The sequence below is a fragment of the Mammaliicoccus stepanovicii genome, from assembly GCF_002902525.1.
In the GTDB taxonomy this organism is placed as follows: Bacteria; Bacillota; Bacilli; order Staphylococcales; family Staphylococcaceae; genus Mammaliicoccus; species Mammaliicoccus stepanovicii.
In genome coordinates, this window is record NZ_PPQZ01000031.1 from 1 (window position 1) to 47,486 (window position 47,486).

Genomic DNA, 47,486 nt, shown 5'->3' on the forward strand with positions numbered 1-47,486 from the left:
GGGATTATATATACTAAGAATAGTAATATACAATCCCTTATTGTATAACGATAGTTCTGAGTTATTGCTAACAATATGATAAATAAAATTGTTTGAAACAATCCATAAAAAATTGTTTCAGTTGTGGTTAAATATGTCATTTACTACACTTCCCAAATTGGTTGTTCTTACGCTTTTTCGTTTAATAATTCAGATGGAACTTCTGTTTCATCTAAAAATACATTACATCCTCTAATTACTGATTTCCCACCGATTGCTGCTAAAACATTTGAAATTGATTTTGAAAATAAACCTTTTAAGATATTCATGTTATGTTTCCTCCTTTTTATAAAATATTGGTAATAAAGATAATGATTCTAAAAACAATCCTAAACAGATTAATTGTTGATATGGTTCTTTAGCAAAAAAAGAAATGAATATCAAAATTGAAGCAGTAAGGATTGATTTTAACCTAAGTCCTTGTTTCCACTCTTCTAATATAGGATGCTTTCTAGTTCCCATAGGCGCATATTTAATAATAATCAAATATCCTATTATAGCTAGAGTGAGCATAAACCAATACGATATAGATAATTCAATTATTAATATTGGTATAGCAACAAACATAATTAGACTTTGAACAGTGCACATAAAAGTGGACTTAGCATGTGCACCAAAAGCAAAATAACGTATAACAAAATAACTAATGTGGGCTATAAGTGTATAGATAAGTACGTGACATAGAAGGGAACTACCATATATAACAACTGTCTTCATTAAATTCCCTACAAACACTTCAAGACCATATTTAACTTTTAAATAGGTGATACGGTCTAAATCATTTGATTGTTGAAGACGTAAAGCAATTTTATCAATTTGCGTTTGTACTGGTTGATACATAGCGCCCCTCCTTCCATTCAATTATAAAACATAATGAATTACATTTTACCACTTTTGCCTAACTGTATATATTTTGTTCCTAACTGTTTTGGAATTTTCATTCTTTTGTATTTTACCATATATTTTATGCAGTTAAGAACTAAATTAGATGACTTAGGGAAAAAATAATAAATTATTATACAAATGATATACGATTATTAATGACTAAATAAATTTAAAATTTAAAAGACGGAAATAATAAGGGGGAAAAACTTTTGGCAGGCGATATCGTTAATGCGCTAACTGGAATTTTCAAATGGATAATTAACTTATTTCAAAGCATTTTTTAGTATTCGTTCAAAGTGCGCTTAAATATATTTTATAATGAAGTTTTAAGACATACTTTAAAGTATGCGTTAGACTGTCTTCAAAGTCACAGACTTTGTGATAAGTTCCTTCCAAAGTAGACATTTTAAAAATGGAAACTTTGGATTTTTTTATGTTTATTATTATTGAATTGTCCCTAAGATGACAAGTAGAACGTATAAATATCTTTCACGCTTTTTTCAACGAGCTACAATGAGTGACATAGGTAGCACGAGATTATGGTCTTCTCATAACATACTTAAACGCATGCTTTTTTATTATAGTTATTTAGCGTTTTCATGTAGAATGATTATAAAGGTTAATAAGGGAGGAAATAAATTTTTATGAAAACAAAAGGATATATTGGGACATATACTAAAAAAGAAGGTAAAGGTATTTATCGTTTTGATGTTGAAGAAAACGATCAGACTATAGAAAAAGTTGAAGTAGGATATGAAGTTGAGGCTTCAACATATATTACCCAACATAATCAATTTTTATATGCGATTAAAAAAGAAAGCGATAAATGCGGAATTGCTAGTTTCAATATTAATGAAGATGGTAGCTTATCGTTTATAAATGATTGTTTAGCATCTACTGATGGGACTGGGTGCTATATTTCAGTATCGGATAATGGCGATTATTTATTTGAAGCGGTATATGGTACGGGGATATTGAGACTTTATAAATTGAATCCTGAGAATGGAGAGATTATTAGTTTAATTGATACGTATTATGGTACGGGAAATGGACCGAATCTTGAAAGACAAGATGGCAGTCATATTCATTTTGCTAAACAGACTCCAGACTTAGATTACGTAGTAATTGTTGACTTAGGAGCTGATGTGATTAGAACATTTAAATTTAGTGATGAAGGATTAACATTAGCTCATACATTAGACGTTGCAGCTGGTAGTGGTCCAAGACATTTAGCATTCCATCCAAGTGGTGATTATGCATATTTAGTAACAGAAATGGGAAATACAATTCAAGTTCTGTCTTATAAAGATGGTGAATTCCAGTTAGTAGGGAAGTCATTATTGACAGTTCCCGGTAATTTTGAATTAAATTCACAAATTGCAGCGGTTCGTTTAAGTCATGATGCAAGATTTGTATATGCTAGTAATCGAGGACATAACTCAATTGCAGTATTTAAAATAATCAATGACGGCGCAGCGCTAGAATTAGTTGAAATAGTGTCTAGTGGTGGTACGTGGCCAAGAGATTTTAATATTACACCAAGTGATTCATTTATTGTTGTAGCTCATGAGCAGTCATACAACCTTGTGCTATTTAGTAGAAATAAAGAAACAGGTAAACTAACGGAAATAGAAAATGAACAAAAAGCTCCAGAGGGTGTTTGTGTTCAATTTATATAATTGAAGGTGAAAATAATGAAAATAGCTTTATATCAAATGCATGTTATTCCTGGAAAACCAGAAGAAAATATGAAAAAAATTAGTGAATGGTTTAATAGTTTGGATGAAGAAATCGACTTAGTCGTACTTCCTGAAATGTGGAATACTTCGTATAGGTTAAGTGATTTAAATGAATTAGCAGATGAAGATGGGCAAGTGATTATTCCATTTCTTCAAGAAGAAGCTAAGCGTATGAATAAACATATCGTAGGTGGATCAATAGCTTACAAAACAGGTAATGATATATATAATAGAGCAATTATTATTAACAACAAAGGTGTATTGATTAATACGTATGATAAAGCACACTTAGTACCTATGTTAAATGAACACCATTATTTAACTTCAGGAGAAAAGAAACCTAGAATATTCAATATAGATGATATTGAGATGGGTACAATTATTTGTTATGACTTGAGATTTCCAGAACTAGCACGTTCACTTGCACTGGAAGATGCTAAAGTTATATTTGTTACAGCTCAATGGCCAGCTTCAAGAATAGATCATTGGCAATCACTATTGAAAGCAAGAGCAATTGAAAACCAAGTATTTATCGTTGCTTGTAATACGGTAGGGACTTGTGACAATAATGAATTTGGTGGTCATACTTTAGTATATGCACCAGATGGTACATTGATCAATAGTTTGTATGAAGATGAAGGTACTTTGACCGTTGAATTAGATTTTGAAACACAAGAACAGATTAGAGAGTCAATTCCAATTTTCAATAGTTTGAGAACTGATTTATATTAACACTTGAACCTAGGACGTTAATGAATTTCCCTAGGTTCTATACATATTGGCAATTTATGGCTGAATTGAAAATACACTTGAAAACAAGGTACTTCAGGTTTAGTTATTCTTGTCGAAGCGGGACTGCGCTATCTTTTTTTCAAAAATTAGATTTCTGTCCCGCTTCTTTTTGAAATAGGGTATATAGTTATAAATAGTTAAAATGATCTAGGAGATGTTAATTTGGAAGATTCAATCATGATTCAATTAAAAGATATTAACTATGAAATTGATGGTCAAACAATACTCAAACATATTAGTGCAGATATTTATAAAGGAAAAATCACAACAATTATAGGACCATCTGGTGCAGGTAAGTCAACGTTGTTATCGTTTTTTAATGCATTGAAATCACCTACAAGTGGGCAATTAATCATTGATGGAAAGAATCTAGAGTCATATGATTTTATTGAGTTACGTAGAAAAGTACAACTTGTTTCTCAAGTAGCCACAATGATTAATGGAACAGTGAAAGATAATTTAGCATTACCATTAACATTGCAAAATAAAACTATGACTGACGATGAAGCGACACAATTTTTGAAGCATGTGGATTTACCTGAAACATTTTTAAATAAAAACACGAAAGAACTATCAGGTGGAGAAAAGCAGAAAGTTTCATTAGCCCGTTCATTGGTTAATAAACCAAAAGTCATGCTTCTAGATGAGGTTACATCAGCGCTAGATAAAAATTCAAAACAAGCAATTGAAGACTTATTAAAAAAAATAAATAAAGAACATGAAGTTACGATGTTAAATATTACACATGATATAAATTTAGCTTTTGATATGAGCGATTATATTTGGGTTATGATTGATGGTCAAATTGCAGAAATTGGTACAGTAGATGAAATTCAAGATGCCAAAAATGACAACGTCAGAAAATTTATAGGTGAAAAAATATGATGTCCTTTACTTCAATATTATTAATGTTTATATTTATCATTATTCCTTTCGTCATATCCAAAACATTTAATTTAGGGTTGGAAAAAGATACAATTGTAGCAGCTGTGAGATCATTTATACAATTATTAATAGTTGGTTACATCCTTCAATTTATCTTTGATCAAAATAGTCCTTTGTTTATCATTTTGATGGTTGTGCTGATCATTGGTGCAGCAACACAAAACGCTAGAAAAAAAGGTTTAGCAATTCCCGGGATAACTTGGAAATTATTATTAGCATTTGTTTCGGTTGAATTACTAACACAAGGTATATTACTTTCTTTAAAAATCGTTCCAGCAACCCCACAATACATCATACCGATAACAGGGATGATTGTAGGGAACTCTATGATTTTAAGTATATTATTTTTAAATCGGTTTATTTCAGAAATTAAACAAAATGAAGATGTAGTAGAATTGATATTAAGCCTAGGTGGAACGCCAAAACAGGCTATTCATAAACAGTTAATAACATCTATTCAGTCGAGCGTTATTCCAACTTTAGAACAACAAAAAACAATTGGACTTGTACAATTGCCTGGGATGATGAGTGGACAAATTATAGCTGGTAGTGATCCATTAGAAGCTGTGTTGTTCCAAATATTAGTTGTGTTCTTAATCTTAACTTCTGCGTTAATGACGAGTGTCATATTAGGGTTCTTATCTTATCCAACAATTTTCAATCAGAAGAAACAATTACTGGAAAGTAGATTTGAATAATTTTTACAGAAATATAAATTTATAATGTGCATAAATAAAAAACAGTCATTTTTCGTATCATTCCAAAAGAGGAATAATGCGAAATGACTGTTTTTTTAATTATTATTTCTTAAACATCGCTCTTACATACTTTCCTTTCCCTTTATATGGAGGGAATAATACACCTGTTTCGAGCTTAGTTGTTTTGAACATAATACCTTTTTGGTTACTAAATAAGTCAAAGGAAGCTTTACCATGATATCTACCAATTCCTGAATGACCGACGCCTCCGAATGGTAAGTGTTGGTTTCCAACATGTAGGAGGGTATCATTTATACAACCGCCACCAAATGAAATTCTATTGATAACTTCATCAGTATGATTTTCATTTTCACTAAATAAGTATAATGATAATGGTTTAGGTTTGTTTTTTATAAATTGTATAGCATCACCAAAAGCATCATAAGACATAATAGGTAATATTGGACCGAAAATTTCATCTTCCATGAGTATATCATCGAATTTTACATTATCAACGATAGTAGGCTCCACGTATCGATCTGTAAAATCAGTCGTACCTCCATAAACAATATCACCATTTGTGTTTTCTAATAATTGATGTAAGCGTTTCGTATGTTTTTCGTTAATGATGCGACCATAGTCATTACTCTTTTGAGGGTTTTGACTATAAAATTCTTGAATGGTAGATTGTATTGCTTTTATAAATTGCTGTTTTATTGACGCGTCTATAAGTATGTAATCAGGTGCTACACAAGTTTGACCGGCATTAATAAATTTTCCGAAAGCTATTCTTTCTGCCGCAACTTTAATATTTGCTGTTCTATCTACAATTGCGGGGCTTTTACCACCAAGTTCGAGTGCAACTGGAATGAGTTGTTTACTTGCTTGTTCATATACAACTTGTCCGATTTTGGTTGAACCTGTAAAGAATATGAAATCAAATGGTTGGATTAATAATTTTTCTGTAACTTCTTTATCACCCGTAATACATGAAATATAGGATGCATTAAATACACTTTCAATAATTTGTTGTATTACTGAAGAGACATTCGGTGTAAGTTCTGACGGTTTAACAACTGCACAATTCCCAGCGGCTATTGCACCAATGAGCGGTTCCATTACAAGTTGAAAAGGATAATTGAAAGGACCGATAATTAATACCGTTCCGTACGGTTCATTTACTGTATAACTTTTACTAGGAAACAAGAATACCGGTGTATTGACATTTTTCTTGCCTGCTAAATTCTTGACTTCTTTAAGCATGAACGCGATACTTTTATAAATATATCCAACTTCTGTGGCATATGCTTCAACTGAATTTTTGCCTAGATCTTGTTTAAGGGCCGCAAGTAATTCAGCTTCATGAACTTTGATAGATTTTTTTAATAGTCTGAGTTGTTTTTTTCGAAATTTGATATCTTTTGTTTCATCACTATCGAAAAATGATTGAATTGTTTCAAATTGATTTTCTATAGTCAAGGTCAATGTCTCCTTTATTCATCTGTTGTATATATTCTAACAATAGTTATAATTAAAAGCGAAGTCTTTATTTTAAATGTTATGATTTTATTAAATTTTATTACGAAAAGGTGAAAAATATGAAATTTGGATTTATAGGCACAAATTGGATTAGTGATAGTTTTATAGAAAGTGGTAGACAAATTAGTGCTTTTGAACCGTATGCAGTATATTCACGTACAGAAGACCGTGCAGAATATTTTAAAGATAAACATAAGTTAACAGAAATATATACTGATTTTAATGCGTTTTGTGCGTCAACTAACTTTGATGCGGTCTATATTGCTACGCCAAATGCGTTTCACTTTGAACAAGCGAAATTAGCGATTCAAAATAAAAAACATGTATTAATTGAAAAACCAGCAACGATTAATGCGGAGCAGTTTAAGATGCTTTCAAAATTAGCGCATGAATATCAAGTTACCGTAATGGAAGCTATGAAGTCAACCGTATTGCCGTCCTTTAGACAGCTCGCTACTGAAGAAATGAATATTGGTGAATTAAGATATGCTGATTTTCATTACCATCAATATTCGTCAAGATATGATAAATATAAAAATGGAATTATTGAAAATGCCTTTAAACCAGAATTAGGTAATGGTGCACTGATGGATTTAGGGGTTTATACAATTGCACCTGCAATACATTTGTTTGGTTTGCCTAAAAGTGTGAAAGCAAATGGATTTTTATTAGAGACGGGTGCTGATGGTCAAGGTAATGCAATTTTAGATTATGAAACTTTCCAAGTTACAATTAGCTATTCCAAAATTTGCGATAGAAGGACACCATCTGAAATTATAGGTGAAGATGGATATGTCTTAATCAATAAAATAAGTGAACCAATAGAAATCAATAAGTTTAAAAGAGACGGTTCAGACAATGGAACTTATCAAATCGAGGATGAATATTTGATGAAGGATGAAATAATGGAATTTATAAATTGTATCAACCATAATAAAGTGGAATCGTCTATCAATACACATCAAAGAACAATAGAAACTTTAACTGTTTTAGATGAAATTAGAAACCAAATAGGAGTAAAATTTAATGACTAAGCGTGCAATGCTCATTGTGTGTATTGTAGCAGTCGTTATTGTTATTCTTGTTACAGTTGTTCCATTTAAACAAGCACCTTCGTCAACAACTAGGGTAGTGGTTGACCATTATAATAAGAAGTATGCATTTCCAAATTGTTATAAATATAATGAAGCATCAAATTATTTAGATGAAGTAACGTTACAAGATGCTGAAGAATTAAATTATCCTCCAATGAATAAATGTACAGAAGATGAAATAAAGCCGAAGTATAAATCATTAATTCAAAGATTAATTGAAAGTACAGAAATATAACGTTGAATAATGAAAAAAACTTGGATAAATAGACAACTGAATACTTAATAGATGAGATGTCTTAATCAAAACTCTATTTTTAAAGCTGCTCACTTCCTGAATTTTAATAGAGGTGAGCAGCTTCGTTTTGTTGAATTCAAATTTTAGAATGTAATTTTCATATATTCACGAATATTTCGTTTTGATTAAGATTGAAATGAATACTGTGCCTATCTTACTAGTTTATAAATACTAATCTGACAAATTATATCGAAAAAATAGGGGAATTTTACACACTAGATAATCCTTAATAAACCTTTTAAGTTATTGAGTTTTTCTCTCTCCTCATGGCTTTAATTCTTGATGAAAGTGAAAAATTACAATTGTGTTAATTTTTCATTCTGTTATGATACATAAATATATCGAAAGGGTGTTTATTAAAACATGAAATTCAATAAAAATAAAATTAATGTTGTAGACATTAAACAAACTAAAAAGAGTGTTTATGCCACTGGTATTGGCAATGCAATGGAATGGTTTGATTTTGGTTTATATTCATATTTAGCAATTATCATAAGTAAAAATTTCTTTTCATCCGTAGAGAATGATGAATTGAAATTGATATTCACATTTGCTACATTTGCGATTGCATTTCTTATGAGACCACTTGGTGGTATTATATTTGGAAGAATAGGTGATAAGCTTGGGAGAAAAACTGTTTTAACAACGACGATTATTTTAATGGCAGCTTCCACTTTATTAATTGGTTTACTACCTACATATGATCAAATAGGTATTTGGGCACCAATTTTACTGCTTATCGCAAGAATTATCCAAGGATTTTCAACCGGTGGAGAATACGCTGGTGCAATGGTATATATAGCAGAATCCTCACCAGATAATAAAAGAAGTACACTAGGAAGCGGACTAGAAATTGGTACACTAGCTGGCTATATACTTGCCTCTTTATTAGCAAGTGGGTTGTTTGTAGTGTTATCAGATTCCGAAATGCAAAGCTGGGGTTGGAGAATACCTTTTATTCTTGGAGCACCACTTGGATTAGTAGGTCTTTATTTACGTAGACATTTGGAAGAAACGCCAATTTTTGAAAACGAGATTTCTAATACTGATGTAGAACCAGAGTCGTTTAAATCAATTGTCAAAAATCATAAAAAAGATATTATATTATGTTTTATAGCGGTTGCATTTTTTAATATTACAAATTATATGTTACTTTCATATATGCCATCATATTTAGGAGAAGTAATAGGCATTTCAACTACTGTCGGTACAGTTCTTATAACAAGTGTTATGGTTATAATGGTTCCTTTAGCTTTCTTATTTGGGCGATTAAGTGACAAGATAGGAAATAAGAAAGTTGTCTTGATTGGAACGTTCGGCTTAACAGTTGGTTCATTATTATCTTTCTATTTTATGGGTCTTAATCAACTCATGTTTATTTCATTAGGAATATTTATACTTGGATTCTTTCTTTCAACATATGAAGGTGCTATGCCGAGTTTATTGCCAAGTATATTCTATACTGATGTTCGATACCGTACGTTAGCAGTTACTTTTAATGTATCTGTATCTATATTTGGTGGAACAACACCACTCATTTCAACATGGTTAGTTCATGTTACAAATAATCCTTTAGCACCTGCGTATTATTTAACAATAGTGAGTTTTATTGGATTTGTAACGATGCTGGTACTCTTTGAGACCACATCAGGAAAATCTTTAAAAGGTTCATATCCTAATGTTTCATCTGAACAAGATTTTGAAAAAGTTTCGAAAAATCCTGATGATGCACTTTGGTGGTATGATAAAGAACTTAAATAATGAAAAGCAGGCAAAGACTCCATGGGAATCTTTGCCTGCTTTTTGTCTAGTTGATAGTAAAATATTATTTCTTTAATACGTCGTGTGTACTTTGGTCGTGGTTCATCACTTCTTTAACATATGGACATACTGGATCAATAACTTTAGATTCGGCTCTCGCTTTATCTATTACGACATCTACAAGTTTTCTTGCAATGCCTTTGCCGCGTAATGATGGATCAACAAATGTATGATCAACAACGAGTACATTATCACCTAAATCTTGATAAGTGATTTCTGCATCAAATTGTTCCTCGGATTCTCCAACATAAAATTTATGATGACCTTGTTTAATTTCCATATGACACACTCCTTATTAATTATTTACCTAATAATTCATCAATAGGTGGTACAACTTGTTTTTTACGAGATACGACGCCTGGTAAAACGGCGATATCATTTTCTAATTGCGTGTTGAATGCTTTTTCTACAGCTTGTTGTTCTGATCCTAAAGCGATAACTGTTGAATCACTATTTAAAATATCCGTTATAACAAAAACAAATAAATCATATTTCTCTTCAGCAATGATCTTGTTAATCACGTTCTTAACTTCTTCTTGAATGTCTAACACTTCGTTAACATCTACTGTATTGACTTGTGCAATTCGAACAACTTTATCATTCATATTAAATGATTTTGCATCCATATTTAGTAAAAATTCAGGTGATTTACCTTTAACTGATGCGCCAGCTTTAAGCATTTCTAAACCATATTCGTTTAAATCTACTTTAGCTATATCAGCTAATGCTTCACATGCTTTAATGTCTTGTTCTGTACAAGTTGGTGATTTAAATAATAACGTGTCAGAAATAATAGCTGATAGCATTAAACCTGCAATTTCAGGTTTAATCTCGATATTATGTTCTTCATACATTTTCTTTAGAATTGTAGTTGTACATCCAACTGGCTCTGCTCTGTAATATAAAGGCGAACCCGTTTCGAAATTGCTAATTCTGTGATGGTCTACAACCATAGTGATAGTAGCATCTGTAATATCATCTGCACTTTGTTGAAATTCATTGTGGTCTACTAATATAACTTCTTTACCTGCTAAAGGTGTATCTAACAATGAAGGTGCGTCTACTTTAAAATAGTCTAATGCATATTGTGTTTCGTCTGACACATCGCCCAATCTAACTGCTTGAACGTCGTTACCTAATTGTGTTTGAAAATCTTGCATAACCAGTGCTGATGCAATCGTGTCTGTGTCAGGATTTTTATGTCCGAATATAAATGTATTTACCAATGTGAAGTCTCCTTTTACTATGATTATTCTATTTCATTTTAACACGAACTTTCTTACTATTCTACAATCGCACCTAAGCTGTTTTCGAAATGAGAAAGTGCCCATTTATGTCCTTCTGGATTGAATGAGGCAACGCCATTTTTAGAGATAATGATGTTGTAATTAAGATTATAGGCATCGACAGCAGTATGAAGTACACAAATATCTGTACATACCCCAACAATTTCAACAGTGTTGACATCACGTTCTCTTAATAAACTATCTAAGTTAGTTCCGAAAAATGCACTGTACCTTGTTTTGTCTATCCAAAATACATTGTCGTTATTTTTAATATTGTCATATTGAATAGCTAGTTTGTTATATAATACTCTTCCCGTTGTCCCTACGATATTATGTGGGGGAAACAATTTTGTTTCAGGATGAAAAGCATCATTTTCATGGTGATAATCCATTAAATAGAAGATGTAATCATTGTGATTATCATATGATTCAATTTTGTTGTAAATATGGTGTTCAATTTGTTGCCCTGGTTGTCCACAAGTTAGTTTCCCGTCATTTGCGACAAAGTCATTTGAGTAATCGACTACAATTAAAGCTTTTTTCAATTGAATATCCTCCTAAATTGTCTATATTTCGGATTAAGTGTAAGATGTTTATAATGAAAGTATACGCTAAATCGAGGTGGTTTTGTAGTTATGGGTAGAACAATCAATGTAAGAGATTATGGTGCACGAGGTAGATTCGGCTTATTAGATACGATAGGTATTCAGTTAGCGCTTTTTGAAGCGAGAAAAGGTCCTGTTACTGTTTATATCCCTAAAGGTGAGTATCACCTTATGTATGAGCTCGTTATATATCAACATACAACATTGATACTAGACGATGAAGCAGTGCTAATTAGAAAGTCAAAAACTGCAATGCTTAAAAATGGCCACAGCTTTAAAAAGTATTATGGGTATAGTGGTCATGGCCACATTAGTATAATTGGTGGAACATTCGATGCATATGGTCATACAAATAATTCAAATAACACCATTATGTCGATTGGACATGCAGAGAATATTCAAATTCAGAATGTGACATTCAAAAATGTAGTAGGCGGACATGCTATAGATGCATGTGGTTTAGATGGCTTTTACGTAAATGAGTGTCAGTTTTTAGGTTTTCGAGATGATAGTGGGACGAGGTTCTTTAGTGAAGCGATTCAAATTGATATTCAAACTGAAGGTGCGTTTCCTAAATTTGGTGCCGCTGATGGCACTATAACGAAAAATGCACTTATCGAAAATTGTTATTTTGGAAATTCTGGAGATACTAATATGTCAGCGTGGAACAGGGGCATTGGTTCACACGCGAGTATGTATGATCGATTTTATGAAAATATACATATTCAACATAATACTTTCGAAGGTTTAGGCGATTATGCAGTTACTTTATTAAAAGCAAATGCATGTCGTGTTACACAAAACAAATTCATTAATTGTATGGGTGGCATTAGATATTTAGCAGTTCCAACTGGTAAGTATTCATATGATATGAATAAAATAGACAAAGGTGCTCAAGCAGGATCGACGATTTTAATTGGAGATAATACTTTTGAAAAAATTACATCAAAGCAATGTATCCTCATTAAAAGCTACGAGAAAGCGATGAATAAAGATATTTATATATTTAACAATCACTTTTCAGATGAAAACCAAGAACAAATAAAATTCATAAATGCAGAAAATATTTTTTTAACAGAAAATGTTAACTTAATGAATGTAAATCAAAAAAATACTAACAATATTTTTGATTTATAAGGGGGGATTTTATGAATGAAATCGAACATTATATCAATAGTGTAGACGAAAGAAGAAAAGATGTCTTCAAGAGATTATTTTATGTGATAAAGAACCATTTACCTGAAGGTTTTGAAGCGGCAATGCAATATGATATGCCAACTTTTATAGTACCTTTGCACACATATCCAAAAGGTTATTTAAATAGAAAGAATGAACCACTACCTTTTATATCAATAGGTGTACAAAAAAATCATATAGCACTTTATCATATGGGATTATATGGTATGGAAGATTTGAAGGCATGGTTTGAGCATAAATACGCTAAAGAAGTTGCAACGAAGTTAAATATGGGAAAAAGTTGTATTAGGTTCACGAATATAAATCATATTCCTTATGAATTAATAGGGGAGTTATGTGAAAAGGTATCTGTAGAAGAATGGATACAAAAATACGAAACTGGGCATAGAAAATCATAAGTATAGTAAATGAATTGAATTATAAAAAGGGACGGGGACTCATTAATTATGTCCCAGCCCTTTTTTAAGTTAATAGAAGAAATATGTTACATGCGCATTTTTTTGTGCTTAATCATTTAAGCAAATGGCTATAAGATTTTCTTGAAATTCCCTAATACGTTAACATCAAAATCTAATGTTTTAAGGATAGTAATAACTTTTTTCATGTTGTCATCTTCAGCACTGCAATCAGCTTGAACGAAGAAATGATACATACCTAGTTGTGTCTTTAACGGTCGCGATTCGATCCATGAAAGGTTGATATTAAATAACGCAAAAGTATTGAGTATACTTGCTAATAACCCTGGTTTATCTTTATCAGGTGTTATAAGTAAAATACTGTCCGTTGCTTGTTGGACTGATTTTTTTTGTGATGACAAAATTAAAAATCTAGTCGTATTGTGTGGATAATCTTCAATATGTGTATGTAATGCTTCAATAGAGTCATATCTATCTTCTAGTCCGATAGGTGCAATTGCTGCAGTATGTTGATCTAATTCTTCTAAGCTTTGTACAGTGCTATCAGAATAGCGATATGTAAACCCGTGCTCTTTAATGAATTTCGACGTTTGATTAATAGCAGGTGCGATAGAAACAACTTCTTTAATATCTTCTAGTTGAGTACCTTTGTTTGTATATAATGAAAAGGATATGTCTAAATGAAGTTCATCTATGACATGTACTTTCTTTTCAGTTAATGAATCTGCGATTATATTTATCGTGCCTTCTATAGAGTTTTCTATAGGTGCTATTGCGATACTATTAGAATCTGCCTCTAAGGCATTAACAACTTCATATAAGTTGGATTTAGGTATATAATCATTAATCTTTGTACCGTTATAATTTAAAGCTGCCATATGAGAAAATGTTCCCACTGGTCCTAAATAATATAAATTCATATAAAAATCCTTTCTAATGAAATGGGCAAGTATTTTTTTGTTTCTTGTATAAGAAATTTGGACTTCTCATTTCGTTATCATAACCTTTATGATAATTATGAACAAGTGATGGTGAGAGTGGTGGAGCAAGCCAACTCCATTTGCCCGTGACTTTTCTATTTGCTTTCTGTTCGTTTTCTTCGAATTTTTTGAATTGTTTTGAAGCAGTGTAGTGATCAACTATTGATACACCAGCATTTTTAAAGGAATGGAAAATTGCATAATTAAATTCTACTAATGCTTTATCTCTCCAATAACTTGTAGTAGTTGTTGTGTCTAAATGAAATGCATGTGCAATATCTTTTAATTTATTATATCGATATTCATCCGTAAAGTTTCTAACGCCAATCTCTGTTTCCATATACCAACCATTAAATGGTGCAGTATGATAGAAAATACCTCCAATTTCTAAATCCATATTGGATATGATAGGAACTGAATACCATTTTAAATTTAATTTTTCTAAATCAGGGTATTGATCATGTTTAATAGGGACTTCTTTAATGAGTGAATCTGTGTACTGATGATATTTAAGGTTGCCTAAGTTCATTCGATATATGAGAGGTAAAATATCAAAGTCAGTACCTTTACTTGACCAATTTAAATGCTGGAGAAGTTTAGTAGTAGCTCTTGAATTTGGATCGCCTCTGTCTTCATAACCAGCATACCTTATCAACTGTTCGTTCATAATTTCAATGTTATTTGAATATATACTAATCATGGGTTGGATTTTGCCATCATTTGTTGCTAAATTGATATGTTCTTCAATAGAATGAATAAAATCTTGTTCATCATCGATATGTCTCAAATCTCTAACGGTCAATTTATCCCAAAAAAATCTGCCAATGCATCTATTTGAATTTCGCCATGCAACTTTAGCTCCATATTCGAGTTCTTCCGATGTATGAGTATACATATTTGTCTCTTTGATTTCCTTACGAATCACATTTATTCTGTTGTTCATGGTAACGTCATCAATTTCAAGCTCTTGATACATATTTGTAATAAAAGCAGTTGCTTTTTCTAGTAACATAATAACACCTCATGTTCTAGTATAAGCGACTGCTTCTATTTGACAATATATGTTTTGTGACAATTTACCAATTATTAATATCTTGGCGTTCACCTTTAAAATTACCTGATTTATGATGTCTTTCTTTGAGTACATCTAAAACTTCTTGAATCGTAACGTTTCTATCATGTAACAATACGAATAGGTGATATAACACATCTGCGACTTCATTTTTTAATTCATGTTGATCACCTTTCATTGCAGCGATAACAACTTCAAAGGATTCTTCACCGTATTTTTTAGTGATTTTTTCTATACCTTCATTTAATAAATAATTTGTATAAGAATTAGCATTTTTAGAATTGACACTTTCTTGTATTGTTTCTTCTAATGATTCAATTGAAAATGGTCTATCATGATTAAAACAACTTATAGAACCGGTGTGACATGTTGGACCATCAGGTTTCACTTGGATAAGTAAAGTATCTTGATCACAATCTAGTTTAATATCTACGACATGTTGGTAATGTTGTGAACTTTCGCCTTTTTTCCAAAGGCGGTCTTTGCTTCTCGAATAGAACCAACATACTTGATCTTGTGTTGTTAAATTGAATGCTTCTTCGTTCATATATCCGAGCATTAATACTTGACCTGTTTTATAATGTTGCAATATTGCAGGCACAAGTCCTTTCGTAAAGTCTGGTTTTAACTTTGTCATCTTACATTCACTCCTTCACGAGATAGATGTGATTTTACAGCTTGAATTGTCGTCTCTTTATCATGGAATATACTTGCAGCTAGTCCTGCAGATACATCAGTTTCTTTAAATAAATCAACAAAATGTTGACTGTTGCCGCCGCCACCAGATGCGATAACGGGTAATGAAACGATATTTATAATCTCTGTCAGGAGTTTATGATCAAAGCCTTGTTTTACTCCGTCATAGTCCATGCTTGTAACAAGTAGTTCACCAGCACCAAGTTTTTCAACTTCTTTAACCCAATCGAGTACGCGTTTATTTGTTCTTTGCTTCCCACCGTGTGTATAACAATACCAATCTTGTTCTTCTTCTTCCCATTTAGCATCTATTGCAATACAGATACATTGTTTTCCGAATTTTTCACTGGCTTTATTAATAAATGATGGATTGTTCAATGCACTTGAATTGAGTGAAATTTTATCAGCTCCATGATTAAGTAATGTTGAAATATCATCAATTGTACTTATGCCACCTCCAATTGTGAGTGGTATAAATAATTTAGACGCTGTCTCTGAAATGACATCGAGCATCATCTGATGACCATTTTCTGTTTTGGATATATCTAAAAATACTAATTCGTCGGCTGCTTCATTATTATAGTATTCAGCTAGTTCTACTGGATGTCCTATATCTCTTAGTCCCTGGAATTTAACACCTTTGACGACTCGTCCATCTTTAACATCAAGGCAAGGAATTATTCTCTTCTTTATCATGAAATATCCTCCCAAAATGCATCTGTATTTGCAGCTTTTCCTACTATAGCAGCATGTACATTTAAACAATCTAATTGATCAATATCTGCCTTGTTTCTAATTCCACCTGAAGCAATAATCGGAATAGGGGTAGTCTGAACTAATCGACCTGTCACATCAAAGTTAGGACCGGACATTTTGCCGTCTTTAGAAATATCTGTATAGATAATACCACCTAGTTTCAAATGTGAAATTTTTTTAATAAAATCAAATAAATTTATGTTTGCATCATCTATCCAACCATTTAATTTAATTTCTTCAACATAAGCATCGACGGATAAATAAATTTTATTTGGATATAAATTTGTTATTTGTTCTAACCAATCAATGTCTTGGATACCTTTTGTACCTATAATAATATAGTCAATTCCTTTATTAAAATAAGACTCTATCGTTTCAGTTGTACGAATGCCACCACCAACTTCAATTGGTAAATCTGTTAGTTTTACAAGTTGTTCAATATAATCAGATTCAGTAGGATTTTGATTTTTAGCACCAATTAAGTCAATCACATGAATACGAGAAACTTGTTTGAATTGTGTATAATACTGAATCGCTTCTTCTGCAGTTCTAGGCATCTCTTCTTGTGTTTCATATTTCCCTTCAGTAAGTCTTACGCTTGTTGAATCTATTAAATCTATTGCTGGCCAAATTTCAATCATTAATAAAACCTTCTTTCAATGCTAAATCTAAAATTTTAAGTCCGAAGTCACCACTTTTTTCCGGGTGGAACTGTATTCCGATTATGTTGTCTTGTTGAACGATTGCGGTAATAGGCTGTCCATAATCCGCAGTTGCTACAACTGTTGATGGCGTAACAACATGATAGGAATGAATGAAATATACATCTTCATTTAATGACGGATGATTACTTTGTAAAGTGTTCCAACCTAAATGTGGTACTGGAAAAGGGGAATCGATTGGCACGACTTTACCTTTAAGGAGACTTAAACCTTTAGTAAAGCCTTCGTCACTATACTCAAATAGAAGCTGCATACCTAGACAAATACCTATAATTTTATGTGAATCTTTAATTTCGTAAATTACTTTATCTAATCCCTGTTGTTCAAGTTCATTCATCGCATCTTTAAAGTGACCTACACCAGGTAATATGACATGTGTACTGTTTAAGATTTGTTCGCGATTTGAAGTTAATATGACTTCATAACCTAAATAACGCAATGCGCGTTCAATATTTTTAATGTTTCCTAACCCATAATCTACAATTGCAATCATTCAATCACACCTTTAGAAGATGGAACACCATCATAGTCATTAGAACTTAATGCGATTTTTAGACTTCTTGCAAAAGCCTTGAATATGGCTTCAATTTCATGATGTGTATTACCACCTCTAATTAAATCAATATGTGTAGTTAATCGCGCGTTTATTACGAGTGCTCTGAAAAATTCTTCAACTAATTCAGTATCAAATGTGCCTACTTTTTCTTTTGAAAATGTAGCATTAAAAAATAAATACGGACGTCCACTTATATCCGTAACAACTCGAGCTAAAGTTTCGTCCATAGGAATATAGAAAGACCCATATCTAGTGAAGGATGTTTTAGATTTAATTGCTTCAAGTAACAATTGCCCAATTACAATACCTATGTCTTCAACAGTATGGTGATCATCAACATATGTATCACCTTCAACTTTAATATCTAATGTAATGCCACTGTGAAAACTAAATAAAGTAAGCATATGGTCTAAAAATCCAACTCCAGAATTAATGTGAGATTCTTCATCATTAAAAGATAATTTTATGTTAATATTTGTTTCTTTAGTTGATCTTTCTTTTTGATAAATCATATGTTTTCCTCCAGTTCTTGACTATATTTTCTAGTTCATTGAGTTGTTGTTCTGTTGCAATAGAGTAACGAACAGTTTGGTTCATGTCTGGTTCGTCATAAAATCTAGGTAAAAATCCATTTTCATAAATGTAATTGCCTAGACTTTTAGCTAAATCACCATAAGTTAATACAAAATTTGTTTTTGATGGTAACACATTTATAATGTCGCTCACATGTGTTTCGAATATATTTCTAAGTTGATAACAAAGATTTCGTTGCTGGTTTAATAATGTATTGACCTTGTTTTTATCATTAAATATATGTGTTGCAATATTTAAAGTTAGCGTGTTAATAGGGTACGGGTGTGCAATACTATTTAATTTATTTATTGTTTGTTCTGTTGAAATTACGATTCCAACACGTAATCCTGCAATTGCAAATGCTTTACTTAAAGTTCTCATCTGAATAATATGGTCTTGCAATTCAATTGTATAAGCATCTCCAAAATCTAAATATGCTTCATCAATTACAAAGTAACCGCCAATTGCTTTCATTTCGTCAGCAATAGATTTTAAGAATGATTCTGAGTATTGTATGCCTGAAGGGTTATGTGGGACACTCATTATGAAAAATGCTGGTTTAATTTTTTTGATTTTATTCAAAATTTTATTTAAAGAAAAAGTGAAATCTCGTTCTGCATCGACATAATGAATAGGACGTCTAATTTGATGAGCATACGCTGTATACATGAAAAAGTCAGGATTTAAGGTAAGAACAGGTCCATCCTCTAAAACGAGCATACATTTTTGAATCCATTCATCTGAGCCATTTGCTGCGGAGATTTGTTTTGGTAATAAATTATAATAATTTGCATATGATTGAATGAAAGCATCATATTCATCATCAGGGTAAAAATTGAAATTTGAACTCGTTATAATATCTTTTAAAGCTTGATCGTCTAATGCTGGAATAGGGCTTTCATTCTTATTTATTCTAATCATGTTTTACGACTCCTTGTTGTTCGATAATCTTATTTCAAGTGATTGTTTGTGTTGATATAAACCTTCCTCATTTGCGATTTCTATTGCACTTGGTGCGATTTGTTGGAAAGCATGTTCATCTAAATGTATAACCGAATGACTAGTTAAGAAGTCATTAACTGTTAATCCATTAGAAAAACGCGCTGTTTGATCAGTTGGTAATACGTGACTAGGTCCAGCAGAATAATCTCCAATTGCTTCAGGAGAATACTGTCCTAAGAACATAGCGCCTACGTATTTAATTTTGCCTAAATAAATACTCGGTTCTGTCGTCTGAATAGAAAGGTGTTCAGGCGCGATATAGTTTGTGACTTCAATCGTTTCATTTACATCTGTCGTTAATATAGAATAATGGAAATCGTTTATACTTTTACTAATGATTTCTTTTCTCGGCGCAGATTCAATTGCTTGTTGTAATTTTTGATTAACTTTTGTTAAAAATGATTTGTCAGTCGAAATAAGAAACGTACGAGCTTGTTCATCATGTTCTGCTTGTGCTAATAAATCTTGAATAATATAATCTACATTCGAATGTTCATCAGCTATAAGCGCTATTTCACTTGGTCCAGCAATCTGGTCAATACCTACAACACCATAAAGAAGTTGTTTACTTAGAGAGACAAATTGGTTACCCGGACCAACAATTTTGTCTACCTTTGGTATAGATTCTGTCCCATAAGCTAATGCTGCTATGCTTTGCGCTCCGCCAACTTGGAATATACGATCTACACCAGCAATATAACAAGCTGCTAGAATTGATGGATTGATACCATCTTTTTGAGGTGGTGTGACGACTATTATTTCTTCAACATTAGCTACCTTTGCAAGTGTTGCAGTCATGAGTACGGTAGAAGGATAACTCGCTTTACCACCTGGTACATAAATTCCAACTTTTTCGATTGGGTGATACAGTTGATAAGTTTGTCCACTCGTTACATTTTCGTGTTTTATTTTTTGTTGAAATGCTTTGATTTGATCATGACTTATTTGTAACGCGTTTTTCAATTCATCTGAAATTAAATTGATACTATTTTTAATGTCGTGGTATGGGACTTCAAGAGTATCTAATTTGACATTGTCAAACTGTTCATTGTATTTAAATAATGCGCTGTCTTTATTGGCTTTAACGTCATTTATTATTTGTTTCACATTTTCAGTTTGTGTTTCGTCTACTAATCGGTCTTCTTCAAATTTAGAAATAAACTCTGATTTAGATAGCATTAATTGACACCCCAATTTCTTCAATGAATTTTTCGATGCGCTCTGATTTACTAAAGAAAGCATGTTTATTCGTTATTAATTTCGCATTAATATCACCAATTGATTCTTTTTCAACTAGCCCGTTAGATTTTAAAGTTGTACCAGTTTGTACTATATCGACTATTGCATCGACCATATTTACTACTGCGGCAAGTTCGACGGATCCTGATAAAGGAATAATCGAAACATCTTGTCCTTTATTTTTAAAATATTTCTTAGTTGTTTTAACGTATGTTGTTGCAATTTTTTTATATTCAGTTGTATTTTTCTTACTTGCTAAAGCAAAGTGACAGTATCCGAAAGGTAAATCCACTAAATTATTTACGTTAAGATTATCTTTTTCATCTAAAATGTCACTTCCTGTTATACCGATATCAGCAATTCCTTCTTCGACGTAAGTTGGAACATCATTTCCTTTAACGAGAATGAATCTAATGTTTTCAACCTCTATTTGTAGTTTTCTTTCTCTTTCAGTTAAGGCGGTTGCCCATTTTTCATTTCCATTTAAATTTATAAATTCAATAAAATCTTTAAGCAAACGACCTTTGCTTAGTGCAATAGTTAACATAAAGAACCTCCTAATTTAATTGGATGCCAAATCCAAAGCCTTCTAATATACCGTTATAATGACCACCTGATGCGATAGGGGTGCGTGTGTTATTTTCATAGAGTTGAATGAAACTACCAACATAGTATGATTTTGGTGGCATTGTCGTAATATCAAGGTGGATATGATTGATACCCGAACTTTCAAGTGCTTGTTTCCAATATTGTAGTGACTGATAAGTTGGATGACTTTCATCACAAAATGTAGTCAGAAAATCAAGTTGCTGATGTGTAGGTGTTTTTAATAATTTCACGACAGGATGGTCTTGGTCTAAGATTTTAGAAATTTTAGAGATGTTTCTTTCACTAATAGCAAAATATAATTCATCAGTATGTTCTTCATCTTTGAGTAATAAATCAAACAATTGATAGTGACCGATTACGGCAAAATCAACGGTTAATGCAAGCATATTTTTAATGAAATGATAGATATCTTGGAAACATTCCAACATATCTTGTTTATTAGGGTTAAATACTTCAACACCTAAATTTGTATATATATGTTCATTTATAGAAACTAAGCCAGCATAGCTTACACGTGAAGCATTTAAATGATATTCTCTACTGTAATGTTGTATTTGATCGGTCCAATCACTTCTTAAACTATAGAACGCATCACCATTCTTCCATAAACTTCTCGTATTAAGACTATTTAAATCATCTTGAGTAAGTTGTGACCATTGTAGCTTTTCTATAAAACTCATATCGATCACTTCATAATTTCTTTTATTAAAATAATTTAAAAAAGATAATTCAGTTTGTTTTCTATTAATAACGTCATTGTTATATCTAACATAATCCATATTAAGTACCTCGCTTTTACTCTCTACCAAGTTAAAGTATTTTTGTAATTATAAATGATACTATAGCATGCTTGATTAAACTTATCAATTGAAAGTTCTGATAATTCGAATTATCAAACAATTTATAATGAATAAAGTAGGATGAATACAGTGTTTAATAATCTTTTATTTGCATATTTTTCTCTACCCTAAATATTGAGACCGACGAAAAGCACCCGGAACACATTTGTTCCGGGTGCTTTTCGTCAGTTGATTATGAAGTAACTATATTAATTTGTTAATATGCCTTTTCTTCTAAAGGCTCTTTATAAATTAACAATAGTATAAATGTAATAAATACAAAGGTAGCAATCATAGTGAAGAATATCGTACCATGTGATATTTGAATAATTGCACCACCTAACATTGGACCAATCATACTACCTATACTAAATGACATTGCTATCATTAAGTTTCCGGCTGGTAAGTTATGTTTTGGTGTCAAATCTGTCATGAAACTAACACCTAATCCGTAGAATGATCCTGTAAATAATCCAGCTATTAAAAATAGTATAACCATTATAAATGCATATGATGGTAAGAAGTCGCCAAGGAAGAATATGCAGCTCCCGATAAAGGTTAAAATAGTTAATACTTTTTTACGGCCATGTATGTCACTAAACATCCCTAATGGAACTTGGAATATAATAGCACCTAAACTAAAAGCTGGCAAAATTAATGTAATGCTTGTAACATCTAAACCATTTCTTAAAGCATATACTGGGAAATTACTATGTAATCCAGCTTCAAACAGACCATATAGAAAAGGGAACATAAATGCAATCCAAGAAGTTTTAATAACATCTCTGAAATTTTTTAAAGTGTTAAGCATGCTTATAGGTCTTATATTTGAAGATGGAAATTCATTATGTACTAATAAAACAAGTGAAATGGTAATAATTGAAAGTATTGCTGAAATTACAAATGGTAACACTTCAGAAACATCGACTAATTTTGCTAATAAAGGACCAAGCATGAAACCTGCTGAAAAACTAAAACCATAAACAGAAATCGTTCTTCCTAATTTATGTTTTGGTGTAATATGGGTTAGCCATGTTTGTGTACTAAAATGAAGCATATTATCACCAATACCTATTAGTAGTCTTAAGATAAACCAAATGGATAATGATTTTAAAGTTGGGAATAGTAACAGAGATAATGCAACAACTGAACCACCAATTAAAATCATATATTTGTAGCCAGATTTACGAACAAGTCCTTCAATAAAAAATGACGATAGAAAGACGCCAATATAAAGTGAAGTTGCATGTAATCCATTTAATGAACTAGAAATACCACTTCGCTCAAAAATAACAGATATTAAAGGTAATAACATGCCTTGTGAGAAACCTGAAATCGCAACAACGATAGATAGTATGATGAATAATTTTTTGAATGATGGATTTTTCATTTCATTGCCTCCCACTCATTTATTTATATCTTTAACATTTTAGCACAGTGAGAAATGACTTTATATTATGATTTTGAAATTAGTGCACTTTTTAAAATTAATTTTATAAAGTGTGATAAAATGATATCAAATTATATAATCTGAGGAGTATTGAATAATGTATAAATATGAAGACGATAGTTTGATGTTACACACTGATTTATACCAAATTAATATGGGAGAAACATATTGGAATGATGGTATACATGAACGTACTGCAATATTTGATTTATACTTCAGAAGTATGCCGTTCAAAAGTGGATATGCTGTGTTTAGTGGATTGGAAAGAATCGTTCAGTTTCTAGAGAATTTGAAATTTACTGATTCAGATATCGACTATTTAAAAGAGGTTGGATATAAAGATGATTATTTAAACTATCTAAAAACATTACGATTTACTGGAAATATACGCGCTATGAAAGAAGGAGAACTTTGTTTTAATAACGAACCATTAATTCGCGTAGAAGCACCTTTAATTCAAGCACAGTTAATTGAAACTGCTCTACTAAATATTGTGAACTTTCAAACGTTAATAGCAACTAAGGCAAGTAGAATTAAACAAGTTGTTCAAGATGAAATTGTAATGGAATTTGGAACAAGACGTGCTCAAGAAATGGATGCAGCAATTTGGGGAGCTAGAGCGGCTATTATTGGAGGGTTTGATTCTACAAGTAACGTAAGAGCAGGAAAGCTATTTGGTATACCAATTTCAGGTACACATGCCCATTCAATGGTTCAAACATATGATGATGAGTATGTTGCATTTAAAAAGTATGCTGAAAGACATGAAAATTGCGTTTTTCTTGTTGATACATTCCACACTTTAAAGTCTGGTGTACCAAATGCAATTAAAGTCGCAAAAGAACTAGGTGACAAAATTAACTTTATTGGGATAAGACTTGATTCAGGAGATATTGCGTATTTATCTAAAGAAGCAAGAACGATGTTAGATGATGCTGGATTTAAAGATGCGAAGATTTTTGCTTCAAATGATTTAGATGAAGAAACAATCACAAGTTTAAAAGCACAAGGTGCAAAAGTAACTGCATGGGGTGTAGGTACTAAATTAATAACAGCATATGATCAGCCTGCTTTAGGTGCAGTTTATAAACTTGTCGCAATAGAAGACGAGAATGGACAATTGTCAGATCGAATAAAAATCTCTAATAATGCTGAAAAAGTAACGACACCGGGAAAGAAAAATGTGTATCGTATTATTAACACTAAAACAAACAAATCAGAAGGTGATTACATTACGTTAGAATGTGAAACGCCAAATGAAGAAGATTATATCAAAATGTTCCACCCAGTTCATACTTACAAGATGAAGTATATTAAAAACTTTAAAGCAATAGATTTACATCACGATATTTTCAAAGATGGAAAACTTGTTTATAAACTTCCGGAAATTAATGAAATAAAGCAATTTGCTTTTGATAATTTAAATATATTATGGGAAGAAAATAAACGTTATTTAAATCCTGAAGAGTACCCAGTTGATCTAAGTACAAAATGTTGGGACAATAAAAATAAAAAAATCTTTGAAGTTGCCGAAAGAGTTGCAGAAGCGATAAAGGATGTGGATGAACAATGAGAGATTTACAATCAATTATCATGAAAGAAATGCATGTAAAACCGATGATAGACCCACAAAAAGAATTCGAAGAAATTAAAGGTTTCTTAAAGTCGTATGTAAAGGCACATAGCTTTGTTAAATCACTTGTACTCGGAATATCTGGAGGTCAAGATTCAACTTTATTAGGAAAAATTGCACAGCTAACAGTTGATGAATTAAATAATGAAGAGAATGGTCAATACGAATTTATAGCTGTTCGATTACCATATGGAGAGCAATTCGATGAACAAGATACACAAGACGCATTGGATTTTATAAATCCTTCAAAACGCATTACTGTAAATATCAAACCTGCTGTAACTGCGAGTGTTAAATCACTGAATGAAGCGGGTATTGAACTAACTGATTTCCAAAAAGGTAATGAAAAAGCTAGAGAACGTATGAAAGTACAGTATTCAGTTGCTGCAGCAAATAGCGGAATTGTATTAGGTACTGATCATTCCGCTGAGAACATCACTGGATTTTTTACGAAGTTTGGTGATGGTTCATGTGACATTGCACCATTATTTGGATTGAATAAACGTCAAGGGAAAGCCATATTAAAATACCTTGGTGGACCAGACCATCTCATTAATAAAGTACCAACAGCTGATTTAGAAGAGGATAAACCAGCACTACCGGACGAAGTTGCATTAGGTGTAACTTATGATGCGATTGACAATTTCCTAGAAGGTAAGAAAATTAGTGAACATGATCAAGAAGTGATACAACAACATTTTGTGAGAAATGCTCATAAAAGAGAAATGCCATATAATCGCTTTACGTGGCCTAAATAATGCGTGACAATTATTTGATTGCTTGTTAAAATTAGTCCAGTATTTTTAAAAGTGGAGGGTTTAAATGTCAGCTATATTAGATAATCCTTGGTTAATGGTACTATCTATATTTGTGATTAATATAGTTTATGTATCTTGTTTAACGATGAGGACAATATTAACTTTGAAAGGTTATCGATACGTAGCCGCTGCTGTAAGTGTACTTGAAGTAGTTGTGTATGTTATCGGATTAGGGTTAGTCATCAATAGTCTTGATCAAATTCAAAACATATTAGCATATGCACTTGGATTTGCAGCAGGAATCATTGTGGGAATGAAGATAGAAGAAAAAATAGCTTTAGGCTATATAGTTGTAAATGCAACTACGGCAGAATATGAAACGGATTTACCTCGTAAGTTGAGAGATTTAGGATATGGTGTTACACATTATGTTGCTAAAGGTAGAGACGGTGATCGATATGTGATGCAAATTTTAACGCCAAGAAGGTTTGAGTTGAAATTGATGGAAACGATCAAACAATTAGATCCTAAAGCATTTATCATTGCTTATGAGCCTAGAAATATACATGGTGGTTTCTGGGTTAAAGGCGTTAGAAGTAAGAAATTGAAGGCGTATGATACAGATGAAGTTTAAAGTAGAAGATAATGAGACGATTGAAATGTGCCTAAACCGTATGAAGGAACAAGGTTACACACCTGTGAAGCGATTTGAAAAACCAGTTTTCATTGAAAGAGAAAATGGAGAAATAGAAGTTTTAAAGCAAGAAATACAATTCGTTGGCAAGAAAATACAGGGTTAGACAAAATACCGAACTCTACATTACAAAGTAATGGTTCGGTATTTTAATTTGTTTAAAAGTCATAAGATTGACTATTTTGATTTAAAAAGTGTGTAATACAATATATAATGAAAAAGAAAGAAGAACACAATACACGAACTTTATATTAGTTTTGACAAATAATGTACGTGTTAACGAATGTCTGTTATACTGTAAATGACTAATATATGATAGGAGATTTTATCAATGATTGAACGTTATTCTAGAGAAGAAATGGCTAATATTTGGACTGAACAAAATCGTTTTGAAGCATGGTTAGAGGTTGAAATACTGGCATGTGAAGCTTGGAGTAAGTTAGGGCATATTCCTGAAGAGGATGTTAAACTTATTAGAAAAAATGCTAAAGTCGACGTTGATAGAGCTAAAGAAATTGAACAAGAAACAAGACATGATGTTGTTGCATTCACGAGACAAGTTTCTGAAACGTTAGGAGAAGAACGTAAATGGGTACATTACGGTTTAACTTCTACTGATGTGGTTGATACAGCATTAAGTTATGTGATTAAACAAGCTAATGAAATTATCGAAAAAGATATCGAAAGATTTTTAGAAGTATTAAAAAATAAAGCTATTGAACATAAACATACTTTAATGATGGGAAGAACACACGGCGTTCATGCCGAACCAACTACATTTGGTATTAAAATGGCATTATGGTATACAGAAATGAAACGTAACTTAGAAAGATTTAAGAGAGTGCGTGAAGAAATAGAAGTTGGGAAAATGAGTGGTGCAGTGGGTACATTTGCTAACATTCCACCAGAAATAGAAGAACATGTATGCAAGGAATTAGGACTAGACTTTGCACCTGTGTCGACTCAAACGTTACAACGTGATCGTCATGCTTATTATATTGCGACACTTGGATTAATCGCTACATCAATAGAGAAATTTGCAGTTGAGGTGCGTGGATTACAGAAAACAGAAACAAGGGAAGTTGAGGAATCCTTTGCTAAAGGTCAAAAGGGTTCATCAGCTATGCCACATAAACGAAATCCAATCGGTTCTGAAAATGTAACTGGACTAGCAAGAGTAATAAGAGGTTACATCACAACAGCATACGAAAATGTTCCACTTTGGCACGAAAGAGATATTTCTCACTCTTCAAGTGAACGTATTATGTTACCTGATGTTACGATAGCTTTAGATTATGCTTTGAATAGATTTACAAATATTATTGATAGATTAACTGTATTTCCTGAGAATATGAAACGTAATATTGATAAAACTTTTGGACTTATATATTCACAACGTGTGATGCTCACTTTAATTAATAAAGGAATGGTTAGAGAAGAAGCTTATGATTTAGTGCAACCTAAAGCAATGGAATCATGGGAAACACAAACACCATTTAGAACATTAGTAGAACGCGATGACAAAATTACAAACTTATTAAATGCTGAAGAATTAGATGAATGTTTTAATGAAAAACATCATTTAAATCAAGTAGATACTATTTTTAAAAGAGCAGGCATCGAATAAATAAGTTTATACTGTACTTTAATAGGTTAGTGCGTTAAAATGCAATTAATGAACTTATAAAAACAGGGGTTGATTTTTTGCAAATCGAAAAATTAAGAGGTAAAGCTTTAGACGAATTGTTTGATGCAGTTTTAACGTTACAAACAAGAGAAGAGTGTTATCAATTCTTTGATGATATTTGTACGGTAAATGAATTACAATCATTGTCACAACGATTACAAGTTGCGAAAATGATTAAACAAGGTTTTACTTATGCACATATTGAAAAAGAATCTGGTGCTTCAACAGCAACCATTTCGCGTGTCAAAAGATCATTACAATGGGGTAATGATGCATATACGATGATTCTTGAAAGAATGAATATAGAATTTAAAAAATAAAAATTTTGATAAGCATACATTCCAACGGAAGTCCGGGGCACAATTGTCCCGGACTTTTCTCTATATCATTTGATCATATTTAATGATTGTTTTGATAAATAGATTAAGTAAGAGAATAATTTTTGATATTGTTATAAAATAGTAATATAATAATTTAATTAAGTGTTAGAAGGAGATATCATAAATGAAACGAATTTATACATTAATTGCTGCTTCAATGTTTTTGTTAAGTGCTTGTACTACAGATGAATCGAATCAGCAAAAACCAAAGAAGTCGGAAGAAACACATGATTCTTCTCAAAAGCAAAGTGACAAACAAGAAAAGAAACAACATAAAGTAACGAAAAAAAATGGTGTCACATATATAGATGGACATATTTTTGCGAATAAAAAAGTTGACCTACCAAGAGACTATGCACCAGGTGAAAATAAAATTGCTAGGGATCATTTAAATCAACTTATTCAAGATGCAAATAAAGAAGGTTTAGATATTGTGTTTAGAAGTGGTTATCGTTCTTATGAAGAGCAAGCGCAATTATATAAAGACTATGTTGCTAGAGATGGCGTTGAAGAAGCGGATAAATATAGTGCAAAACCTGGAAAGTCTGAACATCAAACAGGTTTAACTTTTGATGTTGGCTCAAATACTGCTACATACGATTTCAAAAAATCATTCGGCGATACAAAAGAAGGTAAATGGATTGAGCAGAATGCTTATAAATACGGATTCATAATTAGATATTTAAAAGGGAAAGAAAATATTACGGGATATCAATATGAACCTTGGCATTTAAGATATGTTGGTAAAGACTTAGCCAAAAAAATTCATCAAAAAAATCTGACTCTTGAAGAATACTTTGAGTACGGTTATTAAGAAGCGACATTTTCGCTTCTTTTTTTATTGAAAATACCTTATTTCATTTCGGAATTTAAACTTAAAAATGCTATAATTAATCTTATGATAATTAAAGGAGTTTATGTATGTACGATATAAAGTTATGGCGACATGTTTTTAAATTAGATCCTGCTAAATCTATCTCTGATGAAGATTTGATGAAAGTATGCGAATCAGGTACAGATGCCATTATTATTGGCGGTACGGACAATGTCACTGAAGATAATGTACTTAATTTAATGAGTCGAATTAGAAGATATCCATTACCTTGTGCACTTGAAATTTCAAACAAGGAAAGTGTTGTTCCAGGATTCGATTTTTATTTTGTGCCGAGTGTTTTAAATAGTGCTGATGTAAAGTATCATAATGGCATTTTGCATGATGCACTAAATGAATATGGTTATATGATGAACTTTGATGAGATATTTCTTGAAGGCTACGTTGTAATGAATGAAGATAGTAAAGTTGCAAAACTAACAAATGCCAATACGGATTTAAATATAACCGATTTAGAAAGCTATGCATTGATGGTAGATAAACTATATAAATTACCAATATTTTATCTAGAGTATAGTGGGAAATACGGGAATCCAGAAGAAGTAAAAGCAATAAAACATAACTTAGAGCATGCTCAATTAATATATGGTGGAGGTATTTCAGATTTAAATACGGCTAGAGAGATGTCAGAACATGCTGATACTATTGTAGTTGGGAATTTAATATATGAAAACTTAAAGCAAGCATTACAAACGACTAAAGTAAAACAATAAAGGAAGGTTTTTATGAACACATTGTTAGATAGAATGAATGATGAACAAAAGCAAGCAGTCAAGACAACACAAGGGCCATTATTAATCATGGCAGGTGCAGGAAGTGGTAAGACGCGTGTTTTAACACATAGAATTGCATATTTACTAGATGAAAAGGATGTTTCACCATACAATGTTTTGGCGATTACATTTACTAATAAAGCTGCTAAAGAAATGAAAGAAAGAATTAGTAATCTAGTAGGTCCAGAAGCTGAAAGTATTTGGATTTCAACATTCCACTCAATGTGTGTAAGAATCTTAAGACGTGATATTGATCATATTGGAATTGAACGTAACTTTACAATTATTGATCCAACAGATCAAAAATCAGTTATTAAAGAAATTTTGAAAAAAGAAAATATAGATAGTAAAAAATATGATCCAAGAACATTTATAGGCGCAATTTCTAATTTGAAAAATGAACTAAAAACAGCTGAAGATGCAGAAAAAGAAGCAAATGATTTTTACAATACGATGGTTGCAAGTGTATATAAAGGTTATCAAGAAAAATTATTGCGAAATCATGCACTCGATTTCGATGATTTGATTATGATGACAATTAGGTTGTTTGAACGCGTACCAGAAGTGTTAGAATTTTACCAAAATAAATTCCAATATATTCACGTTGATGAATATCAAGATACGAATAAGGCACAATATACGCTCGTGAAACTACTTGCAAGCAAATTTAAGAATATTTGTGTAGTAGGTGACTCTGATCAGTCTATATACGGTTGGAGAGGTGCAGATATTAAGAATATTTTATCTTTCGAAGAAGATTATCCGAATGCTAAGACGATTTATTTAGAACGAAATTATAGATCAACTAAGACGATTTTAACTGCTGCAAACGAGGTTATTCGAAACAATTCAGAACGTAAACCAAAGGCACTTTGGACTGATAACACATCAGGTTCGAAAATTCAGTATTATGAAGCAATGACTGAAAGAGATGAAGCTGAGTATGTTATTAGACAAATTCTTAAGAAAAAGCAAGATGGATATAAGAATCAAGATATAGCAATTTTGTATAGAACAAATGCTCAATCACGTGTACTTGAAGAAACATTTTTAAAATCTAATATTCCGTATACGATGGTAGGCGGCACTAAGTTCTATGACCGTAAAGAAATTAAAGATTTATTAAGTTACATTAGACTCGTTTCTAATAGTAATGATGATATAAGTTTTGAACGCATCATCAATGTTCCAAAGAGAGGGATCGGTCCATCAGCTGTTCAAAAAATTGCTCAATATGCAAGCATGAATAATTTAAGTTACTTTGATGCTCTAGGTGAAGTTGATTTTATAGGATTATCTAAAAAAGTAACACAAGAAGCGGTGGACTTTTATGAGATGATGAATAATTTTATGCAGCAACAAGAATTTCTATCCATCACAGAATTAGTTGAACAAATTCTTGATAAATCTGGTTATAGAAGCATGTTAGAAAACGAACAAACGATTGAATCTCAAAGTAGACTTGAAAATATAGATGAATTTTTATCAGTTCCTCGAGATTATGAGAAAAACACACCAATAGAGGAACAATCTTTAATGAATTTCTTAACTGATTTATCACTTGTAGCCGATGTTGATAATGCTGATTTAGAAGCTGGTGTTACGTTAATGACAATGCACTCAGCTAAAGGACTAGAATTTAAGGTTGTCTTTATAGTTGGTATGGAAGAAAGTATTTTCCCTCATTTCAGAAGTTTAAAGTCTGGTGAAGAGCATGAAATGGAAGAAGAAAGAAGAATTGCTTATGTAGCAATTACACGAGCTGAAGAAGAGTTGCATGTTTCACATGCTACGACACGCACTTTGTTTGGTAAATCTCAAGCAAACGTAAAATCAAGATTTTTAAACGAAATACCAGACGATTTACTAGATGGTGTAAAACCTAACATGTCATTTAAATCAAAACAAACTGTAGCACCGAAACGAGGATACGCACGAAGAGTTAACACACCACAACAAACTGAATCAAATTGGAATGTTGGAGATAAAGTTACACATAAATCTTGGGGTGAAGGTATGGTAAGTGCAGTTAATGACAAAAATGGTTCAGTTGAACTTGATATTATCTTTAAAAACGAAGGACCGAAGCGTTTATTAGCTCAATTTGCACCGATTGAGAAAAAAGGAGAATAAATGATGGCTGAATTAAAATCAAGAGTTGAAGAATTACATCACTTATTACATCGATATAATCGTGAATACCATGTGTTAGACAATCCAACCGTTCCAGATAGTGAATATGACAAATTACTACATGAATTAATTTCTATAGAAGAAGAACATCCTGAATTAAAAACGGCAGATTCCCCGACTGTAAGGGTCGGAGGACCACCGTTATCACAATTTGAGAAAGTTAATCATGATACGCCAATGCTATCACTAGGCAATGCATTTAATAATGAAGATTTAAGAAAATTTGATCAACGTATTAAGGATAAAGTAGGCAAAGTACATTACACTTGCGAGCTAAAAATAGATGGTTTAGCCGTTTCTTTAAAATATGAGAACGGTCGATTTGTACAAGGATTGACGAGAGGTGATGGTACAACTGGTGAAAACATAACCGAAAATTTAAAAACAATTCATGCCATCCCATTAACAATTAAAGAACCACTATCAATTGAAGTTCGTGGTGAAGCTTATATGCCGAGAAAGTCATTTATAGCGTTAAACGAACAAAAAGAAAAAAATAACGAGCAATTATTTGCCAATCCAAGAAATGCAGCAGCGGGATCATTACGACAATTAGATTCTAAATTAACTGCAAAGAGAAAATTGGATATATTTTTATACAGTGTGAATGATTTAACTGAGATTGAAGCAAAAAGTCAATCTGAAGCATTGAATAATTTAGATGACTTAGGCTTTAAAACAAATAAAGAACGTGAAACATTTGATGATATTGAAGGTGTTATTAAGTTTATTGAAAAATGGACAGAAAAAAGAAATAACCTTCCTTATGATATAGACGGAATCGTTATAAAGGTTGATGATTTAGATCAACAACAAGAATTAGGCTTTACACAGAAATCTCCAAGATGGGCAATAGCATATAAATTTCCTGCTGAAGAAGTGTTAACTACACTTAAAGATATAGAACTGAGTATTGGAAGAACAGGTGTCGTGACACCAACAGCTATATTAGAACCTGTTAAAGTAGCTGGAACAACAGTTTCACGTGCCTCGTTACATAACGAAGATTTAATACATGAGAAAGACATTCGCATCGGTGATAAAGTCATTATCAAAAAAGCAGGGGACATTATACCAGAAGTTGTACGTAGCATTTCCGAAGATAGAAGTGAAAGTAGTAAAGTTTATCATATGCCTACACATTGTCCTAGCTGTGAACATGAGTTAGTTAGGATAGAAGGTGAAGTAGCACTAAGATGTATTAACCCTAAATGTCCTGCACAGCTTGTTGAAGGTATGATTCATTTTGTATCACGTCAAGCGATGAATATTGACGGTTTAGGTGAAAAAATCATCGAACAATTATATCAACATAAAAAAATCAAAGATGTAGCAGATTTATATTATTTAACTGAATCAGATTTATTACCATTAGAAAGAATGGGCGAGAAAAAAGTCGATAATTTGTTAAAAGCGATCGAAGCTTCTAAAAGTAAATCACTAGAACATTTATTATTCGGATTGGGTGTTAGACATTTAGGAACAAAAGCAAGTCGTGTTATTTCAGAATATTATGAGACAATTGATAATTTATTTGAGGCAACGATTGAAGATTTAACTTTAATTGCAGACGTTGGTCATAAAATGGCTCAGTCATTAGTCACTTACATGGAAAATGAAGATATAAAAGTTTTAATTAATAAATTAAAAGAAAAAAATGTTAATATGACATACAAAGGTGTTAAACAGTCAGAAATACAAGGTCATCCAAGTTTTAGTGGTAAAACGTTCGTTTTAACTGGTAAAATGACAGAGATGACAAGACCAGAGGCAACTCAGATTATTCAATCTTTAGGTGCATCAGTAACAAGTAGTGTAACGAAGAAGACGGATGTCGTTATAGCTGGTGAAGATGCTGGTTCTAAATTAAAGAAAGCAGAACAACTAAATATCGAAGTTTGGACAGAACAAGACTGGTTGGATAAATATCGTAATATCAATGAATAGAGGTTAATAATATGAAAAAAGGATTTCTTATTTTAGCGACTGTTTTTATGCTAACGGCATGTTCATCAGATACAACACAGAAAGATAATCAAGATAAATCTGATAAAGAAAAGCAACAAACGAAACAAATATCTACTGGTATGCAAATTTCAAATGAATACTATCGTACTTTATTACCATTTAAAGTTAGCGCGGCGAGAGGCTTAACACAAGATAACATGATTTCTAGTTATAATAGTGAGGCATTTGAAAGTGGATTGTTGGATATAAGTAAAAAAACTTTTTCACCAGAAGATTATTTGTACCGAGATGGACAATTTTTAGATAAAGATACTGTAAGAGCATATTTAGCGCCTAAATATACAAAAGCAGAAATTAAAGATATGAGCGCTGATGAAAAAGAACAAAAAAATGCTGGAGAGAATTTAGGTTTAAACCCTACTCATAATGGCGAAACAGATCCAGAAAAAATTGCCGAAAAATCACCAACTTATTTATCACATATTATAGAACAAGATTATTTCACAGAAAGTGATGCCAAAAAACAAAAGATCTCTGGTATGACGATTGGTCTAGCTATGAACAGTGAATATGTTTACCAAAAAGAAGATTATGGGGAAACATATACGAAGAAGTTAGATAATAAAGATATTGAGAAAAAAGGGAAAGAAGCTGCCGAAGAGATACTTTCTCGTTTAAGAGTTCGAGACGATTTGAAAAATGTTCCAATCAACTTTGCTATTTTTGTACAATCTGGTGAAGGGGATATTAAACCAGGTAAATTTATTTATTATGCAACAAGTGACGGTGGTCACCGTGATGTAGAAGGTTGGGAAAAACTGAACCAAAAACATGTCACGATTCCATCATCTGAAGCATCTGATTTAGATGAAAATCTAAATTCAAACTTTGAGCAATTTAATCAAGATTTACAAAAGTATTTCCCGAATTTCACGCAATCAGTTGGAACTGGAAAGTTTGATGATGATAAACTAACAGAACTTAAAATTAAAATTCCGCTTGATTATTATGGAAAAGCAGAAGTAATTGGCGTTACGCAATATGTGGCTGATTTATCAGGAAAATACTTTAAAGGTGTCGATGATATCGAAATTTCAATAGTTGACGGTGAGGAACCGCAAGCGTTAATCACAAAAACTAAAGAAGATAACGAGCCGAAAATTCATATCTATAAATAATGAAATATAAAAAAGCTTATTAGTCGTAATTACACGGCTAATAAGCTTTTATTGTTTAATGTTATTTATCTTCGTTTAATATGCGATGCATTTGATCTAAACTATCGATTACTTCTTGATCAGGTTTTTTAGTAAATGAGCTTACTACGAATGTCACGACAAGATTCGTGATGAAACCTGGAATAATTTCATAAAGTTCGAATATACCACCATGACTCTTCATCATAATCCAGAATAAAACTACGATTGATGAAGTAACCATACCTGCTATTGCTCCGTTCTTAGTTAAACCTTTCCAGTATAGTGATAATAATACTAGAGGTCCGAATGCAGCACCAAATCCTGCCCATGCATTACCAACTAAGTTTAAGATTGTATCATTAGGCGTCCAAGCTAGTAATACAGCAATAATAGCAACTGCTAGAACAGCAAAGCGACCAATTAATACGAATTCTTTATCTCTATTTGCTTCATAACCTCTCTTCTTAGTTATGATTTTGTAGAAATCTTGAGTTAAAGCACTAGATGTAACAAGTAATTGTGAAGAAATTGTACTCATAATTGCTGCAAGAATTGCTGCTAAGAAGAATCCTCCAACTAATGGGTGGAATAATACTTGACTCATTAATATGAATATCGTTTCAGGATTGTCGATAGTCTGGCTAGTATCGTGAATATATGCGATTCCAGTTAAGCCTACTAGACAAGCACCAAGTAATGAGATAGCCATCCAACCAATACCAAAGCGTCTAGCTGTAGGTAACATCTTGTGAGACTTAATAGACATAAACCTAACAATAATATGTGGTTGACCAAAGTAACCTAATCCCCATGCGACTAATCCAATAATACTAATCGCTGATGTCCCTTTAAAGAAATCAAGGTTAGAAGGTTTAACTTCAGCAACCGTGTTAAATGTATCTAAGCCATTCAAAGTAAGCAGTGCAGCTATTGGTACCATAACCATAGCTATTAACATGATGACACCTTGGAAGAAGTCAGTTAATGACACTGCTAAATAACCACCAAAGAATGTGTATAACACGACGATACCACCTGTAATAATGATACCTAGTCTATAATCTACACCAAATGCACTTTCGAATAATGTTCCCCCTGAAACCATACCGACTGAAGTATATAAAGTGAAGAACACTACAATAATGATTCCTGAAATAATTTTTAATACATGCGTATTATCAGCAACACGCTTTTCGAAAAAGTCTGGAATCGTAATTGCGTTTCCAGTATGTTCAGTATAAACACGTAGTTTCGGTGCTACTAGTATGTAATTTAACCAAGCACCTACTGTTAATCCAATTGCTAACCAAGTTGCTGAAAGGCCAATGTTATAAACTTCCCCAGGGAGGCCCATAATCATCCAACCACTCATATCTGATGCACCAGCGGATAATGCTGTTACATAAGGACCTATACTACGGCCACCAAGCATGTACTCGTCTAAATTACTTGTAGATTGTTTGTAAGCATAATACCCGATTGCTAGTAATACAAGAAAATAGACAATAATCATGAAGTAAGTCTGCCAGCCTGAAGCAACTCCAGCGCTCGCATCAATCTGTCCTAAAATAAACATAATCCCGCTCCTTTATAATTGTTTTAAAGTTGCACGTTGACCATTATACACAAATAAAATATTATTCAAAGGGTAAAAAGTAACTATTGTATATAAGTAGTATAACATAATTTAAAAAGATAGTCACAAATTGGACACAATTTAAATTGTGTAACGTGCGTAATTCCCTACTTAGATTACATTTTGTCGCAAAAGTTAAAACATCAACTTTATAAGCTAAATTAAAAATAAAAATTACTATAAAATTGATGAAAATTTAACTTTAAACGTAGCAACAAATATTCAGTTTATTTCTTCCGATAATTTATTATACACAATGTATGCGTTTTCATATAGGTCTTTTTTAATAACTTTAGATTTTTATATGAAAATTTGGTAAAATTGTATGATGTTAGATTAACTAAGGAGGCGTCACGCATGACGAAAGTAACAACTGAGCAAGTTGAACATGTTGCTAATTTAGCTAGACTTGAAGTTTCAGAAGACGAAGTTAAAGAATTCACAAAATCACTCGAGGATATTTTGAATTTTGCAGGACAATTAGATGAAGTTGATACAGAAAATGTTGAACCAACTTTTCATGTATTAGATTTACAAAACGTTCTTAGAGAAGATAAGAGTGAATCAGGAATTCCTCAAGAAGAAGCATTAAAAAATGCTAAAGAAACTGAAGCAGGACAGTTTAAAGTTCCCGCTATTATGAACGAGGAGGACTAAAGAATGACAATTCGTTATGAAACTATTGAAAATTTATCTAAAATGATAAAAAACAAAGAAATCAAACCATCTGAAATTGTGAGAGATATCTTTGATGCAATTGAAGCGGATGATCCAAATATTAAATCTTTCTTAGCGCTTGATAAAGAAGCGGCAATTAAAAAAGCTGAAGAACAAGATAAATTACAAGCTGAAGATAAAATGAATGGAAAACTTTTCGGTATTCCTATGGGAATTAAAGATAACATTATTACTGAAGGTGTTGAAACAACATGTGCTAGTAAAATGTTAGAAGGATTTATTCCTATTTATGAATCTACTGTTATGAACAAATTGAAAAACGAAAATGGTATTTTGATTGGTAAATTAAACATGGATGAATATGCGATGGGTGGTTCAAATGAAAACTCATACTTCAAGAAGACAGTAAATCCATTTGACCATAAAGCAGTACCAGGTGGATCATCTGGTGGTTCAGCAGCAGCTGTTGCTGCAAGTTTAGTACCTTTTGCACTTGGTTCAGATACGGGTGGTTCAATTCGTCAACCAGCATCATATTGTGGTGTTGTGGGAATGAAACCTACATACGGACGTGTATCTCGTTATGGTTTAGTAGCATTCGCATCATCTTTAGATCAAATTGGACCAATTACACGAAGTGTTAAAGATAATGCATTAATATTAGAAACGATATCAGGACATGACGCACATGATTCAACAAGTGCGCCGATTGATGATGTAGATTTTACATCTGAATTAGGACAAGATATAAAAAATCTTAAGATTGCACTTCCAGAAGAATTTTTAGGTGAAGGTGTATCTGAAGATGTTAAGCAATCTGTAACTGAAGCGGTTAAAACACTAGAATCATTAGGTGCTACTGTGGATAGAGTATCATTACCAAACACGAAATATGGTGTTGCTAGTTACTATATTATTGCGTCATCTGAAGCATCAGCTAACTTAGCTCGTTTTGATGGAATACGTTATGGTTTTCATTCAAAATCAGCTCAATCACTAGAAGAGTTATACAAAAAATCACGTGGTGAAGGATTTGGTGACGAAGTTAAACGTCGTATTATGTTAGGTACGTTTGCACTAAGTTCTGGTTATTACGATGCTTACTATAAAAAAGCACAAAAAGTACGTACTTTAATCAAACAAGACTTTGAAAAAGTATTTAAAGATTATGATGTCATTGTTGGACCAACTGCGCCTACAACAGCATTTAATATTGGTGAACAAATAGATGATCCGTTAACTATGTATGCTAATGATATATTAACAATTCCTGTTAACTTAGCAGGTGTACCATCTATATCAATTCCTTGTGGTAAATCAAATGGTCGTCCAATCGGTTTACAAATTGTTGGTAAACCTTTCGATGAAAAAACCATTTATAAGGTTGCTTATCAATATGAAACACAATTTAACTTACATGACGACTATAAAACGATACAAGGAGTGTGAAACTAAATGCATTTTGAAACAATCATAGGTTTAGAAGTACACGTTGAATTAAAAACAGAATCAAAAATGTTCTCTTCATCACCAGCTCATTTTGGTGCTGAACCGAATACAAATACAAATGTAGTAGATTTAGCTTATCCGGGTGTATTACCTGTAGTTAACAAAACTGCAGTGGACTGGGCAATGCGTGCAGCAATGGCATTAAACATGGATATCGCTACAGAATCTAAATTTGATAGAAAAAACTATTTCTATCCAGATAATCCAAAGGCTTACCAAATTTCACAATTTGACCAACCGATTGGTGAAAATGGATGGATTGATATTGAAGTAGATGGTGAAACGAAACGAATCGGCATAACGCGTTTACACATGGAAGAAGATGCTGGGAAATTATCACATAAAGATGGATATTCTTTAGTAGATTTAAACCGTCAAGGAACACCGTTAATTGAGATTGTGTCTGAACCAGATATTAGATCTCCAAAAGAGGCTTATGCTTATTTAGAGAAACTACGTGCTATCATCCAATATACAGGTGTATCAGACTGTAAAATGGAAGAAGGCTCATTACGTTGTGATGCAAATATTTCATTACGTCCATATGGACAAGAAGAGTTTGGTACTAAAGCAGAGCTTAAAAACTTGAACTCATTCAACTACGTACGTAAAGGATTAGAACACGAAGAAAAACGACAAGCAGAAGTATTATTATCTGGTGGAGAAATCTTACAAGAGACACGTCGTTTCAACGAATCAACAGGTGAGACAATCTTAATGCGTATTAAAGAAGGGTCAGATGATTACCGTTATTTCCCTGAACCTGACCTTGTACCATTATATGTTGATGAAGAATGGAAAGAACGTGTTCGTCAAACAATTCCAGATTTACCAGATGTTCGTAAAGAACGTTATGTAAATGAGTTAGGTTTACCAGCATATGACGCTCATGTACTTACATTAACAAAAGAAATGTCTGATTTCTTTGAAGCATCATTAGACCATGGTGCAGATGTGAAATTAACTTCAAACTGGTTAATGGGGGGCGTAAATGAATATTTAAATAAAAATCAAATTGAACTACAAAATACAAAACTTACACCTGAAAATTTAGCTGGTATGATTAAGTTAATTGAAGATGGTACGATGAGTAGCAAAATTGCTAAAAAAGTCTTCCCTGAATTGGCGAAAAATGGTGGGGATGCTCATCAAATAATGAAAGATAAAGGTCTTGTTCAAATTTCTGATGAAGCAACATTATTAGGATTTGTAACAGAAGCGTTGGATAATAATCCGCAATCTGTAGAAGATTTTAAAAATGGTAAAGGTAAAGCAATGGGCTTCTTAGTCGGACAAATTATGAAAATTTCTAAAGGACAAGCAAACCCTCAAGTTGTTAACCAATTACTAAAATCAGAATTAGAAAAAAGATAATAAAAAGTAAATGAATCATAGGTGTCAGGTAGAAATCTTTTTTGTTAAAGATTTCTACCTGACTTTTTTATAAATAATTATTTTTATTGAAATATAGTTATCATTATCTTATCGCTTGCATGGAGCGAGACTTAAAGTAAAATAGAAATTAACAATAATCTTTGGGGGATAAGTTAAATGACACAAATTAAAATTGCGAAGAATGATAATGAAATAAATTTAGAACTAGCTCAAGCAAATAGACACGGATTAATTGCAGGTGCAACTGGTACTGGAAAAACAATTACACTTAAAGTTTTAGCAGAACAATTTTCTAAAGAAGGTGTACCCGTATTTCTATCAGATGTAAAAGGCGATATTTCTAGTTTAGCTGAAGCAGGCGTAATAAATGACAAAATACAAGAAAGATTGGATCAATTAAATATAGAAGATTTTAATCCAAATGCTTATCCTGTAACATTATTTGATGTGTTCCAAAAGAACGGTGTACCAGTAAGAACTACTATTACTGAAATGGGTCCAATGCTAATTGGCAAATTATTAGAATTAAACAGTACGCAATTAGGCGTGTTAGATATTGTCTTTAAAGTAGCAGACGAAAGTGGATTATTATTAATCGATATGAAAGATTTTAAGGCGCTGCTTAAAGAAATAAATGATAATCGTACTACATATACAGAACAATACGGTAATATTTCATCTGCCTCAATAGGCGCAATTCAACGTTCATTATTAAGATTAGAATCAGAAGGTGCGGAATTATTTTTCGGTGAACCAGCACTTGAATTAGAAGATTTTATAAAATTTGATGAATCTGGCAGAGGGATGATTAATGTATTAGATGCTTCGGTTTTATATCAAAAGCCAAAACTGTATGCAACGTTTTTACTATGGTTATTATCTGAGCTGTTTGAAAGTTTACCTGAAGTAGGCGATCCAGATAAACCTAAAATAGTATTCTTCTTTGATGAAGCACATTTACTATTCAATAATAGCACTAAAGAAATTGTTGAAAAAGTAGAACAAGTTGTAAGGTTAATACGTTCAAAAGGTGTAGGAATTTATTTTGTGACTCAAAACCCGATTGATATTCCAGAATCAATATTAGGACAATTAGGTAATAGAGTACAACATGCATTAAGAAGTTATACACCTAAAGACCAGAAAGCAATTAAGAGTGCTGCACAAACATTCCGTCAAAATGATTCTTTCGACACAGCAAAAGTTATCGGAGAACTGAAAACAGGAGAGGCACTCGTGTCATTTTTAAATGAAGAAGGGCAACCAAATATTGTAGAACGTGCATTTATCCGTCCTCCAGAAAGTAAGATTGGTGTCATCGATGAAAAAGTAAAACAAGATTTAATAGTACATGCAGAATTAAATCAAACATACAAAGAGACATTTGATCGTGAAAGTGCGTATGAATTATTACAGAAAAAAGTCGAAAAACAAACAGCACAAGATTCTAATCAAAAACAATCGAAACACACATCTCATAAAGAACCTAAGAAGAAAGAAACAAAGTCGCAATTTCAAAAAGAATCTTCAAAAATACTATCATCTATTGGAAGACAAATTGGACGTGAAATCGTAAGGAATATATTTGGAACGAAGAGACGATAATTATTTATACTTTCTTATCTATGATATTTGCTATAATATAAAGATATAAGAATATACAAGAGGGATCTCAATGAAAAAACGAGCTAGAATCATTTATAATCCTACATCAGGTAGAGAGTTGTTTAAACGTGCATTACCAGATGTATTGATCAAATTAGAACAAGCAGGATATGAAACAAGTGCACATGCCACAACAAGTGCAGGAGACGCAACACAGGCAGCTAAAAAAGCACTAGAATATGATTATGATGTGATTATTGCTGCTGGTGGCGATGGTACTTTAAACGAAGTCATTAATGGTATTGCTGAAGCTAAGAAACGTCCCAAACTTGGTTTAATCCCAATGGGAACAGTAAACGACTTTGGAAGAGCTTTACTCATACCAAATGATATAATGGAAGCTGTCGATACAATTATTAAAGGTGACTTAGTTCCTGTTGATGTCGGTAAGATGAACAATCGTTATTTTATTAATATTGCTGGTGGTGGAAAGATCACTGAAGTGTCTTATGAAGCACCAAGTAAGTTAAAAACGATGGTTGGGCCGTTAGCCTATTATATTAAAGGATTAGAAATGTTACCTCAAATTAAGGCAACGGATATAAGAATAGAATATGATGGCAATGTGTTTCAAGGAGAGGCAATGATGTTTTTAATTGGATTAACAAATTCAATTGGGGGCTTCGAAAAATTAGTTCCAGATGCTGATATTAATGATGGCAATTTCACGCTGCTAATATTAGAGAAAGTTAATTTCGCCGAACTAGGACATATTATGACGTTAGCTTCTAGAGGTGATCATATTCACCATCCTAAAGTGCATTATACTAAAGCGAAAAATATTAACGTATCATCATTTGAGCAAATTCAATTGAATGTTGATGGTGAATTTGGAGGCGTTTTACCTGCTAATTTCCTGAATTTAAAACAACATATACAAGTATTTTCTAAATTAGAACGTATTAAACGTGAGCACGGAATTGAAACTGTTGAAAAAGAAAGAGAAAGACTTCAAGAAGAACAAGTAGAAGAATAAATAAAGGAAAATGGGACATATTAGTGTCCCTTTTTTCTATGTTATACAAGAAAGAGGTAGTTATTATGACAAATGTCGTAAATAAGAATGAGACATATACTGGACAAGTTATAGATTTTACACATGAAGGTCACGGTGTAGTAAAGTTTGATCGATTTCCAATTTTTGTTCCAAACGCAATTAAAGATGAGACGATAGAATTTAAAGTTATTAAAGTCAAAAAACAATTTGCGATAGGTAAACTATTAACAATTAAAGAAAAGTCTCAAGATAGAATTGAGGCACCTTGTGAATATTATAAAGAGTGTGGTGGGTGTCAATTACAACATCTAAGCTACACTGCACAACTTGAAATGAAGAAAGAACAAGTCGTTAACTTGTTTCAACGGAAATCACATTTTGAAGATACTGTTATAAACAATACAATCGGAATGGAAAATCCATGGCACTATAGAAATAAGTCACAAATTCCAGTTCAAAAAAATAGACAAGGTGAAATTGAGCTCGGATTTTATAGACAGAGAAGTCATACATTAGTTGATATAAATCACTGTATGATACAAGACAAAAAACACGATCAAATCATGAATAAACTAAGAACAATGTTAGAACAGTTAAATATGAATATCTATAATGAACAAAAGCATAAAGGCGAACTTAGACATATTATATTAAGAAGCGGTTATTATACAGAAGATACAATGATAATATTCGTTACAAATACGAAACAATTAAGCCATAAGAACAAGATAATCGACTATATTACAAATGAATTTGAGAATGTGGTCAGTATTAAACATAATATTAATCAAGAAAAATCAAATGTCATAATGGGAAAAACATCCTATACCATTTATGGTAAAGACACAATTGAAGATCAATTAGCAGAATACCAATTTAAAATTTCTGATACATCATTTTATCAAATAAATCCCCAGCAGACCGAAAAATTATATAATAAAGCATTAGAATATGCACAACTAGATGGGGAGCAAACCGTAATAGATGCATATTGTGGAATTGGTACTATAGGTACTTATATGTCCCAAAAAGCAAAACATGTATATGGTGTAGAGATTGTAGAAGAAGCTATAAAAAATGCTGAAGAAAATGCGAAAATTAACCATGTAGAAAACGCAACATGGGAAGCAGGTAAAGCAGAAGACATCATATTAAAATGGAAAAAAGAAGGTATCAAACCAGAAGTCGTTATGGTCGACCCACCAAGAAAGGGCTGCGATCAAACATTTATAGAAACACTTATAGAATTATCTCCAAAGCGTATCGTTTATATATCTTGTAACCCAGCAACACAAGTAAGAGATGTAGAGATATTGAAAGAAGCGGGATATAACCTGAAAGAAATTACACCCGTAGATATGTTCCCACATACAACACACGTAGAAACAGTAGCTTTGATAGAAAAAAATTAGTTCAATGGAAAATAATGGGTTTATTTACAATAAAAACAAAAAACACTTGAATAGATTTGTATAATAATATTATAATATTTAGGTATATATAAATTGTTAATTTAAACTAAATGACACCACAGGAGGAATTATGCAGATCATATTATTATTTTCAGTCAGTATTTTGTTATTTACAGTAGATATTCTTTTCTTTAAAGAAAAGAAAATTAAACCCATTTTGAAGAATATTTTAATTTATACGTTTGGTGTACATACAATAGCATTTGTTATCATGAAAGAAATTTTAGATAAGAAAACAATTTATCATGAGTCTGGATTGAATGTTTCATACTTCTTGAAATATTTTATATTTGCGTGTGTTATCGGATTAATTGTGATTTTTGTCAAAGCACTCTTAACGAAAAGCATTACAATTGAACGTAATCAAAAGCGATTAGGATTAGTCAGAGGTATTGTTACATTTATTTCAATTATATTTGTCATCATAGGTAGTTTCTTATATTTTGGAACAGAGTGGTTCATCAATTTCTTTGGAAAACTAACGCCAGAACAGTTTATATTTAACTTTAATTCTCCAATTAAAGGAACAGCTTCTGGCATTACAGGTCAAATTATTAACGGTCCTGTCATTTTATTATTAGGGATTTCAGTACCATTTTTAATAATAATGGTTCTAAATTTTGCGGTTGTAAGAAATGGAAAAACATTATTTACCGATCATATCATTAAATATGTAGGGTGGTTATTGTCGTTAATCATCATCGTATATGGTGTTCAATATAGTATGGAACAACTTCAACTAAAAAAAGTGTATCAAGCATATTATGATGATTCAAATTATATTAAGGATAATTATAAAGCTCCAAAAACAACACAAATAACATTCCCTAAAAAGAAGAAAAATTTAATTCATATTTATTTAGAGTCTTATGAGAATAGTTATTTTGATGAATCTTCAGGTGGTTATATGAAGAAGAATTTAATGCCTGATTTAGAAAAATTGTATGATGAAGGAGTATCTTTCTCTAATACAACAAAGCGCGGTGGCCCTTATCAAACATATGGTTCAAGTTGGTCTGTAGCTTCTATGGTTAATATGAGTACAGGATTACCTTTAAAAATCCCAATGAATGGTAATGGATATGGCAAATCAGGTTATTTCTTACCTGGTGCTGTAGGTATTGGTGATATTTTAAACAAAGAAGGATATAATCAAACGGTTATGTTCGGAGCGGATGCTGACTTTGGTGGTCTGACAACATTCTTTACTACACATGGTAACTATAAAATTTATGATGTGAAACATGCACGTAAAATAAATAAAATCCCTAAAGACTATAAAGTCTGGTGGGGATATGAAGATAAAAAACTATATCAATTTGCAAAAGAAGAAATTACGAGATTGTCTAAAGAAGGTAAACCATTTAACTTTACAATGGAGAATGCAGATACACACTTCCCAGATGGATACATCGAAAAAGATACACCACGTCCATTTGATAAACAATATTCGAATGTAATTTTCCATTCTCAAAAGCAGGTAACTGACTTCGTACGTTGGATACAGCAACAAGATTTCTATGATGACACAGTGATTGTCTTAACTGGTGACCATTTAAGTATGGATAAGAAATATTTTAAAGATTTCAATCCGAAATACCATCGTAGTGTTACAAATTTAATTATTAATGATAAGTTCAAATCTCAAAAACTTAAAACAACGAATCGACATTATGCACCATTTGATATGTATCCGACTATATTATCAAGTATGGGTGTGGATATTAAAGGTTCTAAATTAGGTCTAGGTACAGACTTATCATCCAATGAAAAGACATTGATTGAGCGTGATTCATTGAATAAAGTGAATGAAGAATTATCAAGAAAGAGTAACTACTACAATAAAGAATTTGTATCAGAAAGAAAAGTAAAATAACAGAATAAATGTTCAAAAGCTGATTTCATATATAATATGAGGTCAGCTTTTTAGTTTGTATCATTTTTATCAATTACTTATAATAGTATGTAATTAATTACATAATGTGTTTTTATATCTGACAAAATGTGAATGATATTAATTTAAAAAAGTATCATAGACATACAATAAATAGTATTAATTTTAGTTTTATTTTATAATGTAATTGTATGGGATATTAAGACTTGGTTACATGG

General features: G+C 31.9%; 46 protein-coding genes. 27 read left to right on the forward strand and 19 right to left on the reverse strand.

The genetic code is table 11. From position 1 onward, the window contains the following. Nucleotides 1-167 precede the first annotated feature (167 nt). Nucleotides 168-308, reverse strand: coding sequence for a cyclic lactone autoinducer peptide AgrD (gene agrD / locus CD111_RS05940; RefSeq protein ID WP_095086927.1), 141 nt, complete (start codon nucleotides 306-308; stop codon nucleotides 168-170). A 1-nt stretch (nucleotide 309) separates the two neighbouring features. Further along, entirely contained in the window at nucleotides 310-879 is a 570-nt protein-coding gene (locus tag CD111_RS05945; protein WP_095086929.1) for an accessory gene regulator AgrB, read from the reverse strand. Nucleotides 880-1,568: 689 nt separating this feature from the next. On the opposite strand from CD111_RS05945, the gene pglS reads away from it, so the two are divergent. The 4 genes from pglS (at nucleotide 1,569) to CD111_RS05965 (ending at nucleotide 5,098) form a co-directional block, all read left to right on the forward strand. Then, nucleotides 1,569-2,603 carry a 6-phosphogluconolactonase gene (gene pglS, locus CD111_RS05950; protein ID WP_095086933.1) on the forward strand — a complete coding sequence of 345 codons (1,035 nt, stop codon included), beginning with the start codon at nucleotides 1,569-1,571 and terminating at the stop codon, nucleotides 2,601-2,603. Between the two features lie 15 nt (nucleotides 2,604-2,618). Then, a complete protein-coding gene (locus tag CD111_RS05955; protein ID WP_095086936.1) occupies nucleotides 2,619-3,395 on the forward strand; it encodes a carbon-nitrogen family hydrolase in 777 nt (258 codons plus the stop codon). A gap of 222 nt (nucleotides 3,396-3,617) precedes the next feature. Next, entirely contained in the window at nucleotides 3,618-4,340 is a 723-nt protein-coding gene (locus tag CD111_RS05960) for an ABC transporter ATP-binding protein (protein ID WP_095086940.1), read from the forward strand. Then, the gene (locus CD111_RS05965) at nucleotides 4,340-5,098 is read left to right on the forward strand and encodes an ABC transporter permease (protein ID WP_095090085.1); all 759 of its coding nucleotides are present in this window, start codon (nucleotides 4,340-4,342) and stop codon (nucleotides 5,096-5,098) included. The genes CD111_RS05960 and CD111_RS05965 overlap by 1 nt, the downstream gene beginning before the upstream one ends. A 102-nt stretch (nucleotides 5,099-5,200) precedes the next feature. Here CD111_RS05965 and CD111_RS05970 read toward each other — a convergent pair whose 3' ends face one another. After that, entirely contained in the window at nucleotides 5,201-6,577 is a 1,377-nt protein-coding gene (locus CD111_RS05970; protein WP_095086943.1) for an aldehyde dehydrogenase, read from the reverse strand. Between the two features lie 119 nt (nucleotides 6,578-6,696). On the opposite strand from CD111_RS05970, the gene CD111_RS05975 reads away from it, so the two are divergent. The 3 genes from CD111_RS05975 (at nucleotide 6,697) to CD111_RS05985 (ending at nucleotide 9,787) form a co-directional block, all read left to right on the forward strand. Further along, nucleotides 6,697-7,671, forward strand: a complete 975-nt coding sequence (locus CD111_RS05975) for a Gfo/Idh/MocA family protein (protein WP_095086946.1) — start codon at nucleotides 6,697-6,699, stop codon at nucleotides 7,669-7,671. Beyond that, nucleotides 7,664-7,966 carry a hypothetical protein gene (locus tag CD111_RS05980; protein WP_095086949.1) on the forward strand — a complete coding sequence of 101 codons (303 nt, stop codon included), beginning with the start codon at nucleotides 7,664-7,666 and terminating at the stop codon, nucleotides 7,964-7,966. The genes CD111_RS05975 and CD111_RS05980 overlap by 8 nt, the downstream gene beginning before the upstream one ends. Nucleotides 7,967-8,389: 423 nt before the next feature. Beyond that, the gene (locus CD111_RS05985; RefSeq protein ID WP_095086951.1) at nucleotides 8,390-9,787 is read left to right on the forward strand and encodes an MFS transporter; all 1,398 of its coding nucleotides are present in this window, start codon (nucleotides 8,390-8,392) and stop codon (nucleotides 9,785-9,787) included. Between the two features lie 64 nt (nucleotides 9,788-9,851). Here CD111_RS05985 and CD111_RS05990 read toward each other — a convergent pair whose 3' ends face one another. From CD111_RS05990 to CD111_RS06000, 3 genes are read right to left on the reverse strand one after another with little or no spacing between them, the layout of a single operon-like run. After that, nucleotides 9,852-10,127: a GNAT family N-acetyltransferase gene (locus tag CD111_RS05990; RefSeq protein ID WP_095086954.1), complete on the reverse strand. Its 276-nt coding sequence runs from the start codon at nucleotides 10,125-10,127 to the stop codon at nucleotides 9,852-9,854. A 19-nt stretch (nucleotides 10,128-10,146) separates the two neighbouring features. After that, nucleotides 10,147-11,073: a manganese-dependent inorganic pyrophosphatase gene (locus tag CD111_RS05995; RefSeq protein WP_095086957.1), complete on the reverse strand. Its 927-nt coding sequence runs from the start codon at nucleotides 11,071-11,073 to the stop codon at nucleotides 10,147-10,149. A gap of 56 nt (nucleotides 11,074-11,129) precedes the next feature. After that, on the reverse strand, nucleotides 11,130-11,678 hold the full coding sequence (locus CD111_RS06000; RefSeq protein WP_095086959.1) for a cysteine hydrolase family protein: 549 nt from the start codon (nucleotides 11,676-11,678) through the stop codon (nucleotides 11,130-11,132). Between the two features lie 90 nt (nucleotides 11,679-11,768). Between CD111_RS06000 and CD111_RS06005 the strand changes: the two genes are divergently transcribed. Continuing rightward, complete coding sequence (locus tag CD111_RS06005) at nucleotides 11,769-12,875, forward strand: glycosyl hydrolase family 28-related protein (protein ID WP_095086962.1); 1,107 nt, start codon at nucleotides 11,769-11,771, stop codon at nucleotides 12,873-12,875. Nucleotides 12,876-12,886: 11 nt separating this feature from the next. Further along, nucleotides 12,887-13,333: a DUF1801 domain-containing protein gene (locus CD111_RS06010; protein ID WP_095086965.1), complete on the forward strand. Its 447-nt coding sequence runs from the start codon at nucleotides 12,887-12,889 to the stop codon at nucleotides 13,331-13,333. A 128-nt stretch (nucleotides 13,334-13,461) separates the two neighbouring features. Here the strand turns inward: CD111_RS06010 and CD111_RS06015 are convergent, their stop codons facing one another. The 12 genes from CD111_RS06015 to CD111_RS06070 all read right to left on the reverse strand — a co-directional run bounded on the left by CD111_RS06015 (nucleotide 13,462) and on the right by CD111_RS06070 (nucleotide 23,785). Next, on the reverse strand, nucleotides 13,462-14,271 hold the full coding sequence (locus CD111_RS06015) for a prephenate dehydratase (protein WP_095086969.1): 810 nt from the start codon (nucleotides 14,269-14,271) through the stop codon (nucleotides 13,462-13,464). Between the two features lie 13 nt (nucleotides 14,272-14,284). Further along, nucleotides 14,285-15,343: a nitric oxide synthase oxygenase gene (locus CD111_RS06020; RefSeq protein ID WP_095086971.1), complete on the reverse strand. Its 1,059-nt coding sequence runs from the start codon at nucleotides 15,341-15,343 to the stop codon at nucleotides 14,285-14,287. A gap of 64 nt (nucleotides 15,344-15,407) precedes the next feature. After that, nucleotides 15,408-16,040, reverse strand: coding sequence for a bifunctional phosphoribosyl-AMP cyclohydrolase/phosphoribosyl-ATP diphosphatase HisIE (hisIE, locus tag CD111_RS06025; RefSeq protein ID WP_095086974.1), 633 nt, complete (start codon nucleotides 16,038-16,040; stop codon nucleotides 15,408-15,410). Then, nucleotides 16,037-16,795, reverse strand: a complete 759-nt coding sequence (gene hisF / locus CD111_RS06030; protein WP_095086977.1) for an imidazole glycerol phosphate synthase subunit HisF — start codon at nucleotides 16,793-16,795, stop codon at nucleotides 16,037-16,039. Before hisF ends, hisIE begins: the two co-directional genes overlap by 4 nt. Continuing rightward, nucleotides 16,792-17,496 (reverse strand): 1-(5-phosphoribosyl)-5-((5-phosphoribosylamino)methylideneamino)imidazole-4-carboxamide isomerase, encoded by a 705-nt coding sequence (gene hisA / locus CD111_RS06035; protein ID WP_095086980.1) that lies wholly within the window; start codon nucleotides 17,494-17,496, stop codon nucleotides 16,792-16,794. The genes hisF and hisA overlap by 4 nt, the downstream gene beginning before the upstream one ends. Further along, nucleotides 17,489-18,070 (reverse strand): imidazole glycerol phosphate synthase subunit HisH, encoded by a 582-nt coding sequence (gene hisH, locus CD111_RS06040; protein WP_095086983.1) that lies wholly within the window; start codon nucleotides 18,068-18,070, stop codon nucleotides 17,489-17,491. Before hisH ends, hisA begins: the two co-directional genes overlap by 8 nt. Further along, nucleotides 18,067-18,645, reverse strand: coding sequence for an imidazoleglycerol-phosphate dehydratase HisB (hisB, locus tag CD111_RS06045; protein ID WP_095086986.1), 579 nt, complete (start codon nucleotides 18,643-18,645; stop codon nucleotides 18,067-18,069). The genes hisH and hisB overlap by 4 nt, the downstream gene beginning before the upstream one ends. Further along, a complete protein-coding gene (locus CD111_RS06050) occupies nucleotides 18,617-19,627 on the reverse strand; it encodes an aminotransferase class I/II-fold pyridoxal phosphate-dependent enzyme (protein ID WP_095086989.1) in 1,011 nt (336 codons plus the stop codon). Before CD111_RS06050 ends, hisB begins: the two co-directional genes overlap by 29 nt. A gap of 3 nt (nucleotides 19,628-19,630) precedes the next feature. Further along, nucleotides 19,631-20,887, reverse strand: coding sequence for a histidinol dehydrogenase (gene hisD / locus CD111_RS06055; protein WP_095086992.1), 1,257 nt, complete (start codon nucleotides 20,885-20,887; stop codon nucleotides 19,631-19,633). After that, nucleotides 20,877-21,494, reverse strand: coding sequence for an ATP phosphoribosyltransferase (gene hisG, locus CD111_RS06060; protein ID WP_095086995.1), 618 nt, complete (start codon nucleotides 21,492-21,494; stop codon nucleotides 20,877-20,879). The genes hisD and hisG overlap by 11 nt, the downstream gene beginning before the upstream one ends. A 10-nt stretch (nucleotides 21,495-21,504) precedes the next feature. Then, on the reverse strand, nucleotides 21,505-22,335 hold the full coding sequence (locus tag CD111_RS06065; RefSeq protein ID WP_095086998.1) for an ATP phosphoribosyltransferase regulatory subunit: 831 nt from the start codon (nucleotides 22,333-22,335) through the stop codon (nucleotides 21,505-21,507). 277 nt (nucleotides 22,336-22,612) lie between these two features. Then, nucleotides 22,613-23,785: an MFS transporter gene (locus tag CD111_RS06070; protein ID WP_095087001.1), complete on the reverse strand. Its 1,173-nt coding sequence runs from the start codon at nucleotides 23,783-23,785 to the stop codon at nucleotides 22,613-22,615. A gap of 157 nt (nucleotides 23,786-23,942) precedes the next feature. Here CD111_RS06070 and CD111_RS06075 point away from each other — a divergent pair, with 157 nt between their 5' ends. The 11 genes from CD111_RS06075 to CD111_RS06125 all read left to right on the forward strand — a co-directional run bounded on the left by CD111_RS06075 (nucleotide 23,943) and on the right by CD111_RS06125 (nucleotide 36,001). Continuing rightward, nucleotides 23,943-25,418 (forward strand): nicotinate phosphoribosyltransferase, encoded by a 1,476-nt coding sequence (locus CD111_RS06075; protein ID WP_095087003.1) that lies wholly within the window; start codon nucleotides 23,943-23,945, stop codon nucleotides 25,416-25,418. Further along, entirely contained in the window at nucleotides 25,415-26,236 is an 822-nt protein-coding gene (gene nadE / locus CD111_RS06080) for an ammonia-dependent NAD(+) synthetase (protein WP_095087006.1), read from the forward strand. Before CD111_RS06075 ends, nadE begins: the two co-directional genes overlap by 4 nt. 64 nt (nucleotides 26,237-26,300) lie before the next feature. After that, nucleotides 26,301-26,870: a DUF2179 domain-containing protein gene (locus CD111_RS06085; RefSeq protein WP_095087009.1), complete on the forward strand. Its 570-nt coding sequence runs from the start codon at nucleotides 26,301-26,303 to the stop codon at nucleotides 26,868-26,870. Then, nucleotides 26,860-27,036 carry an NETI motif-containing protein gene (locus CD111_RS06090; protein WP_095087012.1) on the forward strand — a complete coding sequence of 59 codons (177 nt, stop codon included), beginning with the start codon at nucleotides 26,860-26,862 and terminating at the stop codon, nucleotides 27,034-27,036. The genes CD111_RS06085 and CD111_RS06090 overlap by 11 nt, the downstream gene beginning before the upstream one ends. Nucleotides 27,037-27,261: 225 nt before the next feature. Continuing rightward, on the forward strand, nucleotides 27,262-28,557 hold the full coding sequence (gene purB / locus CD111_RS06095; RefSeq protein ID WP_095087015.1) for an adenylosuccinate lyase: 1,296 nt from the start codon (nucleotides 27,262-27,264) through the stop codon (nucleotides 28,555-28,557). Nucleotides 28,558-28,634: 77 nt separating this feature from the next. Further along, nucleotides 28,635-28,937, forward strand: a complete 303-nt coding sequence (locus CD111_RS06100; protein ID WP_095087018.1) for a YerC/YecD family TrpR-related protein — start codon at nucleotides 28,635-28,637, stop codon at nucleotides 28,935-28,937. A 184-nt stretch (nucleotides 28,938-29,121) separates the two neighbouring features. Beyond that, complete coding sequence (locus CD111_RS06105) at nucleotides 29,122-29,811, forward strand: M15 family metallopeptidase (protein WP_095087021.1); 690 nt, start codon at nucleotides 29,122-29,124, stop codon at nucleotides 29,809-29,811. Nucleotides 29,812-29,918: 107 nt separating this feature from the next. After that, nucleotides 29,919-30,602, forward strand: coding sequence for a heptaprenylglyceryl phosphate synthase (gene pcrB / locus CD111_RS06110; RefSeq protein ID WP_095087024.1), 684 nt, complete (start codon nucleotides 29,919-29,921; stop codon nucleotides 30,600-30,602). A 12-nt stretch (nucleotides 30,603-30,614) separates the two neighbouring features. Continuing rightward, nucleotides 30,615-32,795, forward strand: a complete 2,181-nt coding sequence (gene pcrA, locus CD111_RS06115) for a DNA helicase PcrA (protein ID WP_095087027.1) — start codon at nucleotides 30,615-30,617, stop codon at nucleotides 32,793-32,795. 3 nt (nucleotides 32,796-32,798) lie between these two features. After that, nucleotides 32,799-34,802, forward strand: a complete 2,004-nt coding sequence (ligA, locus tag CD111_RS06120; protein ID WP_095087030.1) for an NAD-dependent DNA ligase LigA — start codon at nucleotides 32,799-32,801, stop codon at nucleotides 34,800-34,802. 11 nt (nucleotides 34,803-34,813) lie between these two features. Then, a complete protein-coding gene (locus CD111_RS06125; protein WP_095087033.1) occupies nucleotides 34,814-36,001 on the forward strand; it encodes a CamS family sex pheromone protein in 1,188 nt (395 codons plus the stop codon). A gap of 61 nt (nucleotides 36,002-36,062) precedes the next feature. Here CD111_RS06125 and putP read toward each other — a convergent pair whose 3' ends face one another. Beyond that, a complete protein-coding gene (gene putP, locus CD111_RS06130; protein ID WP_095087036.1) occupies nucleotides 36,063-37,598 on the reverse strand; it encodes a sodium/proline symporter PutP in 1,536 nt (511 codons plus the stop codon). A 417-nt stretch (nucleotides 37,599-38,015) separates the two neighbouring features. Here putP and gatC point away from each other — a divergent pair, with 417 nt between their 5' ends. The 7 genes from gatC to CD111_RS06165 all read left to right on the forward strand — a co-directional run bounded on the left by gatC (nucleotide 38,016) and on the right by CD111_RS06165 (nucleotide 47,250). After that, a complete protein-coding gene (gene gatC / locus CD111_RS06135) occupies nucleotides 38,016-38,315 on the forward strand; it encodes an Asp-tRNA(Asn)/Glu-tRNA(Gln) amidotransferase subunit GatC (RefSeq protein WP_095087039.1) in 300 nt (99 codons plus the stop codon). Between the two features lie 3 nt (nucleotides 38,316-38,318). Further along, nucleotides 38,319-39,785 carry an Asp-tRNA(Asn)/Glu-tRNA(Gln) amidotransferase subunit GatA gene (gatA, locus tag CD111_RS06140; protein ID WP_095087042.1) on the forward strand — a complete coding sequence of 489 codons (1,467 nt, stop codon included), beginning with the start codon at nucleotides 38,319-38,321 and terminating at the stop codon, nucleotides 39,783-39,785. A 6-nt stretch (nucleotides 39,786-39,791) separates the two neighbouring features. After that, on the forward strand, nucleotides 39,792-41,219 hold the full coding sequence (gatB, locus tag CD111_RS06145; RefSeq protein ID WP_095087045.1) for an Asp-tRNA(Asn)/Glu-tRNA(Gln) amidotransferase subunit GatB: 1,428 nt from the start codon (nucleotides 39,792-39,794) through the stop codon (nucleotides 41,217-41,219). 177 nt (nucleotides 41,220-41,396) lie between these two features. Then, nucleotides 41,397-42,845, forward strand: a complete 1,449-nt coding sequence (locus tag CD111_RS06150; protein WP_095087048.1) for a helicase HerA-like domain-containing protein — start codon at nucleotides 41,397-41,399, stop codon at nucleotides 42,843-42,845. Between the two features lie 70 nt (nucleotides 42,846-42,915). Beyond that, nucleotides 42,916-43,881, forward strand: coding sequence for a diacylglycerol kinase (locus CD111_RS06155; protein ID WP_095087050.1), 966 nt, complete (start codon nucleotides 42,916-42,918; stop codon nucleotides 43,879-43,881). Nucleotides 43,882-43,946: 65 nt separating this feature from the next. Next, nucleotides 43,947-45,314: a 23S rRNA (uracil(1939)-C(5))-methyltransferase RlmD gene (rlmD, locus tag CD111_RS06160; RefSeq protein ID WP_095087054.1), complete on the forward strand. Its 1,368-nt coding sequence runs from the start codon at nucleotides 43,947-43,949 to the stop codon at nucleotides 45,312-45,314. Between the two features lie 130 nt (nucleotides 45,315-45,444). Then, nucleotides 45,445-47,250 carry an LTA synthase family protein gene (locus tag CD111_RS06165; protein ID WP_197696916.1) on the forward strand — a complete coding sequence of 602 codons (1,806 nt, stop codon included), beginning with the start codon at nucleotides 45,445-45,447 and terminating at the stop codon, nucleotides 47,248-47,250. Nucleotides 47,251-47,486: the final 236 nt, after the last annotated feature.

Coding starts and splice junctions, on each gene's coding strand:
- agrD (WP_095086927.1), bottom strand. CDS start 308: ATGAATATCTTAAAAGGTTTATTTTCAAAATCAATTTCAAATGTTTTA.
- CD111_RS05945 (WP_095086929.1), bottom strand. CDS start 879: ATGTATCAACCAGTACAAACGCAAATTGATAAAATTGCTTTACGTCTT.
- pglS (WP_095086933.1), top strand. CDS start 1,569: ATGAAAACAAAAGGATATATTGGGACATATACTAAAAAAGAAGGTAAA.
- CD111_RS05955 (WP_095086936.1), top strand. CDS start 2,619: ATGAAAATAGCTTTATATCAAATGCATGTTATTCCTGGAAAACCAGAA.
- CD111_RS05965 (WP_095090085.1), top strand. CDS start 4,340: ATGTCCTTTACTTCAATATTATTAATGTTTATATTTATCATTATTCCT.
- CD111_RS05975 (WP_095086946.1), top strand. CDS start 6,697: ATGAAATTTGGATTTATAGGCACAAATTGGATTAGTGATAGTTTTATA.
- CD111_RS05980 (WP_095086949.1), top strand. CDS start 7,664: ATGACTAAGCGTGCAATGCTCATTGTGTGTATTGTAGCAGTCGTTATT.
- CD111_RS05985 (WP_095086951.1), top strand. CDS start 8,390: ATGAAATTCAATAAAAATAAAATTAATGTTGTAGACATTAAACAAACT.
- CD111_RS05990 (WP_095086954.1), bottom strand. CDS start 10,127: ATGGAAATTAAACAAGGTCATCATAAATTTTATGTTGGAGAATCCGAG.
- CD111_RS06005 (WP_095086962.1), top strand. CDS start 11,769: ATGGGTAGAACAATCAATGTAAGAGATTATGGTGCACGAGGTAGATTC.
- CD111_RS06010 (WP_095086965.1), top strand. CDS start 12,887: ATGAATGAAATCGAACATTATATCAATAGTGTAGACGAAAGAAGAAAA.
- CD111_RS06015 (WP_095086969.1), bottom strand. CDS start 14,271: ATGAATTTATATTATTTAGGACCAGTGGGAACATTTTCTCATATGGCA.
- CD111_RS06020 (WP_095086971.1), bottom strand. CDS start 15,343: ATGTTACTAGAAAAAGCAACTGCTTTTATTACAAATATGTATCAAGAG.
- hisIE (WP_095086974.1), bottom strand. CDS start 16,040: ATGACAAAGTTAAAACCAGACTTTACGAAAGGACTTGTGCCTGCAATA.
- hisF (WP_095086977.1), bottom strand. CDS start 16,795: ATGATAAAGAAGAGAATAATTCCTTGCCTTGATGTTAAAGATGGACGA.
- hisA (WP_095086980.1), bottom strand. CDS start 17,496: ATGATTGAAATTTGGCCAGCAATAGATTTAATAGATTCAACAAGCGTA.
- hisH (WP_095086983.1), bottom strand. CDS start 18,070: ATGATTGCAATTGTAGATTATGGGTTAGGAAACATTAAAAATATTGAA.
- hisB (WP_095086986.1), bottom strand. CDS start 18,645: ATGATTTATCAAAAAGAAAGATCAACTAAAGAAACAAATATTAACATA.
- CD111_RS06050 (WP_095086989.1), bottom strand. CDS start 19,627: ATGATTAGAATAAATAAGAATGAAAGCCCTATTCCAGCATTAGACGAT.
- hisD (WP_095086992.1), bottom strand. CDS start 20,887: ATGCTATCTAAATCAGAGTTTATTTCTAAATTTGAAGAAGACCGATTA.
- hisG (WP_095086995.1), bottom strand. CDS start 21,494: ATGTTAACTATTGCACTAAGCAAAGGTCGTTTGCTTAAAGATTTTATT.
- CD111_RS06065 (WP_095086998.1), bottom strand. CDS start 22,335: ATGGATTATGTTAGATATAACAATGACGTTATTAATAGAAAACAAACT.
- CD111_RS06070 (WP_095087001.1), bottom strand. CDS start 23,785: ATGAAAAATCCATCATTCAAAAAATTATTCATCATACTATCTATCGTT.
- CD111_RS06075 (WP_095087003.1), top strand. CDS start 23,943: ATGTATAAATATGAAGACGATAGTTTGATGTTACACACTGATTTATAC.
- nadE (WP_095087006.1), top strand. CDS start 25,415: ATGAGAGATTTACAATCAATTATCATGAAAGAAATGCATGTAAAACCG.
- CD111_RS06085 (WP_095087009.1), top strand. CDS start 26,301: ATGTCAGCTATATTAGATAATCCTTGGTTAATGGTACTATCTATATTT.
- CD111_RS06090 (WP_095087012.1), top strand. CDS start 26,860: ATGAAGTTTAAAGTAGAAGATAATGAGACGATTGAAATGTGCCTAAAC.
- purB (WP_095087015.1), top strand. CDS start 27,262: ATGATTGAACGTTATTCTAGAGAAGAAATGGCTAATATTTGGACTGAA.
- CD111_RS06105 (WP_095087021.1), top strand. CDS start 29,122: ATGAAACGAATTTATACATTAATTGCTGCTTCAATGTTTTTGTTAAGT.
- pcrB (WP_095087024.1), top strand. CDS start 29,919: ATGTACGATATAAAGTTATGGCGACATGTTTTTAAATTAGATCCTGCT.
- pcrA (WP_095087027.1), top strand. CDS start 30,615: ATGAACACATTGTTAGATAGAATGAATGATGAACAAAAGCAAGCAGTC.
- ligA (WP_095087030.1), top strand. CDS start 32,799: ATGGCTGAATTAAAATCAAGAGTTGAAGAATTACATCACTTATTACAT.
- CD111_RS06125 (WP_095087033.1), top strand. CDS start 34,814: ATGAAAAAAGGATTTCTTATTTTAGCGACTGTTTTTATGCTAACGGCA.
- putP (WP_095087036.1), bottom strand. CDS start 37,598: ATGTTTATTTTAGGACAGATTGATGCGAGCGCTGGAGTTGCTTCAGGC.
- gatC (WP_095087039.1), top strand. CDS start 38,016: ATGACGAAAGTAACAACTGAGCAAGTTGAACATGTTGCTAATTTAGCT.
- gatA (WP_095087042.1), top strand. CDS start 38,319: ATGACAATTCGTTATGAAACTATTGAAAATTTATCTAAAATGATAAAA.
- gatB (WP_095087045.1), top strand. CDS start 39,792: ATGCATTTTGAAACAATCATAGGTTTAGAAGTACACGTTGAATTAAAA.
- CD111_RS06150 (WP_095087048.1), top strand. CDS start 41,397: ATGACACAAATTAAAATTGCGAAGAATGATAATGAAATAAATTTAGAA.
- CD111_RS06155 (WP_095087050.1), top strand. CDS start 42,916: ATGAAAAAACGAGCTAGAATCATTTATAATCCTACATCAGGTAGAGAG.
- rlmD (WP_095087054.1), top strand. CDS start 43,947: ATGACAAATGTCGTAAATAAGAATGAGACATATACTGGACAAGTTATA.
- CD111_RS06165 (WP_197696916.1), top strand. CDS start 45,445: ATGCAGATCATATTATTATTTTCAGTCAGTATTTTGTTATTTACAGTA.